This window comes from Streptomyces sp. NPDC058663 (assembly GCF_042716745.1).
In the GTDB taxonomy this organism is placed as follows: Bacteria; Actinomycetota; Actinomycetes; order Streptomycetales; family Streptomycetaceae; genus Streptomyces.
The window spans coordinates 1-54,719 of sequence record NZ_JBHXRV010000051.1 but is presented as its reverse complement, the minus strand read 5'-3'; the positions used below and the strand labels follow the sequence as shown (position 1 = coordinate 54,719).

Annotated in this window: 53 protein-coding genes and 7 pseudogenes (1 of these 60 running past the window's edge); 31 read left to right on the top strand and 29 right to left on the bottom strand. The window is 68.7% G+C overall.

The window, feature by feature from the left end:
* Positions 1-726 carry the 5' portion of an ATP-dependent DNA ligase gene (locus ACFWVV_RS30640; RefSeq protein WP_384355846.1) on the bottom strand. The gene continues 276 nt to the left of window position 1, outside the view, so only the first 726 of its 1,002 coding nucleotides appear in the window; its start codon is at positions 724-726; its stop codon lies off the left edge, out of view.
* 119 nt (positions 727-845) lie between these two features.
* On the opposite strand from ACFWVV_RS30640, the gene ACFWVV_RS30635 reads away from it, so the two are divergent.
* Positions 846-1,232, top strand: coding sequence for a hypothetical protein (locus ACFWVV_RS30635; RefSeq protein ID WP_384355832.1), 387 nt, complete (start codon positions 846-848; stop codon positions 1,230-1,232).
* Positions 1,233-1,540: 308 nt separating this feature from the next.
* Here the strand turns inward: ACFWVV_RS30635 and ACFWVV_RS30630 are convergent, their stop codons facing one another.
* Positions 1,541-1,759: a hypothetical protein gene (locus ACFWVV_RS30630; RefSeq protein ID WP_384355830.1), complete on the bottom strand. Its 219-nt coding sequence runs from the start codon at positions 1,757-1,759 to the stop codon at positions 1,541-1,543.
* A gap of 405 nt (positions 1,760-2,164) precedes the next feature.
* Between ACFWVV_RS30630 and ACFWVV_RS30625 the strand changes: the two genes are divergently transcribed.
* The 3 genes and pseudogenes from ACFWVV_RS30625 to ACFWVV_RS30615 all read left to right on the top strand — a co-directional run.
* On the top strand, positions 2,165-2,779 hold the full coding sequence (locus ACFWVV_RS30625) for a DUF6461 domain-containing protein (protein ID WP_384355828.1): 615 nt from the start codon (positions 2,165-2,167) through the stop codon (positions 2,777-2,779).
* A gap of 34 nt (positions 2,780-2,813) precedes the next feature.
* Positions 2,814-3,284, top strand: a complete 471-nt coding sequence (locus tag ACFWVV_RS30620; protein WP_384355826.1) for a DUF6188 family protein — start codon at positions 2,814-2,816, stop codon at positions 3,282-3,284.
* A gap of 104 nt (positions 3,285-3,388) precedes the next feature.
* Positions 3,389-3,511 (top strand): annotated as a pseudogene (locus ACFWVV_RS30615) (IS5/IS1182 family transposase); the annotation flags it as partial.
* A 3-nt stretch (positions 3,512-3,514) separates the two neighbouring features.
* On the opposite strand, the gene ACFWVV_RS30610 reads toward ACFWVV_RS30615, so the two are convergent.
* The gene (locus ACFWVV_RS30610; RefSeq protein WP_384355824.1) at positions 3,515-3,784 is read right to left on the bottom strand and encodes a hypothetical protein; all 270 of its coding nucleotides are present in this window, start codon (positions 3,782-3,784) and stop codon (positions 3,515-3,517) included.
* 344 nt (positions 3,785-4,128) lie between these two features.
* Here ACFWVV_RS30610 and ACFWVV_RS30605 point away from each other — a divergent pair, with 344 nt between their 5' ends.
* Positions 4,129-5,397: a HEAT repeat domain-containing protein gene (locus ACFWVV_RS30605; RefSeq protein ID WP_384355822.1), complete on the top strand. Its 1,269-nt coding sequence runs from the start codon at positions 4,129-4,131 to the stop codon at positions 5,395-5,397.
* Between the two features lie 550 nt (positions 5,398-5,947).
* Here the strand turns inward: ACFWVV_RS30605 and ACFWVV_RS30600 are convergent.
* Positions 5,948-6,208, bottom strand: coding sequence for a DUF5958 family protein (locus ACFWVV_RS30600; RefSeq protein ID WP_384355820.1), 261 nt, complete (start codon positions 6,206-6,208; stop codon positions 5,948-5,950).
* A 64-nt stretch (positions 6,209-6,272) separates the two neighbouring features.
* Between ACFWVV_RS30600 and ACFWVV_RS30595 the strand changes: the two genes are divergently transcribed.
* Entirely contained in the window at positions 6,273-6,791 is a 519-nt protein-coding gene (locus ACFWVV_RS30595) for a hypothetical protein (protein ID WP_384355818.1), read from the top strand.
* A gap of 72 nt (positions 6,792-6,863) precedes the next feature.
* On the opposite strand, the gene ACFWVV_RS30590 is transcribed toward ACFWVV_RS30595, so the two are convergent.
* The 5 genes from ACFWVV_RS30590 to ACFWVV_RS30570 form a co-directional block, all read right to left on the bottom strand.
* Positions 6,864-7,010 (bottom strand): hypothetical protein, encoded by a 147-nt coding sequence (locus ACFWVV_RS30590; protein ID WP_384355816.1) that lies wholly within the window; start codon positions 7,008-7,010, stop codon positions 6,864-6,866.
* 86 nt (positions 7,011-7,096) lie between these two features.
* The gene (locus ACFWVV_RS30585; protein WP_384355814.1) at positions 7,097-7,348 is read right to left on the bottom strand and encodes a hypothetical protein; all 252 of its coding nucleotides are present in this window, start codon (positions 7,346-7,348) and stop codon (positions 7,097-7,099) included.
* A gap of 441 nt (positions 7,349-7,789) precedes the next feature.
* Positions 7,790-9,229 (bottom strand): hypothetical protein, encoded by a 1,440-nt coding sequence (locus ACFWVV_RS30580; RefSeq protein ID WP_384355812.1) that lies wholly within the window; start codon positions 9,227-9,229, stop codon positions 7,790-7,792.
* A 427-nt stretch (positions 9,230-9,656) separates the two neighbouring features.
* Positions 9,657-9,866 (bottom strand): hypothetical protein, encoded by a 210-nt coding sequence (locus ACFWVV_RS30575; protein WP_384355810.1) that lies wholly within the window; start codon positions 9,864-9,866, stop codon positions 9,657-9,659.
* A 73-nt stretch (positions 9,867-9,939) separates the two neighbouring features.
* The gene (locus ACFWVV_RS30570) at positions 9,940-13,332 is read right to left on the bottom strand and encodes an RHS repeat-associated core domain-containing protein (RefSeq protein ID WP_384355808.1); all 3,393 of its coding nucleotides are present in this window, start codon (positions 13,330-13,332) and stop codon (positions 9,940-9,942) included.
* Positions 13,333-13,907: 575 nt separating this feature from the next.
* Here ACFWVV_RS30570 and ACFWVV_RS30565 point away from each other — a divergent pair.
* The 3 genes and pseudogenes from ACFWVV_RS30565 (at position 13,908) to ACFWVV_RS30555 (ending at position 15,899) form a co-directional block, all read left to right on the top strand.
* Positions 13,908-14,711 (top strand): alpha/beta fold hydrolase, encoded by an 804-nt coding sequence (locus ACFWVV_RS30565; protein ID WP_384355806.1) that lies wholly within the window; start codon positions 13,908-13,910, stop codon positions 14,709-14,711.
* A 19-nt stretch (positions 14,712-14,730) separates the two neighbouring features.
* Positions 14,731-15,558, top strand: a pseudogene (locus ACFWVV_RS30560) (PP2C family protein-serine/threonine phosphatase); the annotation flags it as partial.
* Between the two features lie 11 nt (positions 15,559-15,569).
* Positions 15,570-15,899, top strand: coding sequence for an STAS domain-containing protein (locus ACFWVV_RS30555; RefSeq protein WP_384355844.1), 330 nt, complete (start codon positions 15,570-15,572; stop codon positions 15,897-15,899).
* Positions 15,900-16,276: 377 nt separating this feature from the next.
* Here the strand turns inward: ACFWVV_RS30555 and ACFWVV_RS30550 are convergent, their stop codons facing one another.
* The gene (locus ACFWVV_RS30550; protein WP_384355804.1) at positions 16,277-16,618 is read right to left on the bottom strand and encodes a hypothetical protein; all 342 of its coding nucleotides are present in this window, start codon (positions 16,616-16,618) and stop codon (positions 16,277-16,279) included.
* A gap of 862 nt (positions 16,619-17,480) precedes the next feature.
* On the opposite strand from ACFWVV_RS30550, the pseudogene ACFWVV_RS30545 reads away from it, so the two are divergent.
* Positions 17,481-17,651: pseudogene (locus ACFWVV_RS30545) on the top strand (IS5/IS1182 family transposase); the annotation flags it as partial.
* Positions 17,652-17,697: 46 nt separating this feature from the next.
* Here the strand turns inward: ACFWVV_RS30545 and ACFWVV_RS30540 are convergent.
* Positions 17,698-18,114 carry a hypothetical protein gene (locus ACFWVV_RS30540; protein ID WP_384355802.1) on the bottom strand — a complete coding sequence of 139 codons (417 nt, stop codon included), beginning with the start codon at positions 18,112-18,114 and terminating at the stop codon, positions 17,698-17,700.
* On the opposite strand from ACFWVV_RS30540, the gene ACFWVV_RS30535 reads away from it, so the two are divergent.
* Positions 18,113-18,295 (top strand): hypothetical protein, encoded by a 183-nt coding sequence (locus tag ACFWVV_RS30535; RefSeq protein WP_384355800.1) that lies wholly within the window; start codon positions 18,113-18,115, stop codon positions 18,293-18,295. The two genes, ACFWVV_RS30540 and ACFWVV_RS30535, sit on opposite strands and share 2 nt — an antisense overlap.
* Before the next feature lie 387 nt (positions 18,296-18,682).
* Here the strand turns inward: ACFWVV_RS30535 and ACFWVV_RS30530 are convergent, their stop codons facing one another.
* Positions 18,683-19,639, bottom strand: coding sequence for a MarR family transcriptional regulator (locus tag ACFWVV_RS30530; protein WP_384355798.1), 957 nt, complete (start codon positions 19,637-19,639; stop codon positions 18,683-18,685).
* A 212-nt stretch (positions 19,640-19,851) separates the two neighbouring features.
* On the opposite strand from ACFWVV_RS30530, the gene ACFWVV_RS30525 reads away from it, so the two are divergent.
* Positions 19,852-20,958, top strand: coding sequence for a serine hydrolase domain-containing protein (locus ACFWVV_RS30525; protein ID WP_384355796.1), 1,107 nt, complete (start codon positions 19,852-19,854; stop codon positions 20,956-20,958).
* 89 nt (positions 20,959-21,047) lie between these two features.
* Here ACFWVV_RS30525 and ACFWVV_RS30520 read toward each other — a convergent pair whose 3' ends face one another.
* Together ACFWVV_RS30520 and ACFWVV_RS30515 are read right to left on the bottom strand one after the other, a co-directional pair.
* Positions 21,048-21,776: a hypothetical protein gene (locus tag ACFWVV_RS30520; RefSeq protein ID WP_384355794.1), complete on the bottom strand. Its 729-nt coding sequence runs from the start codon at positions 21,774-21,776 to the stop codon at positions 21,048-21,050.
* Positions 21,777-21,871: 95 nt separating this feature from the next.
* Positions 21,872-22,815: pseudogene (locus ACFWVV_RS30515) on the bottom strand (beta-ketoacyl-ACP synthase III).
* A gap of 184 nt (positions 22,816-22,999) precedes the next feature.
* Here ACFWVV_RS30515 and ACFWVV_RS30510 point away from each other — a divergent pair.
* Positions 23,000-23,129, top strand: a pseudogene (locus tag ACFWVV_RS30510) (bifunctional 3'-5' exonuclease/DNA polymerase); the annotation flags it as partial.
* A gap of 13 nt (positions 23,130-23,142) precedes the next feature.
* On the opposite strand, the gene ACFWVV_RS30505 reads toward ACFWVV_RS30510, so the two are convergent.
* Together ACFWVV_RS30505 and ACFWVV_RS30500 are read right to left on the bottom strand one after the other, a co-directional pair.
* On the bottom strand, positions 23,143-24,348 hold the full coding sequence (locus tag ACFWVV_RS30505) for a hypothetical protein (protein ID WP_384355792.1): 1,206 nt from the start codon (positions 24,346-24,348) through the stop codon (positions 23,143-23,145).
* 99 nt (positions 24,349-24,447) lie between these two features.
* Entirely contained in the window at positions 24,448-24,990 is a 543-nt protein-coding gene (locus tag ACFWVV_RS30500) for a SigE family RNA polymerase sigma factor (RefSeq protein WP_384355790.1), read from the bottom strand.
* Between the two features lie 59 nt (positions 24,991-25,049).
* Here ACFWVV_RS30500 and ACFWVV_RS30495 point away from each other — a divergent pair.
* Positions 25,050-25,301 (top strand): annotated as a pseudogene (locus ACFWVV_RS30495) (DUF6479 family protein); the annotation flags it as partial.
* Positions 25,302-25,434: 133 nt separating this feature from the next.
* Positions 25,435-25,791, top strand: coding sequence for a hypothetical protein (locus ACFWVV_RS30490; protein WP_384355848.1), 357 nt, complete (start codon positions 25,435-25,437; stop codon positions 25,789-25,791).
* Positions 25,792-25,935: 144 nt separating this feature from the next.
* Here ACFWVV_RS30490 and ACFWVV_RS30485 read toward each other — a convergent pair whose 3' ends face one another.
* On the bottom strand, positions 25,936-26,457 hold the full coding sequence (locus ACFWVV_RS30485) for a hypothetical protein (RefSeq protein WP_384355788.1): 522 nt from the start codon (positions 26,455-26,457) through the stop codon (positions 25,936-25,938).
* Between the two features lie 235 nt (positions 26,458-26,692).
* Between ACFWVV_RS30485 and ACFWVV_RS30480 the strand changes: the two genes are divergently transcribed.
* The 4 genes from ACFWVV_RS30480 (at position 26,693) to ACFWVV_RS30465 (ending at position 29,681) form a co-directional block, all read left to right on the top strand.
* Positions 26,693-27,226 carry a hypothetical protein gene (locus tag ACFWVV_RS30480; RefSeq protein WP_384355786.1) on the top strand — a complete coding sequence of 178 codons (534 nt, stop codon included), beginning with the start codon at positions 26,693-26,695 and terminating at the stop codon, positions 27,224-27,226.
* A gap of 185 nt (positions 27,227-27,411) precedes the next feature.
* Positions 27,412-27,897, top strand: coding sequence for a hypothetical protein (locus ACFWVV_RS30475; RefSeq protein ID WP_384355784.1), 486 nt, complete (start codon positions 27,412-27,414; stop codon positions 27,895-27,897).
* 382 nt (positions 27,898-28,279) lie between these two features.
* Positions 28,280-28,483: a hypothetical protein gene (locus tag ACFWVV_RS30470; RefSeq protein WP_384355782.1), complete on the top strand. Its 204-nt coding sequence runs from the start codon at positions 28,280-28,282 to the stop codon at positions 28,481-28,483.
* A gap of 130 nt (positions 28,484-28,613) precedes the next feature.
* Positions 28,614-29,681 carry an FKBP-type peptidyl-prolyl cis-trans isomerase gene (locus ACFWVV_RS30465; protein ID WP_384355780.1) on the top strand — a complete coding sequence of 356 codons (1,068 nt, stop codon included), beginning with the start codon at positions 28,614-28,616 and terminating at the stop codon, positions 29,679-29,681.
* 717 nt (positions 29,682-30,398) lie between these two features.
* Here ACFWVV_RS30465 and ACFWVV_RS30460 read toward each other — a convergent pair.
* Entirely contained in the window at positions 30,399-31,229 is an 831-nt protein-coding gene (locus ACFWVV_RS30460) for a hypothetical protein (protein ID WP_384355778.1), read from the bottom strand.
* 432 nt (positions 31,230-31,661) lie between these two features.
* On the opposite strand from ACFWVV_RS30460, the gene ACFWVV_RS30455 reads away from it, so the two are divergent.
* Positions 31,662-33,092 (top strand): non-reducing end alpha-L-arabinofuranosidase family hydrolase, encoded by a 1,431-nt coding sequence (locus ACFWVV_RS30455; RefSeq protein ID WP_384355776.1) that lies wholly within the window; start codon positions 31,662-31,664, stop codon positions 33,090-33,092.
* A 200-nt stretch (positions 33,093-33,292) separates the two neighbouring features.
* Positions 33,293-33,862 carry a hypothetical protein gene (locus ACFWVV_RS30450; protein WP_384355774.1) on the top strand — a complete coding sequence of 190 codons (570 nt, stop codon included), beginning with the start codon at positions 33,293-33,295 and terminating at the stop codon, positions 33,860-33,862.
* A 38-nt stretch (positions 33,863-33,900) separates the two neighbouring features.
* Here the strand turns inward: ACFWVV_RS30450 and ACFWVV_RS30445 are convergent, their stop codons facing one another.
* Positions 33,901-34,512 carry a substrate-binding domain-containing protein gene (locus ACFWVV_RS30445; RefSeq protein ID WP_384355772.1) on the bottom strand — a complete coding sequence of 204 codons (612 nt, stop codon included), beginning with the start codon at positions 34,510-34,512 and terminating at the stop codon, positions 33,901-33,903.
* A 95-nt stretch (positions 34,513-34,607) separates the two neighbouring features.
* Between ACFWVV_RS30445 and ACFWVV_RS30440 the strand changes: the two genes are divergently transcribed.
* The 3 genes and pseudogenes from ACFWVV_RS30440 to ACFWVV_RS30430 form a co-directional block, all read left to right on the top strand.
* Complete coding sequence (locus ACFWVV_RS30440; RefSeq protein ID WP_384355770.1) at positions 34,608-35,153, top strand: GNAT family N-acetyltransferase; 546 nt, start codon at positions 34,608-34,610, stop codon at positions 35,151-35,153.
* A gap of 69 nt (positions 35,154-35,222) precedes the next feature.
* Positions 35,223-35,912: a hypothetical protein gene (locus tag ACFWVV_RS30435; RefSeq protein ID WP_384355768.1), complete on the top strand. Its 690-nt coding sequence runs from the start codon at positions 35,223-35,225 to the stop codon at positions 35,910-35,912.
* A 208-nt stretch (positions 35,913-36,120) separates the two neighbouring features.
* Positions 36,121-36,553: pseudogene (locus ACFWVV_RS30430) on the top strand (transposase); the annotation flags it as partial.
* Here ACFWVV_RS30430 and ACFWVV_RS30425 read toward each other — a convergent pair.
* The gene (locus ACFWVV_RS30425; protein WP_384355766.1) at positions 36,546-37,403 is read right to left on the bottom strand and encodes a class I SAM-dependent methyltransferase; all 858 of its coding nucleotides are present in this window, start codon (positions 37,401-37,403) and stop codon (positions 36,546-36,548) included. The pseudogene ACFWVV_RS30430 and the gene ACFWVV_RS30425 sit on opposite strands and share 8 nt — an antisense overlap.
* A 117-nt stretch (positions 37,404-37,520) precedes the next feature.
* On the opposite strand from ACFWVV_RS30425, the gene ACFWVV_RS30420 reads away from it, so the two are divergent.
* Positions 37,521-38,129: a TetR family transcriptional regulator gene (locus ACFWVV_RS30420; protein ID WP_384355764.1), complete on the top strand. Its 609-nt coding sequence runs from the start codon at positions 37,521-37,523 to the stop codon at positions 38,127-38,129.
* A gap of 284 nt (positions 38,130-38,413) precedes the next feature.
* Here the strand turns inward: ACFWVV_RS30420 and ACFWVV_RS30415 are convergent, their stop codons facing one another.
* Together ACFWVV_RS30415 and ACFWVV_RS30410 are read right to left on the bottom strand one after the other, a co-directional pair.
* Positions 38,414-39,043 (bottom strand): DUF305 domain-containing protein, encoded by a 630-nt coding sequence (locus ACFWVV_RS30415; protein WP_384355762.1) that lies wholly within the window; start codon positions 39,041-39,043, stop codon positions 38,414-38,416.
* A 105-nt stretch (positions 39,044-39,148) separates the two neighbouring features.
* The gene (locus tag ACFWVV_RS30410; protein WP_384355760.1) at positions 39,149-39,592 is read right to left on the bottom strand and encodes a DUF6153 family protein; all 444 of its coding nucleotides are present in this window, start codon (positions 39,590-39,592) and stop codon (positions 39,149-39,151) included.
* A gap of 151 nt (positions 39,593-39,743) precedes the next feature.
* Between ACFWVV_RS30410 and ACFWVV_RS30405 the strand changes: the two genes are divergently transcribed.
* Positions 39,744-41,192, top strand: a complete 1,449-nt coding sequence (locus ACFWVV_RS30405; RefSeq protein ID WP_384355758.1) for an MFS transporter — start codon at positions 39,744-39,746, stop codon at positions 41,190-41,192.
* Between the two features lie 388 nt (positions 41,193-41,580).
* The gene (locus ACFWVV_RS30400; protein WP_384355756.1) at positions 41,581-42,102 is read left to right on the top strand and encodes a DUF4396 domain-containing protein; all 522 of its coding nucleotides are present in this window, start codon (positions 41,581-41,583) and stop codon (positions 42,100-42,102) included.
* 168 nt (positions 42,103-42,270) lie between these two features.
* On the opposite strand, the gene ACFWVV_RS30395 is transcribed toward ACFWVV_RS30400, so the two are convergent.
* Together ACFWVV_RS30395 and ACFWVV_RS30390 are read right to left on the bottom strand one after the other, a co-directional pair.
* Positions 42,271-43,008 carry a formylglycine-generating enzyme family protein gene (locus tag ACFWVV_RS30395; RefSeq protein WP_384355755.1) on the bottom strand — a complete coding sequence of 246 codons (738 nt, stop codon included), beginning with the start codon at positions 43,006-43,008 and terminating at the stop codon, positions 42,271-42,273.
* A gap of 394 nt (positions 43,009-43,402) precedes the next feature.
* The gene (locus ACFWVV_RS30390; protein WP_384355753.1) at positions 43,403-43,981 is read right to left on the bottom strand and encodes a hypothetical protein; all 579 of its coding nucleotides are present in this window, start codon (positions 43,979-43,981) and stop codon (positions 43,403-43,405) included.
* A gap of 450 nt (positions 43,982-44,431) precedes the next feature.
* Between ACFWVV_RS30390 and ACFWVV_RS30385 the strand changes: the two genes are divergently transcribed.
* Complete coding sequence (locus tag ACFWVV_RS30385) at positions 44,432-44,917, top strand: hypothetical protein (protein ID WP_384355751.1); 486 nt, start codon at positions 44,432-44,434, stop codon at positions 44,915-44,917.
* A gap of 328 nt (positions 44,918-45,245) precedes the next feature.
* Here the strand turns inward: ACFWVV_RS30385 and ACFWVV_RS30380 are convergent, their stop codons facing one another.
* The 5 genes from ACFWVV_RS30380 to ACFWVV_RS30360 all read right to left on the bottom strand — a co-directional run bounded on the left by ACFWVV_RS30380 (position 45,246) and on the right by ACFWVV_RS30360 (position 51,942).
* The gene (locus ACFWVV_RS30380; protein ID WP_384355749.1) at positions 45,246-47,549 is read right to left on the bottom strand and encodes an ATP-binding cassette domain-containing protein; all 2,304 of its coding nucleotides are present in this window, start codon (positions 47,547-47,549) and stop codon (positions 45,246-45,248) included.
* A 2-nt stretch (positions 47,550-47,551) separates the two neighbouring features.
* Complete coding sequence (locus tag ACFWVV_RS30375; protein WP_384355747.1) at positions 47,552-48,370, bottom strand: aldo/keto reductase; 819 nt, start codon at positions 48,368-48,370, stop codon at positions 47,552-47,554.
* A 49-nt stretch (positions 48,371-48,419) separates the two neighbouring features.
* On the bottom strand, positions 48,420-49,385 hold the full coding sequence (locus ACFWVV_RS30370; RefSeq protein ID WP_384355745.1) for a Gfo/Idh/MocA family protein: 966 nt from the start codon (positions 49,383-49,385) through the stop codon (positions 48,420-48,422).
* A 75-nt stretch (positions 49,386-49,460) separates the two neighbouring features.
* A complete protein-coding gene (locus ACFWVV_RS30365) occupies positions 49,461-50,279 on the bottom strand; it encodes a VOC family protein (RefSeq protein ID WP_384355743.1) in 819 nt (272 codons plus the stop codon).
* A 148-nt stretch (positions 50,280-50,427) separates the two neighbouring features.
* The gene (locus tag ACFWVV_RS30360) at positions 50,428-51,942 is read right to left on the bottom strand and encodes an MFS transporter (RefSeq protein ID WP_384355741.1); all 1,515 of its coding nucleotides are present in this window, start codon (positions 51,940-51,942) and stop codon (positions 50,428-50,430) included.
* A 62-nt stretch (positions 51,943-52,004) separates the two neighbouring features.
* Between ACFWVV_RS30360 and ACFWVV_RS30355 the strand changes: the two genes are divergently transcribed.
* The 3 genes from ACFWVV_RS30355 to ACFWVV_RS30345 all read left to right on the top strand — a co-directional run bounded on the left by ACFWVV_RS30355 (position 52,005) and on the right by ACFWVV_RS30345 (position 54,638).
* Positions 52,005-52,994 (top strand): helix-turn-helix transcriptional regulator, encoded by a 990-nt coding sequence (locus ACFWVV_RS30355; protein ID WP_384355739.1) that lies wholly within the window; start codon positions 52,005-52,007, stop codon positions 52,992-52,994.
* A 192-nt stretch (positions 52,995-53,186) separates the two neighbouring features.
* On the top strand, positions 53,187-53,594 hold the full coding sequence (locus ACFWVV_RS30350) for a VOC family protein (protein WP_384355737.1): 408 nt from the start codon (positions 53,187-53,189) through the stop codon (positions 53,592-53,594).
* A gap of 141 nt (positions 53,595-53,735) precedes the next feature.
* Positions 53,736-54,638, top strand: a complete 903-nt coding sequence (locus ACFWVV_RS30345) for a sensor histidine kinase (protein ID WP_384355735.1) — start codon at positions 53,736-53,738, stop codon at positions 54,636-54,638.
* The last annotated feature ends 81 nt before the right edge of the window (positions 54,639-54,719 follow it).

Genomic DNA, 54,719 nt, shown 5'->3' with positions numbered 1-54,719 from the left:
CGGGCAGAGCGTGTACGGGTCGCCGTCCTCGGTGCGCGCGGAGGGGCTGGGCTCCTGGCCCTGAAGGTGCGCGGCGATGTCGCGGCGTACGGGTGCGGTGAGGCGGCGGGAGCGCATCTCCCGGCCTTCGGGCAGCCGCACCACGAGCGCGGCGGGGTAGGCGGGGGTCCCGGTGTAGCCCACCACCACGGCGTCCACCGTGTCCGCGTGCCTGATCTTCAGCCACGCCTCGGTACGGCCCCGCAGAAACGCGCCGTCCAGTCTTTTCAGCACCAGGCCCTCGATGCCCTGGGGGCGGAGCTTCTCCCGCCACAGGCGGGCGACGTCCAGGTCCTCGGTCATCGGCACGGCCTGGAGCGGGGGCCCGAGCGGGGCCAGGCTCTCCACGAGGATGCGCCGTCGCTCCCGGTACGGCCGGGCCGTCAGGAGGCCCCCGTGGGCGGGGTGGCGCAGGATGTCGAACGCGGCGTAGGAAGCGGGCAAGCGGCGGATCAGAGCGGCTGCGCGCGCCGCGCCCGCCGAGGCGCGCTGCCGCACCGCGCCGAAGTCCAGGCGGCCGTCCCGGTAGATCACTCCCTCACCGTCCAGCAGGACCCCGGAGGGAAGGTCCATCGCAGCCGCTGCCAGATCCAACCAAGCCCCGGTCACCACACGGCCCGACTTGGAGCGCACCACCACGTGGTGCGCGGCGCGCTCGATGGTGAGCCGGTCGCCGTCGTTCTCCAGACTTTCCTATGTCTCATGAGCCACGGCTACTACGACTTCGGGCCTCCGGGGCGTACGGCGCGTGCGGCTACGGCACCCACTTGGCAGCCGGTCGGCGGCCCAGTTCTAGGGTGGCGGGCATGACGGGTGATGCCGCCTCCGGCCCGGGCTCCCCGGCCTACCGGCGCGCCGAGGCTTTCCTCGACGAACTCAATGAACATGCCGACCGGGTGTACCCGTTGCTGCCCTTCATGGACGTGTGGCTCCTGGACGACGATGGCTTCCTCACCGGAGAGACTGGTGGGCCGTTCCGCACGCCGGAGGAGACCCGCGAGCAGATGGTCCGCTGGGCCGCACATCTCGGTGCTCACATCGAGGAGAAGGCTTGCCCCGACGGCACGGTGGAGCTCTACGCACCGTGGGCCGCCTGGAAGAGCCCGTCCCCGGTTCGCGGCTGCCTGCGGGCGCACTTGCCCAGTCCCGAGCAGCAGGACGCAACGACTCCCCTCGTGAGAGGGGCCCGGTGACGGGCAGCGTCGGCAAGCCCGTCAGAAAGCATCCTGCGACTTGACGGTGAGATGCCCCCGCGACTGGCCCGTTCGCGCGGTAAAGACGGCGCGGCACCTGGACAGCCCAGGTGGTGTCGCAGAAGAACCGCCGCAGCCCTCTCAACGCAGCCCCCAATTCAGCTATGGAGAGGTCACTACGACTGCGGGGTGAGACACCTACCAAGTGTCTGGAGAACCGTCGAACTTCGGTTCCGCAGCCCAGCCCTCCCCCTCGGGCAGGGTGTCCACGGCCTGCGCGCGTACCAGGCCAATCGGGGGGCCGCTCGTCATACGGCCCCGCCGTACTCGTACGGGGCGCCGTCCTCCCAGACAATGGCCGCCGAGTCCCCGTCCACCAGGCCCTCCGCAGCCGTCTCATCAAGGCCGACCTGCCGCAGCTGCTCCACCAGGTCCCGGTCCGAGTACGCCACCCCCGCGTCCCGGCCCCACAGGTACAAGCGGCGGCCACCCTCTGTGCGCGGGCGCTGCACCACGATCTCGTCCATACCCCCACCGTCCCCCCGCCCCGGCCAGCCCGCAGGTCGGGGCCAGCCCCAGCGGCGAGCGCCGTGCGGGCGTCACGCCGTGACCTGTCGCACCCCCGAACGTGCGACACGGGACCTGTTCGCCGCCGCTGCTGCATGAGGCACGGCACCGTGATCACCATGCACCCGCGTTCCCTCCCGGCCCTCCTGGCCGCCGCCCTCTGCCTCGGCACGGCCGGATACGTGGCGGTCCCCGCCGACGCCCCCGCCGCCAGGGCTGCACCCCCCGCAGAACGCCCGCAGACCGCGCACACAGCCCCAGCTCTGGCCGGGCACGGTGATGCGGCGGGACCGCCGCGACCTGCTGCGACTCCGCCCGGAACCCAGGCGTCCTCAATGTCATAGCCATCGTGGAGGATCTCTCGCATGGCTACGACTGCTGCTGACTACATCTGGTTCGAGGAAGACTTCCCGGACCTCGCCGAGTCCTACTGCGTCACCCTCGTGCACAACGTGCCGCCGAGCGAACTGCTGAGCAGACTGGGCGGCCAAGCCGAACCCGAGGTCACCGGGATCACCGCACTCGTCGACACCGCCTACGACCTCTGGGGCCCCAGCACCACGCGGACGTACTTCGGAATGACAACGCTCGGACCCTGGACCCTCATGATCGAGCCCAACGGCTGGCACGGAGTGAACGAGGAGAAAGCCCTCCCCGCGTCAGCGGGCACCCGCTGGGTCTCCCACTACGACAACGCAAACGCCAACAACGACGGCTCTTTCCTCTGGGCCGAGGACACCGAAGTCCAACTCCACTTCGAACTCCGCGACGCCGGTTACCGCTCCGGCGCCCGCGCCGACGACCTTCTCGACGTCATCCGCCGCCTCAACTTCACGTTCCCCGAAGAACCCAGCGAAGTAGAGGATGACCCGGCCGTGCCGGCTGCCTTCGCACTCGCCGAGCACCTCACCGGCATACGAGTCACCCCGGCCCTCCTCCAGGGCACCACCTTCATCTGCGGCACCGCGGACTTCCGCTGAATCTCCGCCCAGCCCCCTGCCTGGACGAAAACGCATGGCTATCGAACCGCAGATCGGCCAAGGTTCAGTGGTGAGTACTGAGCAAGGTCCCGTCGAGCACGCGGACCGTTGGATTTTGAACCTGCGGGGCTTGCCCGTCACCAGGATCGTCGTGGACTTCCAGCTCACACTGGTCCTCGGCTCTGCCTGGGAGGTCATCCTGGAGGCGCCGGTCAACCTCTCTCACGGCTCGGTCCGAACCAATCCGCCGTCGGTTCTGAATCCGGAAACGCAGGATGTCGCGGCGGCACTCACCCTGTTCGGAGCGGAGATCCGGTCCGCCGTCGCCTTCAAGTCCGGTGCCCTCCGTCTCGTATTCGACACGGGTATGCACCTGAACTCTCCGGCGGATCCGTCGTTCGAAGCGTGGCAAGTCGCGGGCCCCCAGGGATGGCGCTTCGTGTCTCTTCCAGGTGGCGAACTCACAGTCTGCTCCACCGGCGCCGACGAACCCTCGACGGGCTGAACGATAGTGCGATGACCCCCGGTGCCCACACTTGGCTGGGACGAGCCCCGCACGACCGTCCCATACCCGCAGGCCAGAGCCTCGCCCTGCCCACTCTCTACTGAGACAGGACAGTGCTTGCAGGATGCCGCCGTCTGCACCGTCGCTACGAGCGCAAGGCCGACCACTTCCTCGCCTTCACCGGCATCGCCGCTACCCTCATCTGCTACCGGCGACTCGCCAGATAGAGGTCAGCGCCACTCGGGCGGAATGTTGGCGAGCTGCGTCAGCAGGTCCCAGTCGGCTGAACGGAACTTTGGGTCGTGCCATTGGGCACCGCTGGCGACCCAGTCGCCACGCAGCTCGCGGACCTGAGACACGTTGTCATCACCGATGCCGGATTCGTTGTAGCAGCAAGGACAGATGACGTACTGCGGCACGCCGTACTCGTCGAACACCGCTTCGCCATCGTCGTACCCGCAGATCCTGCAGGCGGTCTCGGTCTTGTCGTCCATGCTCATCTCGACGACAGCCTACCGATCGACGCCAAATGACACGACGTCTAATTGGCGCGGAGTTCCGGAACATCCTGCACGTTCGAGGGCAGGGTCTTCAGCGGCTGCTGCGAGTGTGCAGGACTCCGGCCAGACACACCGACCCGCTGGGAGCGGCCGGCCACGGTTACCCCACCCTGCTCAAGCCCACGCTCTCAGAAGGGGTCCACCCTCGGCATCGCCCCCGGTAACGCGTGCTGGCCGGGTACGCAGGTCCTCACCATGAGCCCGCGTTCGGCCCTCGCCTGGAGCGGGACCAGCTGCTGCTGTGCCGCGGAGGCTGTGTCAGTGCCTCCTGCGATCCTTCTTCGATGATCAACGAGTACGAGAAGCTGCTGGCAGGGCTGGACGATGTGGACTGGGCCAGCTTGTCCCACGCCTACGAGTCGGCGCATGACGTTCCAGGGCATGTACGCACCCTGTGCGGGAGTGACGACGAGGCGCGCAAGCAAGCGTTCAGCAGCCTGTTCAGCAGCATTTTTCACCAGGGCAGCCGCTATTCGGCCTCTCCGCTCGCCGTGCCGTTCCTCGCGAGGATCGCCCTCACAGGCCCTACCGCTGCCCGTGAGGACACGATGTGGCTGCTTACCCGCCTGGCCGTGGACTGGCACGACGAGTACGACGTGACCACCGGCATCAACGTCGCCGGATGGCGTGCGGCCGCGGCGGAGGTCGGACCGGAGGAGCTCCTGCCGTGGTACGAGGAGCAGCTGGCCGCCGCGACGGATGCCGACCAACGTGCGCAGCTGCAGGAGATACAGGACTGGGTGGCCGCCGGTAACTCGCCGGATTCCCGGTGGTCGGCACTCCAGTCCTACGACGCCGTCCTCGCCGGACTCCCCGGCCTTCTCGCCCTGCTCGACGACGATGACGCACGACTGCGGACCCGGATCGCTTACATCCTGGCCTGGTTTCCCGAATTCTCCACCACCTCCCTGCCCCGCCTCCTCGCCCTTGCCGCACACGATAAGGACCCGGTCACCGCAGCCACCGCACTGCTTGCCGCAGGCATCGTCGGACCTTCCTCCACGGCCGAGGACATCACCCTGTACCTGGGTGCCACAGATCCGCTGATGCGGTGGGCCGCGGCCACCGCCCTCATCCGCCTCGCCGGCCTCGACGGAACCCCTGTCGGCCCCGGCCTGCTCGGCCGGGCTGTCACGGAACTCACCGCAGCTGCCCGCAGCCCGTTCGATCACGTAACCGACTACTGCGAGGGCGACCCGTTCGGCCACATCGAGCGCACCCTGCACGCCCTGCCGCCCGAGTCGGACCCGGCCGCCGCGCGCGAGGCGCTCGACGCGTGCCGCGCCGAAGTACGGGTCCGTGGCCGACGCGTGCCGGTCCCGGTGCAGGGCCACACCTCCACGGCTCCATTCCTTCGCCACCCCGCAGTTCCGGCAGCCCCGCATCGTCTGGGATTGCGACGGGTCCCGCACCCGCAGGGCGATCGAGAAGCTCTTTCCCACTCCACAGCCGTACCCCGCACCCCGCTACACCGACCTGACAGCGGCGCAGCAGCAGCTGTTGGGCGATCTCGCCGGCCACCGGCACGCCTGGCTCGTCCGCAGACCGGCTGAGGGACCTCGGTCTTCCCCACACGCAGGAAGCGCTGCATTCCTTCGTCGGAGCGCACCGCACCGCCTGAAGCACCGCAGCACCCGCAGCGAACGAAGGAGTGCTCACGCCCGACAGTGCCCGGTGGGTAGCGCCGCCCGGCCCCTCGCGTCCACCCCGTAGGCTCCCGCGCATGGAAAACGCAGACAGTCGGCAGCACACCGCCAGGCCGTGGCAGGAGTGGGCCGACGTCTACGACTTCCTGGAACAGATCCGACAACGCCCCGGCATGTGGCTGCCAGACGGCTCGCTCCGCACCCTGGAGGCCGTGCTCACCGGCTACCGGGTGGCCCTCGGCGTACACGGCATCAATGAGCCCTTCGACTTCTGGCCCGAAGACACCTTCACCTCGTGGCTCCGCGCACGCCGAAGCACACCCAGCTCACTGAACTGGGCAGCCGAGATCGGAACGCGAGACACCCGTCAACTCCACCCCGCTCCAGGAATTCTTCCGGCTCCTGGACGAATTTCGAATCCAAGAACCCAGGTCCGACCAGGAGTTCGCCAAGACTGTCACGGCCCCGGATTTCTTAGGGGCCGGTGGTGCCAGTAGTGCCCGCGCCCGCCGACGCAGAAGAACTGGCGGCGACGTTCGTCGGCGACCCCCAGCACGGCGATCAGCAGCCGGAACGCCTTGAGGCATTCGTGTTCAAGAGCCAGGCTGGCGATCTTCCCCAGCTGCACCTTGATCGGTCCCCGAGCGATGAGGACCGCCGGGGTATGGGTTTCCCGGAGTCCGGAACGATGGGTGCTCGTCGCAGCATCAGGCCGCACTTCCCCACCAGCCGCAGACAATCTCAGCGCCGACCCGGTGCTGGTCCGCCCATAGGCTGGTGACGTGCAGGAACTCACTCACTCGGACAGCACTTTCATCAACTTCCGCGACCATGACTTCAGCGAGTCCGGAGGGCACGGCTACCGCTGGGTCGACATCAAGAGGTTCCGCCTGCCGACTGAGGCGCCCAGCGATCTCGACGTCATCGCGGCCTTGATCGCGCATGTCCAGTTCCGCGACGACTACGCGGGCGGGGGCGTCGATCCGGACGGCACCCGGCACGGCCCGTACTGGACGCAGAACGTCACCGTCGACGCCTACCGGGCATGCACCCGTGACGACGCGGCCAGCACCCTCCAGAGCTGGGCCGGCCAACATGGCCCGCTTCCCAGCTCCCTCAAGGACGCTCTGGGGCGTGAGGTGCATGCCACGCTCCGGGCGGCTACCAGCTGCTACGAACTCTCGGACCTCGGCCCCGAGGCGTACCACGACTGGGGAGGCGTGCACATCGACTTCCATGAGTTCGTCGCCATCGATCGCCAGGACGCGTCCCTGACCCTGCTCGTCGCCGCCGACGACTGACATCACGGACACCCTCGAAGCGTCACCGGCGGCATCGGATCAAAGCCTGTGATGATCTTGTAAGACACCAGATCAGACCGTCAACACCGATTCGAGTTCGGCTTCGGTCAGCAGCTCCTGCTCCTGGACGCGGGCGTGTACGACGGCCGGACGGGAGAGCACCTGTGGGCGCGGTACCCAGGGCACCTGTTCCAGGAGTCGTCGTGTCTGCCCGCTCACGGTGTTTTCCTCATGGCCGTCCATGGCGGGCCCTGGGCCTTTGGTCAGCCGGCGTAGGCGATCGCCAGGACGGAGTATCGCTGCCACTAAGTCCAGTTGTGGAAGCGCGCACGCTTGGGGCCGCACGCGCCGTCGGCGAGGGCATCGTGGTAGGCCCGCTGCACGGCGGCGTCGGTTTCTGCCTGCGGCGCGTTTACGGGCGTGTAGGCCCCGGAGTAGACGACGCACGGCGAGTGGTGCACCGGCCACAGCGCCCATGTGCCGAACGCGACGGCGGCGGCCGTCACTGTGAGCACGGCGGCGATCCGGCGCGGGGTAGAGAGAAGGCGGGATATCACCAGCAGATGGTACGGGGCGGGGCACAGGCAGCGGAGACCCGGTCGCGGCTCTACGCGGTAAGCGGCCGTCGCAGCGGCTGCGTGCCGCAGATGAAGTGTGTGTCACGGCTCTGCCCCTGCCATGGGTGGAGACACAGGGGGCGTGACTGCAGCGGATTCCGTGCCGGGCTCGGCACGGCTTGGTGCCGCAGGTTCGCGCCTGCGGCACCCTCGCCTGTCAGATGTGCCGGCTGATCAGTCCCAGTGGATGTCCGTCAGACCCACTCGCTGTCCGGGCAGCGACGCCACTTGATGTCCGGGGACAGTTCCCAGTTCGGGTCAATAGGTGTCATGGTTTCTCCCCTCCCCTTGAGGTGCTGCGAGCGCAGCAACGATCATGAGCGTACGTTCTCTTCCGCGCGTCGGCCCGGCGCTCCTCAAATGCATGCGGTATCACGCCGGTTAGAACGGCGGGTCTTCGGCACAGCCGTCTCGGTGGGCGCCCTGGCTGCGTTTCTCCGCGCCCTCGCCGTCGCTCGCCGCTGTGTCCCCCCAGCTTGTACGAAGCCCTTCCCGCCGTTGTTCGTGCTCCGCCCGTTGGGCCGTGACGCCTGGGAGGACGTCCAGTGCTTCTGTGGGGCGGTTTTGGCATGCGAGCAGTTTGGCTCGGTCGGTGAGAGCGTTGCCGTGAGGATGCGTGGCCAGGAGGGCGATGGCGTCGTCCAGGCGGCCGTCCTTGGCCATGAGGCTGGCCACGGTGCAGATGCGTTCCTCGGTGTCCATCTCGGGTGTTGCGTTGATCTCGGCGATGGCCTCGCGGCAGCGGCCCAGTTCTCCCATCAGCCACCACCGGTTGGACGGCACCCAGTCCCCCGCTTCCGCCACGTACTGCGCACTGCACTCGTTCAGGAGCTGCAGTGCCCGCGCGTGGTGCCCGTTCCCGGCGAGCAGGATCACAATGCCCTGCAGGGGGCTCTCCCACGGGTCTTCGAAGGTGGGCAGCCCGATGTCGATGGCTTCCTCGAACCGGCCCTGCGCGGCCAGGAACTCCATCAGCATCCACTCTTGCGGGTACTGTGCGGTGGCGAGGTGTTCGCGCAGGAGCGTTTCCGCTTCGCCGGCGCGTCCCGCCGCGATCAGGGCGCTCGTCAGAGGCCGGAATGCCTCGCGTGCGTGGTCGCCGGTGGCTGCTTGCCGCAGTTCCTCGGTCCGCCCGTGCCGGGCCAGGAGCCATGTGTAGGTCACGACCGTGTTCAGCGGGCCGTACCGGTGGGCGGCCACGTCCTCACCGAGCACGCGTATCGCCTCCTCCACCCGGCCCGAGCGCTCCAGTACCTCCGCCTGCAGGTCCAGTGCATCCCACGCGGGGTGCGAGCGGCCCTGCGCCTGCTGGTGGTGCCGTGCCTCGTCGGCGATGGGCACCACGAGGTCCAGCACGCGTACGTCCCGGCCCTGGTCCTCCGTCATCGCCACCAGGGCCCGCAAGGCCCACGGTTCGCGCAAGTGCGGCTCCAGGAAGCTGATCGCGTCATCCACGCGCCCGCACTTCACGAGCGTCTCGGCATAGATCTCGCACGCTTTCACCGCCGGTTTCTCACCCGTGGGATACGCGAGCGTCAGCGCCTCCTCGACCCGGCCCCCGGCGAGCAGAACATCCGCACCGGCCGCGACGGCAGGCAGCCACCCGGTCTTCGCGAACGGCTTCATCACCGCCCACGCTCGCTCGAACAGGCCCTTCTCCTGCAGCGCCGTGACCGCGCCGCGCGCGCAGTACCAGTCCCCCCGCTCGGCCGCAGCCTGTTCCACCAGCTCCAGATGCCCGTGCTCCAGAAGCGAGTCCACCACCTCCGGATGCACTCCCCCGTACCAGGTTGTCTGCCATACAAGATCATCAACGTTCACCAGGAAAGCGTAGAAGCCCCCACTGACACCGGTAGGGAACGTTGGTAACACTGAGGGGCCCGTCGTGGCGTCGACTGGCCCCTCAGGTTTCAAGGCTGGTTCTTTCCCATGCTGCGAGATAGAAGAAGCAGAGACTCGGGCACGAAGACAACGCCCAGGCGACCCCGACCTCCAGCGTTGCCGGTGGCAATGAGGAATATGGAGAACAGTTCTCCAAGTGCCACAGGGCACAGACACCGACCAGAGTAGGGATTCAGTCTCCCCGACGCCCTCGACGCACCAGCATGGTGATGACGAACACAGCGACGAGCGCGGCGACGAGAATGATCAGCCATGGAGGGAAGGGGCCATCAGGGTTCGGTCCCCGCTCGGCCAGCTCAATGACACTCTGGAACACCGGACATCACACCTTTCCCATATTTCTCACTCAAGAACCTATTACTCCGGCAGCGAAGAGAATGCCGAGTACAGAAATTGCTACACCGCCGACCATGAAGGCGCCCTTGTTCCATTCTCTCACGCTCCGCCTGGCCTGCCCATCTCCCTTTCCTGCGAATCCCAGCCTGCTGAAGGGGCCGGCGAAAATCACAAAGGAAACCCCGAAGCCAATCATGAGAATCCCTACAGCAGTGTTCATCCAGCGATCCTTAATTGCAGTACTGAACACCGAGGAGCGCCCCTCTCGGATACCCTCCTCGGTGCAGTGCGAACTAGCCGAAAGTGTATTCGCCGCTTACGGAGCACTTCCCGGTGCTGCCGCCGGTCTCGAGACCGACGTCACCGTCCCGGATGTCTCCCTTGGGGTCATTGTGGGAATAGGTCCCGCTGACCGGGCCTGCGCCGCAGGAAAGCTCTCCCTCCCATCCTTTCTCGACGCCTCCGGTATCGGCACCGGCGGTGGCGCTGACACCAGGGCTTCCCAGGCCGAGGGAGATGGTGGGGCTGGTCTTCTCCCCATTGCTCTTGGCCCCAAGTCCCACGCAGATTCCGAAGCAGGCTTCTACCTTGCCCGTGGCGGCGAGGCCCGTCGGATCGATGCGGTTGACGGGGTCGCCTTCGGCGTAGAGGTAGGGGTTCTTCTCCTGGCCGGACGGGTCGGGGCTGGTGAAGCGGCCGATGCGGGGGTCGTAGTAGCGGGCCTTCAGGTGGTAGAGGCCGGTGGGGTCCTGGTAGCCGCCGGCGAACCGGTAGGGCTGGGGGACCTTTTCCGTGAAGGTGCCGTCGACGCCGCGGGGACTGTAGCGGTACTCGTTCACCTTGGCGCCGGTCTCGTCCGCGAGCGCGAGGACGGAGCCGAGTGCGTCGGTGAGGTAGTAGTACGCCTTGCCTCCGGTGGTCATGGAGTTCAAGGTGCCCCCGGGTTCCCGGTTGAATCCCATGTCTCCGGTGGGGTCGGTCCTACCGGAGAGTCCGAGCGGCCCGTTGTGGAAGGTGGTGTCGCCGTAGTAGAGCCGCTCGGACTGGTCGGTGGAACCGTAGGTGCCGGAGTACGTCTTCCCTGCCACCGTCACCGAGGTCTGCTGGGAGTGATCCGACCAGATGCCGCCGGTGCGGGCGCGTTCGGCGCCGCTTGCGCCGTCGGTTTCGTTGCCCGCCTTGTCGTAGCCCCAGCCCGCGGTGGAACCGGCGCGGGAGATGAGCTGGGAGGCGTCGTTGTAGGTCAGGGCCATGCCTGAGGGGCAGCCCTTGGTGGAGCCCTGGGAGGTGAGGTTGCCCGCTGCGTCGTAGCAGTACTGGTAGGACGCGGCGAGGGTGGTGCCCTTCTTCTCCTCGGAGTAGGAGAAGCGGCCCGCGCTGTCGTAGGTGTAGGTCTTCGTCAGACCCATGACCCCGTCGGTGGCGGTGCGGATCTTCGTGCCGTCCTTCGTCGCCGTGCCGGAGGCGTAGGAGTAGGTGTACGAGGTGTTCGTCAGGGTGCCCTTGGGGGAGGTCGCCTTGATCAGGGTGGGCCTGCCGGACTTGTCCGGGGTGACCTCCTGGACCGTACCGCCCGGGTACGTGGTCTTCGTGCGGACGTCGTTGGCGTTGTGGTCGTACGTCGTCGTCCTGCCCGACGGGTCCTTGAGGGCCGTGAGGCGGTTGGCGGCGTCGTAGGTGTAGTCGGTCAGGCCCACCGGGTCCTTGTACGTGTCGACGTTGCCCGCCGGCGTATAGGTCAGCTCGGTCTGCGAGCCGTTCTGCAGGGTCCGGATCGTCTCGCGGGAGAGCGGGTCGAACTGGTACTTCATGACACCGGTGTCGTCCGTGCGCTGGGAAAGGTTCCCGTCACCGTCGTAGACGTAGCGCACAGTGGTGGAGGAGGAGGAGACCTCGGTGATGCGGTCACGGCTGTCGTAGGTGTACACCGCGCCGATACCGCGCCCGTCCTTGGCCGTTTCCACACGCCCTTGGCCGTCGTAGGTGTACGTCATTTTGCCGAGCGGCGCAGGCGGGGAGACCTCGGTCAGGTTGCCTTGGGCGTCGTACTTGAAGGACGTCACCTTGCCTCGTGCGTCGGTCACCGAGCACCGCTGGCCTTCGAAGCCGCCGCATGTGGGGGTGGCGGGGTTGTAGTCGAACTTCTGCGTTCCGCCGCCCGTACCGGATACGGCAACGGCGGTGGTGTTGCCCGCCGCGTCGTAGGAGTACGTCGTCTTCTCGCCGTCGGCCGACGTCTGGGTGTTCGGCAGGTCACGGCCGGAGACGGTGTTGTACTTGTCGACCGCCGCCGTCGCGCCGGTCGGCAGTTTTGCCGAGGTGGCGTTGTTGCGGGCGTCCCACCCGTACTCGGTTTCGTTGCCCGGGGTTGCCCCCACACCCATGGCGTCGGTGGCCGTCTTGACGTTGTGGTTCGCGTCGTAGGACGAGGACCGGGTGTGGCCCAGGGCGTCGATGGTCTTGGTGACGCCGCCGTCCTTGTTCAACTCGTAGGTGGTGGTGTGCGCTTCGGGATCGGTGACCTTCGTCTTCCCCGACTCGTACGTATAGGTGTAGGTGGGGCCGGTGTGGCCGGTGCCGTTGAAGGCGGTCGCCCGCTGCATCGAGGTGACGCGGTTCTGCGCGTCGTACCCGAGGTTCGTGACCCGGCCGTCCGGGGTGGTGATCCGGGTCAGGCGGCGGGAGGAATCGTAGTCGAAGACCGTGGACTTGCCCGCCGTGTCGGTCGTCTTCACGAGGTCGCCGGCTGCGTTGAGGTCGAAGACAGCGGTGCGGCCGGTGTGGTCCTTGGCCTGCCACTGCGAGGCGTCCGTCTTCACCAGGTCCACGAAGCGGCCGGAGCGGGTCTCGGTCAGCTTGAAGCCCTTGTGCTCCGGGCTTTCGTCATGCTGGGTGACCGTGATGGTGCCGTTGTTGCGGTCGGTGACCTTGGTGAGGGTGCCGTACTGGTTGTACGTGTCCTTCGACCCCGACTTGCGGCTCGTCAGCGTGTACGTGCCGTCCGCGTTCTTCTTCAGGTCCTTGGAGTATCCGACCGGCGTCGTGTACGTGCCGTCGCTCTTCTTCGTGAACGTCACCGAGGCACCGGTGGCGTCGTAGAGGACGACCTGGGTGTCGGTGATCTGCGCGTAGCGCTCGTACCCCTGCCACCAGCGCTGGGAGACCTTGCCCCACGGGGCGTCCATCGAGTTGTACGTCCGGGAGAGCTGCAGGTTCTGGCCCACGCCCGCGACGTCGAAATCGGTGGCAGCGAGCATCATGTTGCCGGTCGAGTAGTTGACACGAGCAACCAGCGAATCGGTGATACGGAAGTCGGAGATCTTGTGCCACGGCACCGACCCCTGCCCCTTCGGCACGTCCGCCGCCAGCGGAGCCGCCGCCGCGGACGGTGCGGCGAAGCGGGCCTTCCGCCCGGACTCCGCGCGCGCTTCCTGCGCCTTGCGCCAGGCCGCACGTTCCTCGGACGGTTCCGCCTCCGTCTGCGGCGCGACCGGCTTCGTCTCGCCCACCTTCACCGGTGGCACCGGCAGTTTGGGTGCGCCCTTGCCCCACACCGAGTCGGCAGGTACCGGCGGCGGCGTGACGGGATCGGCGGCCGCGACAGGCAGCACTCCAGCTCCCAGCGCCAGGACGGCAAGCGCCACCGTCAGCGAGCGTCTCGCCCGTATCTGGGCATGACTGTGCATCAACTTCCCCCCAGGGAATGTGGATTCGAGCGCGGCCGGAGCGGCCGTCGACCGGCACACTTTCGCACAGGAAATCCACAAGATCACGGCACTACCCCCAAAGAATTTGAACATGCACTTGGCATGTGCACTTTCTTGGAAAACGTATAAGCGCAGCTCAGGCAGCCTTCCCGCCTCTTATGTCGCTCGCGTCGCCTCAGCGAAGACTGGGGCAGACAGCTGCGTCCGCCACAGTTCGCACACAACTCGACAGGGCAAGTGAAGGCCTGCTGTGACCTGGACGGAGGCGCCTTGCCGTGCTGGTTCACCGCGATACGCGATGCAGGCTGCACCGCCCGGCACCCGGGGGTTCCTCTCCGCTGGCACATGAAACGACACGGCGTCTTCTCCGTCGTGTGGTGGTGGCGGTCCGTCAGGGCCGGGACGAAACGATTCACGCTCTCCTGGAACAGGTGGCAGACACGGCCGACGCTCCCGCGCTGTTGCTGCTGCGTGAGCTGCTGGATGAGGATCTGGTCTGGCGGAGCGCCGGGCTCCTGTCAGGGGTTGGGGGCGGGGGTCGGAAACTGGTGAATATGGATATCCGTCGCAGGAACAACGTCACTGTCACCGGCCGTACGGACGGGCCGGTGCTGCTGCTGGCGCACGGCTTCGGATGTGACCAGAACATGTGGCGCCTGGCGGTCCCCGCGCTCGCCCGGGAGTACCGGGTGGTGCTCTTCGACTACGTGGGATCCGGCCGCGCCGACCCGTCGGCCTGGGACGAGCAGCGTTACGGCTCCCTGGAGGGGTACGCCCAGGACGTGCTGGACGTGTGCGAGGAGCTGGACCTGCGGGACGTGGTCTTCGTGGGGCACTCGGTCAGTGCCATGGTCGGGGTGCTCGCCGCACAGCGGGCGCCGGAGCGCATCTCCCGGCTGGTGATGGTGGCCCCCTCGCCCTGCTACATCGACGAGGACGGGTACCGGGGCGGCTTCAGCCGGGACGACATCGACGAACTGCTGGAGTCTTTGGAGTCGAACTACCTGGGCTGGTCCGCGGCGATGGCCCCGGTGATCATGGGGAACGAGGACCGGCCCGAGCTCGGCGAGGAACTCACGAACTCGTTCTGCGCGACGGACCCGGACCACGCCCGGGTCTTCGCCCGCACGACGTTCCTGACCGACAGCCGCAAGGACCTCGGGAGCATCGCGGTGCCGACGCTGGTACTGGAGTGCAAGCAGGACGCGATCGCCCCGCGCGAGGTCGGCGCCTACGTCCACACCTCGATTCCCGGCAGCCGGCTCGTCACCCTTGAGGCGACGGGGCACTGCCCGCAGCTGAGCGCACCGCAGGCCACCGCCCGGGCCATCACCGTATGGCTCGGCGGCATCCGATGAGGTGCCCACCAGCCAGTCGATGCCTGAGCCGGGTGAGGACCAGGACGTGGACACCACGGACGCGGTGTTCACCTCGCTGCTGGAGGACAGCGCCGAGGAGTTGTACGAGCAGGCTCCGTGCGGGTACCTGTCGACGCTGATGGACGGCACCATCGCGAAGATCAACAGCACCCTGCTGGGCTGGCTGGGTCTGGACCGGGCGCAGGTGGTGGGGCGGATGCACTTCACCGACCTGCTGACTGTGGGCGGCAGGCTGTACCACGAGACGCACTTCGCACCGCTGCTGCAGATGCAGGGCGAGGTCAGCGGCATCGCCCTGGACATCAAAGCCGCCGGCAAGCAGCGCATTCCGGTGCTGGTCACCTCGAAGGTGAAGACCAGCGAGGACGGCGAACCGCTGCTGATCCGCACCACCGTCTTCGACGCCCGCGACCGGCGTGCGTACGAGAAGGAGTTGCTGCGCCGCCGCCAGGACGCGGAGGAGGCACGCAGGGAGGCGGAGGAGGCACGACGGGAAGCGGAGGGCGACCGCGCCCGGCTCCAGGAGGCACTTGCCGTCCTGCAGCAGAGTCTGCTGCCCTCCGAGCTGCCCGCGGTGCCAGGTCTGGAGGCCGGTTCGTACTACCACACGGCCTCCCCGGATCTGCTGGGCGGAGACTTCTACGACCTGTTCCCCCTGGACGGCGGCCGGTGGGGATTCTTCCTCGGCGACGTGTGCGGCAAGGGCCCCAAGGCCGCCGCGGTCACCTCACTGACCCGCTACACCCTGAGGGCCGCAGCCCTGCACGACCCGGACCCCGTCACCGTGCTGACCACGTTGAACACCGTGCTGTACGAGCGCTACAGTCCGCGCCCGAGCTGCGCACCTCCCTTGCCCAAGTCACCATCGGCGCAGGGCAACTGCTGGTCCTGGACCTGGCCGGTCTGGAATTCTGCGACTCCAGCGGAATCAGCGCCTTCCTGTCGGCCCGAAACCTGGCAAACGAACAGGGCGGCGACATAGCCCTGGTTGCGGTCCCCGCCAACACCGCCCGCATCCTGGGCATCACCGGCCTGGACCAGATCTTCACCATCCACCCCGACACCACCACAGCCACCACCGGCCGCCATGTCACGACCCGCAGCCCAACTGCACGGTCAACCAGCACAGGACGCCAACCAAGCCGGGACACAGCTTCAGCAAGCTGAGTCGGGGCCGCGGTCGGTACCCGCCGCCCGGGGGAGGTCGCGCCCATTTTGCCGCCACTCCCGCACCAGGTCGTCGAAGATCGGCGTCCCGCAGTCCGCCGAACGCCTCGGCGGCGGAATCGACTGCCGCACAGGGGTCCACGGCTGCGGAGGAGGGAAGAGTGCTCGGCGCTGCATAACGGTGCCAACGACCCACTCCCCGCCACGTGTGGGCCCGCAACCATTTCGTCACCCAGTCCACCCAGCAACCGGCCCTCGCAGCTCCAGCCCCGGAGCCGCGTCCGCCCTCGGTCGCCGGATCGCGGCCAGGTCCCCCCTCCTACTGGAAGCGGACCCCGCCCGCGCCCGCTGCCCCTCGTAGGACCCCACCCCACAGGTCACCACGTACGGTGCAGCCACCGGAGCAGTGCGGCGTGGGTCGTGTCGTCGAGTGCGCTCAGCACCTCGATGGCCTCGACGTCACCGTGTGCCGGTGCGATGCCGGAGGCCGTCAGGGCGGCGTGCAGGTCGAGGCGCCTGCGGTCCGAGGGCCCGAGCCGGGCGGGGAGGGGCCGCCCGGTGTGCGGTCCGGGCAGGAGAGAGTTCTCGGACTCGGTCAGGTTGCATGCGGCCCCCGGCAGCAGGTCGTCGTCGGCAGTGGCGGCGCCCGGGTATCGGTAGGGGTCCGCGTCGAGCCACCCGTCCACCGACGGAACCGGAGAAATCTTCCAGATGCTCATGCGCAACTCCCCACACGTCGTACGAGTGTTGGGAGCGGAGACGACGTGCCGCAGCCATTCAGTTTCACCGGCGTCCGCAGTCCACCCGGATGCCCCCTTCGCCATCTCGTCACATCAGCAGGCGGGCTGGGGCACCCGGACGCATCAGTGGTTCATCACGCCGCGGGCAGCACAGCGGTTACCGCGCGACCACCCCGCCCTGCATGACCGCGACAGCTCAACGGCAGACCGGACCCCGGACGGCACCCGCCACCCACCCCGGCCCCGGCCCCGGCCCCCACAGCGTCACGCCGCAGCCACGGCACCAGACCGGGCAACCCTCCGGAGATGTCCTGCCTTTCGGAGGACTTCGCCACGCGGGGGTGGACAGGTCCGGTCCTGGGCCGCTGCGCACTCGTTCGCTGAGCATGGCCAGCCACGAGCAGGACAACCACGAGCACCCGCATACCGCAGCACTCCTGGACGCCTATTGGCTGATGGACGACTCTCCCGCCCAAACGGACTGCCGGCAGTGCAGGAGTCCACTCCTCTGCGTGCGGTCGCCCCATCCGAGACCCGATAGGGAGCCTTCAAACGCCGCTGTCAGCTCTCTGTTGTGGAGGTGAGCACACGGTCACAGACACCTGGGTCGACGGAGGCAAAGCCTCCGGTGCCCTCGCGAAGCAGGGGGCGCCGGAGGGCCACAGCGCCGGGAGGCACCCGCGTTCCCTTGGCCTTACTGCTCGCTGTGCTGGACCGTCAGGCGGCGCTCAGGCACCACTTCTCCAGTCCCTTAAGGCCTGCCTTGAGTCGTGATTCAAGATGCGGGACGCGTCTTTCGGTGACTGTCTGCGGGCTGGTAGAAACCCGGTATGGCACGTACGCGTCCGATATTCACTGCCGTCCGCTCGCCTTCGTCCTGACCGAGGGGCAGGCGGCCGACAGCCCCCACTTCATCCCGGTCCTGGACGGGATCAAGGTCCGCGGCCCCGTCGGTCGTCCCCGCACTCGACCCGCCTCAGTCGCTGGCGACAAGGCGTACAGCTCTCGCGGCAAACCGATCAATGCCCTTGGCGTTCCATAGATGGAACGTCATGAGTTCAGGCGGAGGCGATGCGGGCGAGGGCGCTCTGGAGGTTGCGCACGGCGTCCTCGGCTTCCGCGTACTGCTGACGGGACGGCGAGACGGCGCCGAAGGTATGGGAGTCTTCAGCAGGCAGGGCGCGCCAGTGCAGGACGGGCGTGAACGCGGTGGCGGCTGCGCCGAGGAACCACGCCGTATGGCCGTGGACGTGAGCAAGAGCGATGGCCACAGCGGCAATGGCCTCCCGCAGGTCTTCCAGGCGATCGATCAAAGGCAGCGCCTCCTGGACCTCGGGAGTGCCGACGGCGGCACGCAGGTCCAGGGCGGCCTTCGCGACGACCGTGCGATGCTCGGGCGTCAGTATCCACACCTGGTCACGGAGGAGCCCTTCGGCTTCCCCCACCAGGTCCTCGATCAGCGACCTCATGTCCATGCCCGAAATCCTATGTTCCCGAGTCGAGGGTGAATGGTTCCAGCGGGCTGTTTCGTTACTGCAAGGACCGAACGGTCGTAGCCTGGCACCTGCTGTCATCGGTCCGCTGGAGAAGCTGGAGTTGGTGTGGTGGCACCAGGACCGCGCCTTCGAGGAAGGCCTCGCCGCGGCCCGGCACTGAGCCGCCGAACACGGGCACTTCCTCCCACCGGCCATCGGCGTCTGGAACGGGTACCCCGTCGGGACATGGGCCAAGAACCTCCGCACCGCGGCCCGAGCCTGTGACGCCCACGACCAGGAGCTGCGCAGGGCATCGAGACCTCCGACGATGAGGAAGTACTGGCCAGTGGGCTGTCCTGGACGCGACGGGAGGAACTCGACGAGGTACTGCTCGTCCAGGGCGAAGACCTCGGACGGTGGGTCCAGGGGTGCCGGTTCGAGGGGGACACGCTGCAACCGGCACAGCAGTGGCTGCTGGAGAACGCCCTCGGGCTCGAACCGGCCGAAGAGTGGGAACGGCCGGTCAAGCGGACGCAGGACGACAAGTGGATGCTCAACCTCGCGGCGGCTACCCGCATGGGCACCCTCCCGGACGCCGGCCAAGAGCCATGCGCTGTGCAGGAGTGAGCCTGCCGTTCTGAGCTGTGACCAGGTGTGCGCCGGACGCGGTGTGCTGCAGCATCAACGGGCCACAGACTTCGGGCTGCTGTTCGGCGGCTTCTACGGCGGTGGTTGCGCGCGCCTCCGGCCAACCCAGGGCGGCAGCGAGCTCACCGGCCGTGAGGGGCCGGGCCGCATGCAGGAGCGCGGCAAGTACGGTCACCGCATCATTGAGGGTAACAGGCGACCTGCCGGTCATGTCCCGGTGGATTCCGCAGAAGAATGCACGCATTGCCTCAAGCCGTGCGCCTGCGGGGGTGCTGAGGCCGAACAGTTCGGCACCCTCCTGGGCGGTCTCGGCCCACACTTCGTTCTTCTGCGCGCTGGCCAGCCAGGCGCGGAGCCAGACGTCGTCGTCGATGACGTAGCGTTCGCGGCGCAGACCGGGCTCGCGCTCGCGTGTGAGGACCTTGAGCCTGTCAAGGTATCCCACAGCTTTGGACACCGAGGCCGGGCTGCACCGCAGCCGTTGGGCGAGTTCGGCGGCCGTCCGCGCACCGGAGGGAGCCGTCACCAGGCAGGCCAGCACCCTGGCGGCCGTTCGGGGCAGCCCGGTCGCGATCATCATGGTCGCGAATCTGTCCTCGTAGGCGCGGATGACGGCGGGGTCCCGCCCGTCTGTGGCCTCGGAGTCGGCGGCCGGTGGCGCCGCAGGCCGAGGGGGCCGGTTGCGGCGCTGCCAGGCGGCGGCCCGGTCGGCGTGTTCCGCGCGGTAGCCGCCGGGGCCGCTGTGGCGGGCAACCTCCCGGCTGACGGTAGAGGTCGGCCGCCCCAGTCGTCGGGCGATCACGGCGTACGGCAAGCCTTCGGCAAGGCCCGCCTCGATGTCCCGGCGGTCCTCCGCGGTAAGCCTTCCGCCGCCCATGCCCGCCCTCCCATCCGTGAGCACTGCGGGCCGACGGGATGCGACCGTCTCCGGGCGCCCGCGCCCCGTGCGTTGCGTTAGCCGTCAGCGGCAACGCTACAAGATCCGGGAAACTCCCCGGTTCCCGTACTTTCCAACGCCTGTACCACTTCCGCGGACATGAGTGGGACGTAGCTTTCAGGCATTGCGAAAGTGGAAACCAGGGGGTTCAGATGGAAAACGCCACGCCCACGGCACACCTCACCCGCAGGGGCCATGACGCCGCCCAGCGTGTGCTCGACCGAGCGGTGCGGGAGGGAGGGGTGCCGGGAATTCTCGCTCAGGTCCGCGACCGCAGCGGGCGCTGGTTCGGGACCGCGGGGGTCGCTGACACGCGGACCCGGCGTGCGCGCGGGCACGAGGACCGGTTCCGGATCGGCAGCATCACGAAGACCTTCACCGCCACCGTGGTTCTGCAGCTCGTGGCCGAGGGCCGGTTGGCTCTGGAGGACACGGTGGAGCAGTGGCTGCCGGGCGTGGTCACCGGGACGGGGCACGACGGCTCCTCGATCACAGTACGCCGCCTCCTCAACCACACCAGCGGAGTCTTCAGCCACACTCGCGATCAGTCGGCGCTTTGCGCACAGGAGAGCTATTCCCCCGAAGACCTCGTGGCCATCGCCATGTCGCATCCGGCCGACTTCCCGGCGGGTACGGGCTGGGCGTACTCCAACACGAACTACGTCCTTGCCGGGATGATCGTGGAGGAGGCGACCGGCCGCACGCTCGCCGACGAGATCGCCGCCCGTCTCGTCCGCCCACTCAGCCTGACGGGAACCTCCCTGCCGCGCAGCCCCGATGCCACGCTCCCCGCACCGCATGCGACCCACTACACCCGGCTGTTCTCCCCCGACCCGGACGCCGCGGTCCACGACGCCACGGAGTTGGAGGTGTCTCCGTTCGGCGCAGCGGGGGCCATGATCTCCACCGTCGACGACCTCACCCATTTCTTCGCCGCCCTACTCGAAGGACGCCTCCTGTGCCCGGAGCAGCAGCGCGAGTTGCTCGCCACGGTCCCGACGGAGAACTGGCTGCCCGCTTCCTCGTACGGTCTCGGAATGTCCCGCCTGACCCTGCCCTCCGGAGTGCAGGTCTGGGGCATGGGCGGCGCGATCTTCGGCTCCTGGTCATATGTCTACGGCACCTCTGACGGTACCCATCTGCTCGCGGCGAACATCAACTCCGACTGGACAAAAGGGGGCTGGGAGGACCCCATCGGCATCTTCACCGACCTCCTGGAGGCCGAGTTCAGCCGCACTGCCGACTCCGGCACCGCGTGAGGCAACGAGACAACGAGGCAGGTTCGTTCTTACACGGGCGTTTTGTACGGCGGCGCTGCCCACCTTCTCTCGTACTCCCGAGGCGAGAGCTACAGGGGCAAGGGCGCCGGTTTGGGATCGAGCCACAGCGCCTCGCAGACGGCGGACAGTTCGCCCTCAGCCGTAGTGAGCGCCACACCCATCGTGTGCTTCCGACCGGACGCCGACAGCAGCCACGCGTACGCGATGTGGGGCTCGCCTGCGGCGATTGGGCGCACGATCGTGCCAGTGAGGGCTGCGGTGACCGCGCCGGGACGCTGGCTGCCGAGGAGGCGGCCGGCCCAGTTTCCCGGGCAGTCCAGGGCGCTCCAGACCAGTCGGGGCAGGAGGAGGCCGTCCTGGTCGGCGAAAGCGGGGTGCGGCAACCAGGCGGAGGCCACGAGGTCGCGGCCCGGTACCGGCATGCAGTGCATACGCAGACCGCGGTCGGCAGTACGCAGACCGCAGCCGAAGCAGTCGACCAGACCCGAAGGTGGCGCTGCTCGGAACTCCTCGGTCGCGGCGATTGCTTCGGCCCAGGAGGGCGCGGCCGGTACGTCGAGCAGCAGTTCGGCGGGGCGCGCGGTGGCAAGGGGCCGGTCGGCCTCGCCCAGCTCCACGGCCCCTCCTGCCGTTTCGGCGATCCGCACGGGTACGTCCGTCGGCACCGGCCCGCGAAAGTCCACCCGTACCGTCTTCGCCCCGGACCGCTCCGCCAGCAGGCCGGCGACGTAACCGCCGAAGGCGACCCCGGGATAGCCGACACACCATCCCGGCACCACGATTTCACTGGCCCTCATGATGATCCCCATCCTCTCGTCGGCCCAGGGTAGTTGGCCCGCCGTTCCTGCGTTTCGAAGCGGGCGTCCCTGAGGCACCGCCGGGGGTCCTCTGATCAGGGGCACGTGACGACCTGTCCAGCCCGGGACAGACCACCGCCGAGGGCGAGCAGCAGGACTGGAGCACCGGGTGCGAGTTCGCCGCGTTGGGTGAGTTTGGACAGGGCGAGCGGCACGGATGCGGCGGACGTGTTGCCGGACTCGGTGACGTCGCGTGCGATCACTACGTTTTCGGGGAGGTCGAGCTGGCGGATGACGGCGTCAATGATGCGCAGGTTGGCCTGGTGGGTGACGACACCCGCCGGGTCACCCAGCGCCAGACCGGCGCGCGCACAGGCTTCACGGGCGAGGGCGGGAAGTTCGCCGGTGGCCCACCGGAAGACCGTCTGGCCTTCCTGGGCAAAGCGGGGGGCCAGTCGTCGGCCAGGCGGACGGCGTCACCGCGGGACGGGTCGGAGCCCCATACGACCGGGCCGATTCCTTCGATGTCAGCGGCGCTGAGCACGGCAGCGCCCGCCCCGTCGCCGAGCAGCACGCAGATACGCCGGTCGGTCCAGTCGGTGACGTCGGACATCTTCTCGGCACCGACGACCAGTGCATGCCGTGCGGCGCCCGCACGGATCGAGTGCTCGGCGCAGGCGAGCGCGGTGCAGAAGCCCGCACAGCCGTTGTTCAGGTCGAAGGCCACCGGGGACGGCAAACCCGGGCGTTCCGCCACCTGGGCGGCGATGGAGGGACAGCGGTCGATCGCGGTACACGTCGCTACGACGATGAGTCCGATGTCGCAGGGCTCGAGCCCGGACGCGGTCAGCGCCTTGCCGACGGCCTCGGTGGCCATGTCGGTGACGGACTCGTCCGAGGCGGCGATGCGGCGGGTGGCGATGCCGCTACGGCGCCGGATCCATTCGTCACTGGTGTCGACCAGGGCGGACAGGTTGTCGTTGGTCAAGACCCACGAAGGCTCGTGGTGCCCCAGGGCGGTGATGCAGCTTCCCGGCACGGTGGAACGCACAGCGTGAACTCACTCGAATTGGGCGTAGCAGTGAAGGCGACCAGGGCCGACTCGGCGTCCAGCCGCCTCAACGCGACACCTAGGCAGGTGTCCTCCCGCTCGGCCTGCTCAGGGCGCGGTCACCTCAAATGCCCGCCAGCGCCTCTCGATCGGCGATCACCTCCACCTCGGTGATCAGGCTGAAGCGGTCACGGCGGCGATCCGCACCGGTGAGCTGGCCGGGCGGATCACCTTTCGGGGACACCCCGGTGCGGTTCCCGTTCACGGTGGCGGCGGTGGAGTGCTGTGCCGACGCCAAATGAGGTCGCGTACGGGTCACTTCCACCAGGTGGGGCTGAGCGCGATCGCCTTCAGCTGCTCGACGGTGAGAGCCGGGCGCTTGCGGGTGGGCGCGGAGTGCTGGGTATCGGAGTTGAGGGCGGAGATCACGACGCGGCGGCCGTCGGGTCCAACGGTGTCGACGGTGAGCATGACGGTGCCCGGTACGTCCTCGTCACCCCCGCTCTCGGTCACGGCGACTTTGGTGCCGTCGGGCAGTTCCGTCGACGGGCCCGCGATGGAGCCCTCCGGCTGGGCGTTCACCTGGACGAGGCTGCCGCCCTTGCCGTCGTTCACCACCGCGCCGGCGAAGCCCGGCCGGCTTTCCTTGTCACTGCGCTCCAGTCCCTTGGGGAGCAGTGCGGCAAGGGTGGCGGACATCTCGTCGGGGGTTGGTTCGGACGGCTTGTGGTAGTCCGTGGGCTTCTCGACGGGAAGGGCGTCCGTGGCGGTGCGCCACTGCGCGTCCGTCACGAGCGCCTTCAACCGGGCGAGATCGAGCGGCGGGTTGGGGCGGCTGACCGGCCCGCCCTTCATGGAGGGCCCCGGCCCGTTGTACTCGCTGGCGCGGACCACGAGGCCCTCCGTCGTCACCAGGCGCGCCCACCACATCTTGGTCTCCGTCTTGGGCGCGTATCCCTGGAGGACCATGAGGTCGGAGCCGTCGGCGAGCTTTTCCGTCCCGCACATGTCGAAGCGCACGGTCACCTTGGACGGGCAGGTGACATACTTGCGGGCCTCGCTGCTGCGGGGGTCGACGCGCCCGAGGTTGAGCATCACCGCCGCCTTTCCCGCCTTGTCGTCGAAGTCGGTGTAGACGAAGGGGTTCTCCGAGTCCTCCACCCCTCCCACACCGCCTGCCGACACCTCGGTCATCTCGCCGGGCGGCAGCAACCCCTTGAAGGTGGCGATCATCCAGGCGGGGGTGATGTCCCCCTTGTCCTTGCCCGGCGAAGTGGTCGCCGGCGCCGCCACCTCCCCTGTACCACCGCCGGAACCACCGAGCAGGCCCCCCGCCCACGCCCCGCCCACGCCGACCAGCGCAAGGGCGGCCACGCTGCCGGTGACCGCGCCGGCCCGGCGGCGGCGCAGAGTGCGCAGGCCCTTGGCCCGCCCGGTGTCGGCGAGCCGCTGCTGGTCGGTGGAGAAACCGTCCCCGGTGCGCCGCAGCGCCTGACCGAGCTCGTCCTCGAAAGAAGGCATGGCAAACCCCCGTCATGGGTGTCGTGTTCGTCGTATGAAGGTCGTCAGCGGGGACGAATCCGTCGGCGGAAGGCGAACCCGCCGCCCGAGGCGCGACCGTCAGCGGGAGGCGAACTCGACCAGGTCGCCGCCCAGTTGCTCGCGCAGCTTCGCCAGCGCCCGTACGGACCGCGTACGTACGGCGGCGGAGCTCACATGCATCGCGTCGGCGGTCTCCTCGACGCTGCGGTCCTCCCAGTACCGCAGCACGATCACCGCCCGGTCCTTCGGCGCGAGCCGCCCCAGCGCGTGGAGCAGCGTCATCCGCAGAGCCGGATCGCTGCCCGCCGGATCGCCGCCCGCCCGGTCACCACCGGCGCCCCCCGCACCGTCCGGGAATTCACCGATCGGCCGCTCGGAGGCCGACCGTCGACGCTGCTGGCTGAGGAAGGTGCGTACGAGCACCGTCTGGGCGTAGGCCGCAGGGTTGTCTATCCGCGAGATCCGGCCCCACAGCACGTACATCCGCCCGAGCGTCTCCTGGGTCAGATCCTCTGCCAGGTGAGTGTCACCGCTGGTCAACAGGCATGCCGACCGGTAGAGATGCCCTCCCCTGGCGGTGGCGAACTCCAGATACGCCTCGTCGCGCAGCCCCCGTCGCATGCGTCCCCCATCGGTTCCGTCCGCTGCCTACACCTCAATGACGCGTCGGCCCCCGCGCGATGTTTCACCCGCATTCCAGTGGATCTGTGGAATACGCAGGACGCATGTACGCACACAGCATCGGAATCGCCGAAACGGAACTGGCCTCGTCGCTGGCCTCGTCCCGCGACCTGCTGGTGGGCATCGCCCCGTTCGTCATCGAGCCGGCCGTCGTGGCCGTACTCACAGGCGCCGTGTGGCTGGGTATCCGGATGAAGAACCGCGAGCCCGCCCCGCCCCGCCCGGAGGAACAGCCCAGGGCGCCGCAGCGGACCATCCGCCGGGCGACGTTCGGGAAGCCCGGGAGACCGCCGAGGCCTCCCAGGACGGCGTCCGCCGCACCCCCGGCCAGCTGGGCGGCTACGATACCTGATCCCGTCCCGTACACCGCTGACGCCCGAACAGGTGGAGCAGGGCTTCGACTACCTCCTGGCGTTCCAGTTGGGCGGCGGGAACTACGTCTCCGGCCGCACGCCTGCCACTCCAGAGCTGGCCTTCCTGCTGCTGCGGCTCGCCGAGAACATCGTCTTCCCCGTCACGGGGGTCCTGGGCGACGGGGAGCCTCACGCGGACTCCTTCGCCCTGGACGAGGTCGGGTGCATCTTGCTGTCCGCCCTGCGGGACTGGATGCGCGACTCCCCCACTACGGCCGTGCTGGGCATCGCCCGCAGCATCATTCGCTTCGTCGAGAACTTCATCTCGACCCCGACGAGCACGGAGGCACCCGCGCCACCCTGGAGACCATGCGCGACGAACACCTGAAGTGGGCCCGCGCCGTGCAGTCCATGACCGCGCGCCCGTAGCCACGCCGATGCGCACCGGTGCGGTGGGCGCACGGAAGTGGTGAGATTCGGAGTTCCCCTTAGGGCCGAAGATCGAGCCTACCGCGCTCACAGGTCAGGTCGGTTACCTGCGGCGCACCTGCGGTCCGAGAGTGATTGTCGGCGGCTCTTGGAAAAAATCATTCGCCGCTGAGACGAACACAGAGACGGTGCCGACGGTGACAACCGCACTTGTAGCGCCGTGGCCGGACATCGCGCTGACCGTAGTGTTGGTGCCGTTCACGTTAACCGTCCTGGTGGACGTGGCGAAGGTGAAGCCGTCGAACACGGGCGGCTGCACGGGGCTGGAGTTGAACAGGAAGGCCGCCAGTTCCCCATGGAGCTCGACCACGCTCCGGACTCGATGGCTGACAGGAATCGGCCTCACCGTGGAGACGACGGCAACCACCCGACTGGCGGCGGAGTAAAAAGCGCTGACGTGGTAGAGGAAGTCATCCGAACGGTATCGCTCCAGGGAACATGTCCAGTCGGACGAGGCGTCGGCAAGCTCGGCCAGCGGGCCGCTGAACTCCTTCTCGACCTGTGCCTTCGTAGGAATGCGGCGGTCATCCGGCCCATGCTCGCCGGGCCCCTGTTCACGGATCATCGTGCCTCCCCAGTCGGGGCGGGCCCACTCGTGAGTGGGCCCGCCAACTCCCATACCGAGCCTAGAAGATGGTGCAGACAACCTGGACAGGATGGCGGTGTAGCGCACGGCTTCCGACAGCACAGCGTACGAGTACAGCCGATTGACGGCTCCGGCCGCTGTCCACAGGCCCCCGACCCGAAGCTCTCGGGACGTCGCCGTGATCGGCACGGCGACCGTACGTCAGGAGCTGCCCATGTCCCCGATCGTTCCTTCCCTGCCCCCGCACTTGGTCCAACTCGGCTTCGACTACGTCCTGGCGATGGAGGCCGGAGACGACGCCACGACGGCGCGGCGCGCACCCGAGGTGGAGCAGTTGCCGGGGCTGCTGCCGACCATCGCGGAACTGATCGTCTTCCCCGTGACCGCACTGTCCGACAACACCGCCCCCTCCTCCGACTCCTTCGTCGCGGACGAGGCCGGCGTCATCTACCTCATGGCGATCCGCGAGTGGGCCACGCACGCCCCGCAGCCGCCGCGCCGGGAATCGCGCGCACCATCGCGCACTTCGCCGGCCAGGTCTTCGCCGCCGCCCCGAAGGACGTCGTCCAGGCTCTGCAGGCGCTGCGCGATGAGAGCAGGTGGAGCAGGCCCGTGCGGTGGTGGAGAACGTGGTGGCTCTGCACCGGTGACCGCACCACTGCACGAGGTGCGTGCGCACCGGTGCGGTGCGGTGCGGTGCGGTCGTACGTCCGAGTCCATCCGATGCGCACCACCGTCCGTCCAGTGAGCCTCCGCCACCTTGAAGTAGCAGGTCAAAGGGCTGGTGTGACCGGTTCTCGAGGTGCTCGCGCTGGTCGTGGGCGGGAGTCTGGGGAGGAAAGCATCTGACGCAGGCCCGTCGGCGCTCTGACCTGTGCACCGGGTTGGAAGGCACGGTTCCTTCTGCTAGCCGGCACATGACACCCTGACTCAATGCTCCTGAACGATCCCGCAAGCAGCGTCGACCTTCGCCCGGTGCGCTACCAGTTTGCCGCGGTCCGGGGCGACTCGTATGACGACAACTGGCTGGTCGTTGAGGGCACAGTGATGACTCCCGAGGGCAGCTGGTCCTTCGCCGATCCGTGTTTGCTCACCGATGAGGCTCGCCAGGTGGCCGCGTGGCTGCGCGCGGTGGCCGCGGGGACGGTGGCCGTGACCGAACCTGATGCCGAAGGTGAGCTTTCGCCGGACACCTGGTTCACTGAGCCGCTCGTGGCCTTCAGCCTCGCCGACCGGAGCGAGGGCGGGGCTGCGGTGATTCGGATTCATCTGTCCTTGGAGGCAGCACCCCCGCGGCAACAGGGTGACGACCGGGCCGACATCTACCAGTACGTCGTGGAGGTCAGAATGGACGCTGCGGCGCTGCTTCACGCGGCTGAGCAGTGGGACCTCGCTCTGGCTTCCTTCCCGCCCCGCTGATCACTGCTCACGTGCCACAACCCGACGTACATTCTCGCAAAATCCACCTGAGCCCCGGGCTGGCCGCCTGGCACTTCCAGTACGACCGACTCCTACTCGCAGTGGCGGGGCAGTCTTCTACGATCCCGTGCATGCTGGATCCCGAGCGGCTGGAACGGATCACCGCGCGGCGCGCGGAACTGGACGAACTCGAAGGACAGCTGGCCAAACAGCTGGCGGAGGTACGGGCCGAGCGGGACGAACTCGCCGTCGCTGAACGCGTCCTTGAACGGATACCTGGGCAGCTCGCCGAGGAACGCGCCTCCGCCAGGCCGCTGCCCGGGCAGGTGGCCGGCCGGATGGTGATGCTAATCCGCACCGAGAACCGGGCACGGACGAAAGCATGCTCCCGCCGGACTACCAGCGCATCATCGCCGCCGTGCGACAGGCCGCCGGGCCGATCATGGCCCGCGAGATCGGCGAGGTACTGGGGGTGGACATCAGCGTGAAGGCCAAGCCGGAACCGCTCCGCAGCAAGCTGGTCAGGCTTGTCGATCGCGGCTGGCTGCGGAAACTGCCCGACGGCCGGTTCACCACCCGCCTGTGACCGGGAGCACCGCCACTCGGAGCGACTCCGCACGGGCGTAACCGGGTCGCCCCGGGCGCCCGTTGGAATCGTGTGACGAATATCCAGAAAGCACGCCGAGGACACCTGCCCGCTTGCCTACCAGTGCCGCTTGCCGCTGTCCACGCACACAGTCAACCACCTCGCCGATCTGCTGCGGCGTCACCTGAAGGCGATTCGGCCCGGGTGGCGGATCCTGCCGCCTGGGAAGATCGCGGTGATCGTCCTGGCCGTACTGCGCCACGACCAGCGTCTGGCCGACAAGGCCGGCGGAAACGACGTGTCCGAGTCCACCGTCCGCCGCCGGCGCGACGAGCTGATCGGGCTGCTCTCTGCCCAGGCGCCGCGCCTGGACCGCGCCCTGCGGAAGGTCACGAAGCAGGGTGGGGAGGTGGTCCTGAGCGACGGCACCCTCATCCGTACCCAGCGCCGCACCGGCCAGGCCAACCGGCCTAACTGCTCCGGAAAGCACCACAGCCATGGCCTGCACTTCCTCGCCCTGACCGACGAGAAGGGCCGCCTGACCGGGATATCAGCCGCCCGACCCGGCCGCAGGTCCGGCGCGAAAGTCGCCGCACCAGAAGGCGCTGCAGAGGTGCCGGGCCGAAGAGATCGTCCCAGCTGTCGGCGCCTCGCCCCGGACGTCCACGGGGTGTGTTCCGAGTCTGACGAGCTGGCACTGCGCCGGCCTGGCCACTCGGCCTGCCTGCCCGTCGGTCCGCCACCACCACAGGGCGCACCGCTGCGAGTTGACCCCTGCTCCTTCGGACTGGAGGACCCGGCCGTGACAACATCTGGACGGCGCTCTGCGACAGCAGAACCGCCCATCAGCGACGAGGAGAACGAGGAACGCATGGGAGTCACAAAAGAGGTCGTCAAAAACGGAGACGGCACGCATTTCCCCAGGGCAGGCGACACCGTCACGATGCACTACACCGGCACGCTGACAGACGGCAAGAAGTTCGACTCCTCCGTGGACAGGGGCACTCCGTTCGTCACCAAAATCGGTGTCGGACAGGTCATCAGGGGCTGGGACGAAGGCGTTCCCACAATGTCTCTGGGCGAGAAGGCGCGTCTCACCATCACCAGTGACTACGGGTACGGCGACCGCGGCTACCCGGGCCTCATCCCGCCCACCGCCACACTCGTCTTCGAGGTGGAGCTCCTCAAGATCAACTGATCTCCCGCTCAGCAGCCGGCGACCGCGGTAGGTGCGGGCCCCACCTGCCCCCGAAGCTGTGACCGAGTCCGTCACCTGCGAGCCCTGCCCTGCCCGAGCCGTCGGCCGGGCTGGGAGAGGGCGGCCTGGCCTGCACGCGGCAACACCGTCGGCTCTGGCGGCCGTGCCAAAGCCCGCGGCGGCCGTGCCCTGCTCGGGGAGCGGGGTGCAGTCCACAGCCGGCTTCGGGTCGTACGGTCCCGGCTGGACAGCGGGCTCGTTCGTGGAGTAGTCACCGAGCTGGGTGATGCCGTTCCGCCGGGGGAACGGCATCAGCTCAAGCAGAGGCACTGCGGGTCAGGGCGCTCTGGAGCTCGCGGACTGCGTCCTCGGCTTCCGCCTACTGCTGAGGGGATCTGAAACCGTACCGAAGGTGCGGCCGTACGGGTGTGGCCAGGGCTGGGTCGCCGTCAGTCCCAGTGCGACGCGATCGCAATGCGCGCGGGGCGGAACGCGGACGTTCGCGTTGGTGGACTGGGCGACACCCAGCGGGAGTGGACGCGGGCGCAGGCCCGGTTCCGGAGGACCGCGAGCTCGATCACGGATAAACCATAAGGACGTCGGCAGCTCAACCCCACCGGGCTCGATGCCCTGCTGCCGCTTGCCCATCGGCGCCGACGCCCTTGCCGCGAACACGGACCGCAAGGGTCGTCCATTCCTCGTCCGCCCCCGTCGTGCTCACACCCCACCGCCGCAGCCGCCGCCACACGAGCTGGTCGCGCCGACACCACCGTCGTTGGCCCAGCCCGATGTACGAGATGGGCCGGGCCGCTGAGGGGGAGGCGTTGGGGGACGCGTGTCCGTGGGGGCCGGCTTTTCCGGCCGGGGGACGCGGGCCTCTTCCTCGGCGACTCGGCGCTCGCACAGCGCGTCGAACTCGGGCCACCGCGGAGCGTCGTACCGTCCGCTGCGCCCGTCTGTCATGCCGAGCCAGATACCCGCGGGCGTGTGCGCAGTCAGGGCGATCAGGAACCACAGCCCGCTCCCGTCGGGCTGTCGCACATAGAATCCGATGCCGTACACGACGACGGCGCACAGGCCGAAGAGTGCCGCCCAGGACGCCGCGCGGTCGGGCACGTAGCGCGTACGACGCCCAGGAAGCTCAGATTGCGCCGCCTCCCGCAGCCGGGTACGGAACGTGGGGAAGCGGGGTGAGGCCATCACCTCTTCTGCGGGGTCGGCTCTTGCGGCGTCGCGGACGGCTTCCTGGAGCGCGGCTAGCAGAGGGGGCAGTTCCGGCCGTGGTTGTCGTCCGTGGGGGGAGGGCCCCTGCAGGCGGGACAGCACCAGGATCCCGGTCCGTGTCGCCGCCTGCTCCCCTGCAAGGTAGTACGCGGCGAGAACCGGCATGGCGGCGCCGGTCCCGAGGAAGCGCCCGATGGCTTGCCGGTCGCGCCGGAGTGAGAAGGCGAGCCGGAGCAGCGAGCACGTCATGAACACCGTGAAAGCGCTCACCCAGACGAGGGCGAAGGCCTCGAAGGCCGGTAAGCCCCTCAGAAGATCCACCATCGCCCCTCCCCCGTCCGGCCCGTTCCACTGGTGCTGGTGCTGGTGCGGTGAACTGCGCCCCGTACACCCGAGTTGCACGCCGGTGGCCCGCTACACGCTCACCCTCCCACTTTCACCGGGATTCGGCGCCTGCCTTTCCTTTGGCAACCCGGCGCCCCGAGGTCAGCCCACCCGCCACACCTCACGCCGTCTCACACCAAAGACCCGTCCACCCTATGGACTTGAAGCCGCCGGTTTTCAGCCTGTGAACGTCTCTGCCGCCGGATCTTGCAAGAAGCATTGACGTCATCCATGGGATGTCTAGCATTTCTCTGATCGATACTTCGACCTCTGTTCGACATAGCGAACAGCCGGGGTCGTATCACATCGGCATCCGGTCAGCCTCTGACGGCGACGACCGGAGGCCGCTCCCCCAAGGATGACGAGGTCCTTATGCACAGACGAAGTTTCAGTCTCAGGCGTCCGTCCGCGGTGCTCGCCGCCGTGGTCGCGGCCCTGGCCACGGCGGCGGCGCTGCTCGTCGCCGGCCCCGCTCAGGCCGCCACCACCAGTGACGTGCGCGGTACTGATTCCGGCCGTTGTCTCGATGTGGCGGGCTTCAGCCAGACCGACGGTGCGAACGTGCACCTCTGGGACTGCCACGGTGGAACCAACCAGAAGTGGACGTCGACCGACAGCAAACAGCTGACCGTGTACGGCAACAAGTGCCTGGATGTCCGGGGCGGCGCCACCACGGCCGGGACCCCGGTGCAGGTATGGACGTGCAACGGCAGTGACAACCAGCAGTGGCGGGTGAACTCCGACGGCACGATCGTCGGCGTGCGGTCCGGACTGTGCCTGGAGGCCACGGGCTGGGGCAAGGCCAACGGCACGGGGGTGCAGATCTGGTCGTGCCACGGCGGCGCCAACCAGAAGTGGACCGGCCCGTCCGGGGGCAGTGACGCGTGTGCTCTTCCGTCGACGTACCGGTGGACCTCGTCGGGTCCCCTGGCGGAACCGGCGAACGGGCAGCTCGCGCTGAAGGATTTCACCACCGTGAAGTACAACGGCAAGAACCTGGTCTACGCGACCACCTCCGACGGAAGGTCGTGGGGCTCCACGGGGTTCAGTACCTTCACGAACTGGTCGGACATGGGGGCGGCCACCCAGACCAAGATGAACCAGGGCGCGGTGGCGCCCGAACTGTTCTACCTCTCGACCAAGAACATCTGGGTGATGGTGGACCAGTGGGGTCAGTGGCCGCTCTACTACCGCACGTCCAGCGACCCCACCAACCCCAACGGCTGGTCCGCCCGGCAGCCGCTGTTCACCGGCAGCCTCCCGGAGGGCCCCCAGCCGGGTCAGAAGGACGCCCCGATCGACCCGACCATGATCGCCGACGACAAGAACATGTACCTGTTCTTCGCCGCTGACAACGGCAAGATCTACCGGGCGAGCATGCCGCTCGAGAACTTCCCCAGCAGCTTCGGTTCCTCGTACACGACGGTCATGAGTGACGAGACGAACAAGCTGTTCGAGGCGCCGGAGGTCTACAAGGTCAAGGGGCAGAACCAGTACCTCATGATCGTTGAGGCGCAGGGTACGCACCGCTACTTCCGCTCGTTCATCGCCTCCAGCCTGGACGGTCCCTGGACCGTCCAGGCCGGCAGCGAGAGCAACCCCTTCGCGGGCCAGGCCAACAGCGGTTCCACCTGGGCCCAGGGCGTCAGCCACGGTGACCTGGTCCGCGACAACCCCGACCAGACCATGACCATCGATCCCTGCAACCTGCAGTTCCTCTACCAGGGCCTTCCCAAAAACACGCAAGAACCCGACTACCTGAAACTTCCGTACCGTCCGGGCCTGCTCACCCTGCAGCGCTGACCGCCTGATCCACGGTGATCGCCGTGATCCGCGGTGATCGCGACGGGGTGCGGTCCGCCGACGCGTGGACGAGCTGTTCACCGCGTGGGCGGTCCGCACCCCACAGCCGAGTCATCCCGACCACCGCAACCGAGCGGTACCACGATTTCGGGCGCGTCCAGCGCTGAGCCCATTCGGGCCGACGAACGGGAATGGTGAACATGGGCAGTCGAACAACGGTGATCGGCATGGTCACCGCCCTGATGGCCGGATTGCTGGTCGTGATCGGAGCGCCGGCGGTGCAAGCAACCACCGTGGACACGAACGCCTGCTTCCCCGACATCCCTCTGGAACCGCCGCTCACCGACGAGGAGGGCCAGGGAACCGACGCCCCGCCGGAGTCCCCCCTCCCGGTGCCGCCCCTCCCAAGCAAGCCGGCGTCGGACGACGAGCTGAACCCCGGCTCCTACCAGGAGACCGAGGCGGACCGGAAGGAGGAGGCCAAGCATGAGGCCGGTCGCAAGTGCGTCGCCAAGGCGCACATCGACCGCGTCACCAAGGCGGTCAAGGGCCTCAAGGACCCCGCAGAGGTACGCGGTGCCCTGACCAGGAGCGGTTACTCAGCCTTCTCCGTCGCGACCCGCACTGCGCCGGACGGCGGGGCGTCCTTCTCCGTGGACCTGCGGATGTGGGGCAGTACCGAATGCCTCGCGGGCACCGCCACGGGCGCGGTCCCGTCCGTCCGGCAGCACGACGTACCGGACCCGGCGGCCCCCTGCCCCCTCCCCTGACCCCCGAGGCCTCGGGGCCCGGCAGGTCCGGCCGGGGGTCAGCCCCGTGGCGCCCCCGTGGAGGCCCGGATGACCAGTCCCGGGTCGAAGAGCAACTCCCCCGCAGGCACCTCACGGTTGCTCTCCAGCGCCAGCACGCTGCAGCTGACCTTCACGAGCCGGTCGGCGGGCTGGCGGACCGTGGTGAGCGCCGGGTCGGTGAACTCGGTGATCGACGTCCCGTCGTACCCGACGACCGAGACGTCGACCGGTACGGAATGACCCTGCCGCCGCACCCCGCGGATCGCCCCCAGCGCCATGTAGTCGCTCGCCGCGACGATCGCCGTCGCCCCCTGCGCGACCAGCGAGGCGGCCGCCGCCTGCCCGCCCTCCACGGTGTACGACTGCCTGACCACCCACGCCTCGCCGTCATCCGCACCCCACCTGGCCAGCGCCGCCACGAAACCCCGCACCCCGCGGCCGGCCGGCCGGTTGCCCGAGGGGCCCGACGCCATGCCGATACGGCGGTGACCCAGCCGGTGCAGATGATCGACGGCCAGCTCGGCGGCGAGCGCGTCCTCGGGGAGAAGACCGGCACCGCAATCCCGTCGGCGAACTCGCCGTTGACCCCCACGTACGGCACCCGGCGCTGGCCCAGCAGTGCGAGACACCCCTTACAGCAGGGGCTGTCTCTTTGCAGTGTGAATATCAGTGGTTCCGAGGCTCGGTCTTTGTGATGTCAACATCACCTGGGAGGCTCCTGCGCATGCAGCAGAAGGTCATGCCCGTTCTCACACAGATCACAGGGATACACGAGGTCTCTTCCGCCCTGAGACGTCAGCTCGTCGACTGCTGGATCGCGGTCACGAACGTCGGTGGAGCTGCGGGATTCCCCTTCCCGCCCGTCCGCGACGACGACGTCGAGCCGACCGTGGACGAGCTTCTCGGTCATCTCGACCCATCACGCAGCCGTCTCCTCATCGCGAGGTTCGGGGAGGATCTCGCCGGATGGGTTGTCCTCAGGCGTGATCCCTTCCGGCTCGTCGCACACTGGGGGTCCGTCCACCACCTCCAGACCCGTCCGGACTTCCGCGGCCGTGGTGTCGGCTCCGCTCTCATGCGGGAACTGCGGACAGTTGCCCGTGAGGAGCTCGGGCTTGAACAACTGCGTCTCGCTGCCCGGGGGCAAGAAGGGCTGGAGGAGTTTTATGGCCGCCTTGGTTGGCGGGAGGCGGGGCGCTGGCCCAGCGCCCTGCGCTTCGCGCCCGACGACACCCGGGACGAGGTCCTGATGCTTCTTGATCCCCTCTGACAGACAACCTCTGAGCTTGAGTTTTTACCTCCGGATCGGGTGTGGATCGCGGCATGGCATGGTGTCGCTGTGAGCCTCTCGACAGACAACCAGCCAAGGCCTCTGGCGACGTGCTGGCTGTACTGGATCGCAGTACAGACTGGAGACCAGGCCGGCGTCATGCAGTTCCTGGATCTCACCCCGTTCAGCTCCGTAACGTTCGCGGAAGCCGAAGCCCTCATCGAGGAGGACGGCCACGGCGAGGCGGAGGGGAACCCAGATGGATTGGCCCGGGTATACGTGATCCCGGAGGTCGACGGGTGGACGCTGGTGATCGGTCCGTGGTGCGACCCGTGCGACCACGAACGGAGCGACGAAGTGCTGCGCCTGTGCAGCGATCTCGGCAGCCGCTATGGCCAGGCGCAGGCGCATTACTTCGGTGCGCAGGACGACGGGTCGGCCTGGCTCGTCACCGAGCACGGGGCCGTGGTGCGGCGGTACTGCGAAACCGGGGAGGCGGAAGATGCGCTGCTCACTCCGGGGCAACCGCTTGCATGGGAAAGAGACCGGCGGGACCAACTGGGACTCTCTCGGACCTGGGACGAAACCGCCAGGGGCAGCGAGGCCGAGGACGAGTGGAAGTGGGGTGCGTTCGGCATGGCACCCGAGATCGCGGCGGCACTGGGAGGCAGTCCGCTTGTACGGACAGCACACACGCCAGTACGCGGCATCGGCATGATAGCCCTCACCCCGCATGCGCTCACCCAGGGAGGCACCTGAAGTTCCTGACAGTGCCCCTGTCCGGGAGTTGTGGAACACCGATGGAGCGAGCCTCTTTCGCGCCGATGTTCCACAACCCGCGCCAAATCTCCAACCGCCTTCGGACTCAGCCCACGCACCGATCAGAAAATTATTTGCGAGGCTAAAACTCAAGCTGAGAAGTGTCCTTGGTAGGCGAGGGCGAGCTTGCCTGTTCACATCGTCGTCGATGTGCGACCGGATCGAGCCGCTACTGCCCGCCGATCCGGTCCGTGGCCGACGGTGGGCGGATCACCGCCGTACCCTCGAGGCCATTGCGTGGAAGTACCGCACCAACTCGCCCTGGCGGAGCCTGCCCGAGGAGCTCGGCCCATTTCAGACCACCCACAAACACCTCATCAGATGTGCCGTCGACGGCACATGGGAGACGACCCCTGCCACCGTCCTGTCAGCGGCGCGGACGCCGATGCCGACATCGACTGGACGGTATCGGTGGACTTCACCGTCATGCGGGCCCACCAGCACGCCGCAGGCCCACGTGAAAGGGGGCGCCCCGCCCCGGTGAGCCTGCCGATCACGTTCTCGGACGCTCCTGCGGCGGGCTGAGCACCAAAGTCCACCTCGCCTCCAGAAGCCGCGACGTCGGGGCGGCTGTCACCGCGGTTCGGCTGTGCCACGTACCGCGGTGACAAGCCAGGCGCTGCTGCGCAGCCACACCGCGCCATCCGCTTCATGGCGGCGCAGAGCGGCCGTCAGCACCTGCCGCGCCCGGTCCTGTTCCTGCGGGCCGACCTGGTTGAGGAGGTGGCGCCCGGGGCCAGAGTCCAGCAGGAATGCCGCGGCGTCTGCCGCATCGGCACCCCACTCCCCTGCCACCTCGATGCGCTGCACGTCGACTTCGGCGAACCCGCCCGCCGTGACCAGGGTGCGGATGCGGTCGGGATCGGTGAGGGAGAACATGCCGGGGCTGCCGGGCTTTCCGAAGCCGCCGAGCGGCAGGATGCCCTTCAGTGAGGCCAGCGCCTGGAGCCATTCGTTGGCCTCGGCTTCGGCCGCGCAGATGAAGGCCAGCCGGCCGCCGGGCCGCAGCGCGCGGCGGAGGTTGGTGAACGCGGCGACGGGGTCGGTGAAGAAGGTCATGCCGTAGCGGCTGATCACCGTGTCGAACCCCGCGGCAACGAAGGGGTGGACCTGGGCGTCGCCCTGGAGGAACGAGATGTTCTCCACCCCTTCGTGCAGGGCGCTCTCGCGGGCCTTGCCCAGCATCGGGCCGGACAGATCCAGGCCCACCGCGTTCCCGCGGCGGGCGCGCCGGGCCGCGAGGCGGGTGGTGCGGCCGGCCCCGCAGCCGATGTCCAGGACGGAGTCGGGGTCTGAGATGGCCGCCGCGTCCAGGAGGGGCTGGTTGAAGCCGTCGTTGACGGCGTCCCAGCGGTCCTGGCTGCGGGCCCACTGCTCTCCCTCGTAGCCGTTCCATGCTTCGGCCTGCGCGGTGTTGGCGAGTTGATCCATGGGGGAACTCCCTCCGGTCGGGGCACAGCATGGCGCCCCCGACCCTTAGTATGGGCAAGTGCCCAAACAGTATGGGCAAGCGCCCATAGTTGCAATGGGGTTAGGGAAGGGGCTGTTGTGTCACCTCGTGGAGTGGCGATTCCGGATTTGCGGGAGCGGCTGTTCGCGGCGGCGGAGCGGGTGGTGGCCCGCGACGGCGCCGCGGCCCTGACCAGCCGCGCGATCACCGCGGAGGCGGACTGCGCCAAGGGCGTCCTGCACACGCACTTCGCCGGCCTGGACGAGTTCGTCGCCGAACTCCTCCTGGACCGGTTCGCGCGCAGCGCTCACCAGGCCCAGGCACTGCAGGAGAAGGTGGGGCAGGCCACGGTTACGGACAACCTTCAAGAAGTCGTCCTCGTCCTGATGGAAGCCCTGCCTCCGGCAGTGGTCGGGCTGGCGATGACCCGCCCGGCAGCCGCGCTCCACACCCGGGAAGGCTTTCAGGCCGGCGCACCCGCGTTCGATGCGATCCAGCACGCCTTCACCGCCTACCTGCAGGCAGAGCAGCGCGGCGGCCGGCTGCACGCCGGCGCCGACGCTGCCACCATCGCGCTCGCGCTCGTCGGCACCACCCACCACCTGCTGATGACACGCATACCCGGGCAGGGTCAGGACGCGAAGGCGACCACTGGACGACTGCTGGCCGTTCTGCTCCCCGGCGCCGAGCAGCCGCCCGGGGCGTAGTCCCCGAGGTGTCCGGCGAGGCAGAGGGTGCCGTCGCCCGGGTTCACACCGAGACCGCGGAGGTGCCCGGTTGCGGGGGGCCTTGGTCGCGCCGTTCTTGGCCGGTACGGGCGTGGTGTCGGTGGTCGAGCAGGCGGTCGGCAGGGCGCCGGTGGCCGCGGCGGCCGCGAGCGCGGGCACGCGGAAGCGGATGGTCATGGGTGAAGTCCAGAACGCCTGCGGGGGCTGGTCGGCCCGGTGCGGGCAGCCGTTGCTGGCTGCCCGCACCGGTGTGCTGGTGCGGCTCAGCTTTTACCGAGGAGGGTGTTCATCCGGGCGATCTCGGCGCTCTGGGAGGTGATGATCGCCTGGGCCATGTCCTTGGCAGGCTGGTAGGCGCCCTTGGACTGCTCGGTCCTGGCCATGACGACGGCGCCCTCGTGGTGCTTGACCATCAGCTGGAGGAAGGCGGTGTCGAACGCCTTTCCTGAGGAGGATTCCAGCTGCTTCATCTCCTCGGCCGTCATCATCCCGGACATGTCGTGCCCGCCGTGGCCCTCTCCGTGGGCCGGGACCTGCTTGCCCCAGGAGGTCAGCCAGCCGGAGAGCGTCTTGATCTCCGGGTCCTGGGCCCTCTTGATCTCCTCAGCGAGCTTCTTGACCTCGGGGGACTGCGCGCGGCTCGCGGCGAGGTCGGCCATCTCGATGGCCTGGCGGTGGTGGGGGATCATCCCCTGGGCGAAGGCGGTGTCGGCCGCGTTGCGGTCGCCCTGTGCAACCGGTGCGCTGGCGGAGGGCGAGCCGGCCGTGTCGTGGCCGTTGTGAGCCGGGCCGCTGTCGTTGCCGTTGCCACCGCAGGCGGCAAGGACGAGGGCGGCGGTGGCGGCAGCCGCCACGGCGGTGGCGCGACGGAACAGGGAACGCTTGGCAGTCATGGTGCAACTCCTGCTGTGGGGCACGCGCGCGTCTGCGGGCGTGCGGAAGTAGAGCGGGGCGCAAGGGCTCGCCGGCCCTCTGGGGCCGGGCATACCGGGGCCGCCCTATATGCGCAGGAGTTGCAGTTCGCTCAATGACGGCGGAGCCCGTCCGCAGGCAGTGGCGCCGGGGATGACTGTGGCCGCGGAAACCTGGCGGGTACCGGCGTGGCCGGGCAGGACCGCGGGAGCGGGCACAACCGGGGCGCCGGCCGTGCCGGCCGCGGCACAGGCCGCATCGGCGTGCTCGGCATGCCCGCCACGTCCGCCGTCGGCAGGATCCCCGGCGTGGGCGCACCCGTTCTGGCACGGGGCATCGGAGGGGGTCGCGTTCTGGTGGTCGGCGACCGACGCGTGGTGGGAGGTGGCCGCTGCGTGTACACCGGCCGGGGCGGCGGTGCCCGGCCCCAGGCCGTGCATGGCCACCACGCCCGTGAGGACGGCGAGGACCAGGAGCAGGTACGAGCGCAGCCCGAAGGGCTTCATCGCTCGCTGCCTCTGGCCGTCCATCCTCCGCATCGTAGGCGAACGCGTTCGCGGCCGGCGAGGTGAGGGTGCCGGATGACTCCCCATTGAGTAATACCCCCAGGGGGTATAACGTTCGTGCAGTCGAAGTCATACCCCCCTGGGGTGTGTGGGGATTCTGTTTTGGGGAGCGGTCATGCCAACTGTCAATCCGCGTCGCTGGTGGGCCCTCGGGGTGCTCGCCGGCGCACAGTTCATGGTGATCATGGATACGTCGATCATCGGCGTGGCGCTGCCCGAGATGCAGCGCGACCTGGGGTTCTCCCAGGGAGATCTGCAGTGGGTGTTCAACGCCTACGTCATCGCCTTCGGCGGGCTGCTGCTGCTGGGCGGCCGTCTGTCCGACCTGCTGGGAGCCCGGAGGGTGTTCGTGGCCGGCTGGGGCGTCCTGATCGCCGGCTCCGTCGTGGCCGCGGCCGCCCAGAACGCGTGGGTGGAAGTCGCAGGCCGTGCCGTGCAGGGGGTGGGCGGCGCGCTGATCGTGCCCGCCTCGATGACGCTGCTGATGATGCTCTTCGGCCACAGCCCCAAGGAACTGGGCAAGGCCCTGGCCGTGTACGGCGCGGCCGCCCCGGCCGGCGGCACGGCAGGGGTGTTCCTGGGCGGGGTGTTCACCGAGTGGGCCAGCTGGCCGTGGGTATTCCTCATCTACCTCCCGATCGGCATCGCCACCCTGCTCGCCACCGGCCTGCTCCCGGCCGTCGCCGCCCGCCGCGGCGGCGGGGTGGACATTCTCGGAGCGGCGGCCGTCACCGCCGGGCTCGCGCTCACCGTGTTCACCGTGGTCCGCGCCCCCGAGACCGGCTGGGCAGCGGCACAGACGGTTCTTCAGCTGATCGCCGGGGCGGCCCTGCTGGCCGTGTTCGTCCTCATCCAGCGCTCCTCGAAGTCGCCGCTGATGCCGCTCGGCATCTGGCGCCTCCCCGGTCTCGGCGCATCCAACCTGGCGATGGCGCTGCTGGGGGCGGCCTGGATCCCGATGTGGTACTTCGTCAACCTCTACCTCCAGCAGGTCCTGGGTTACGGCGCCTTCGCCTCGGGAGCGGCTCTGCTGCCGATGACCGGCCTGCTGATGGTCTTCATGACCACCGCCAGCGCCCGCCTGCTCGGCCGCTTCGGACCCAAACCGCTCATCGCGGGAGGCCTGCTGGTCCTGGCCGCGGGCCTGGTGTGGCTGTCGGCGGCCCGCCCGTCCGGATCCTTCGTCATCGACGTCCTGCCCGCCTCACTGGTGGCAGCTCTCGGCATGGCGCTCGCCTACATCCCAACCCTGATGGCGGCCATGTCCGCCGCTCCGCAGGAGCAGGCCGGCCTCGCCTCGGGCATCGTCAACACCACCTACCAGGTCGGCTCCGCCCTGGGCCTCGCCGCCCTGACCGCCCTCGCCACCTCGCACGGCGCGGAAGCACTCGGTGACCTGCCCGCTCTCACCGACGGATTCAGCGCGGCGTTCCTCACAGCCGCCGGCATCGCCGCCACAGGCGCCCTGGCCACCCTCGCCCTCATGCGGGGCAAGACACAGAACCCACCGGCCGACACAGCCGCCGACAACCCTGCCCCACAAGCCCAGCACGCCGGCAACTGACCGACAGAACATCAGGAGGGCCCGCCGGCACCGCCGGCGGGCCCTCGGCACACCGGCACACCTCCAGGCGGGATGCGGCTGCCCGCTCTGCGGCACCCGCAGCGAGTACAGGCTCCTCGGGCCGAACACCGGCAGCACCCTCGCCGCCCGGTCACTGAGGAGGAGACCCGCACAAGAACAGACCCCCGCGCGTCCTCCAGGCGTAGACCCGCGCGCCGCCCGTACCGCGATGGAGGCACCCCAGGGGGAGCCGACCGGAGGTGTGGCGCGTCAGCTGCTGGGTGCGGCCATCAGAAGAACCCTTGAGTACATACCCCAGGGGGGTATATGGTTGCGGTGTGGGTCCGCGGGAGCGGCGTCACACTGGACGGGATTGGGGATGACGGTCATGGACCACAGCGCACACCACACCAGCAGCGCGCACGACCACACCGCGCACCAGGCGCACGCGGGTCACGGCGGACTCCAGAGGGGCGGGGTGACGTGGGGGGCCGCCGCGAAGGCGACGCTGCACTGCCTGACCGGATGCGCGATCGGTGAGATCCTCGGCATGGTCATCGGCACCGCCCTGCTCTGGGGCAACATCCAGACGATGATCCTGGCAATCACCCTCGCATTCGTCTTCGGCTACTCCTTCACCCTGTTCGCCGTCCGCAGGGCAGGACTGGACTGGAAGAGCGCGATCAAAGTGGCGCTGGCCGCCGACACCGTCTCCATCGCGGTGATGGAGCTCGTCGACAACGGCATCATCGCCCTGACCCCCGGCGCGATGGACGCCCACCTCTCGGACGCACTGTTCTGGACGGCTCTCCTGGGCGGCTTCGCCGTGGCCTTCGTCATCACGACACCGGTCAACAAATGGATGATCGGCCGCGGCAAGGGCCACGCCGTCGTCCACGCCTACCACTGACGTCCACACCGCAGCCCCCGCGGCTCGGCGGGCGTCGGCGGCGCCCGGTCCCCCGATGCACCCCCGTTGTCGGCGTACATCGAAACGTGCGCAGGTCGGTACAGCCGAAAGTGCACAGGTTTGGGGGCATGCCACATGTCATGGGGTATCGGGGTCTGCATCCCGTCTCTACTCGGCTGGTGCTGCCAGCCGGAGCCCCACGCCGATCGCCGCCAAGTCTCTTTCGTAGGCGCCGTGTCGACGGGCACAACGGGCCAGGTCTCGGTCGTGGCGGAACGCGCCGCCCCGGGTGACGTGCGGATCGAATGCCCAGTCCTCGGCGCTCGGCACTTCGTGGGGAGCGCCCGGGTAGGGGGCATAGAGAGTGGAGGTCCACTCGTCGGCGTTTCCCGCCATGTCCAGCACACCGAAGGGGCTGGCGCCCGCCGGGAACGAGCCGACCGGCATCGTGGTGCCGATACCGAGGTCCACCAGATTGGCCAGGCCGGTCCGGTACTGCGCGCCCCAGGGGAACTCGCGGCCGTCATCGCCCCGAGCGGCGCGCTCCCACTCGTCCTCCGTGGGCAGCCTCACTCCCTGGTCCTCGAGCTGTTCCCCGAGCCACCGGCAGTAGGCCGTCGCTGCGTCCCAGGTGACACCGACGACCGGGTGGTTCGCCGGCGCCTGCGGAATCGGTCGGTCAGTGGCCGCCGCGAAGAGCGTCCACTGACCGACCGTGACCTGGGTGCGGCCGATCCGAAAAGCCGGGATGTGGATCTCCGCGCGCGGGGCCTCCTTCCTGTACCACTCCACCGGCACCCCGGTGTCGGCAAAACGGAGCGCCACCTCTGCAACCTCGTCGATCGGCGTACCCCGACGCAGCAGCCCGGCCGGAATCTCGACCCAGTCCACCTGCTCCACCCGCATGGTCTCTCCTCAGCTCGACCGAACAGCTTCCATGATCACCTCTATGGACTGGGCGGGCCTCGGCCGATGGACCTACCTGGGAGGTGACTTTGGAACCAGGACTCGCAGCCGTCATCCGCTGGCGCTTCGTCACGGTGACCGTGCAGGTTCGCGTGTACGGGGCTGAGCACTTCCACCTGTACGCCGACACCCGTCGCCGTGCCCGATTCCTGGCACATCCCCCCGTGCAGGACCGGTCTCCGCCACGCCTCAGACCCGGGCCCGGACACCCCCCGGGTACCTAGGGCGGGGGTGCACCGGGAGCCGGTTCGGGTGGGGACGCATTGTCTGGGCGCAGCAACGGCTGCTGGCTCCCCAATGCCAGCGGTGGTGCTCAGCGCGCGGACAGCTCGGGTCAGCAGCCCTTCGTCTGGTCTGCGGTGATCTCAGTGATGAGCCATGTGTCGCCCTCCAACGTGGCCTGGGACCTGACCGGGTATTTCAGACGCTGATCAGCCAGCTGAACGGGCTTTCCGGAGTCCTTGTCGACGGGCTTCCAGTTGGTTGTGTTGAAGCAGTCGGAGAGCGTGGCGGTCTTGTTCTTGGTGTCGACGGATGTAACCGTCGGGCTCATCTCCGGCCGGCCGGTGTACTTGATGTATTCCGACGTATTGAGCAGGGCGGATCTCTTCAGGTCGGCTGCTGCGTCCCCCTTGGCGAACTTCGCCAGGTCCTCGGTGTGCACCTTTCCGTCTGCGGCCATCTTGATCTGTATCTCGCGCGTGTTGGTGTAGGCGGCCAAGACATTGTCCTTCGCGGCCTGGCCGGGATCGCTGGGAGGCGGCTTGGACGCTGACACGGAAGGCGTGGACGATGCTGTGCTCGTCGCGTTGCCGGAGCTGCAGCCGGCCAGCGATCCAGCGGCCACGGCGCATGTGAGAGCGGTGCCGGCCATACGCAGGGCGTGGGTTCGGGTCATGGTGGACGGTGCCATCGGCAGATCCCCCTTCCGTGTCGGATTCGGGCGCGAACGTGTGACCCATGAGGGCAGTGGGCGCAGAGGAGTTCCTCCCACGCGATCTGCCTGCCATGGACGGACTCGTCGGGCCAGGACCCGGCGAGCCTACATCTGGGCCCGTACGGCGCGTTGCGCCCCGCGAGCCGGTCGACCCGGTCCGGATCGGCCGCCGTGTTGTAGGCGGCTCGCGGCAACGGGGGTATCGAGGACCTGCGCGCCGTCACCTACGACCACCTCACCTGCGCCGTCGCGGAACTTTGTGGCGCCCCGGCCCAGACCCGCGCCGTCGCGCTGCGCTCGCTCTTTCGTGCGCTCAAACGCGAAAGGCTCCTCTTCCAGGACCCGGCCCGCCACCTGCACGTGCCCGCCGTGCGTACCCTGCCCAAACCACTGCACGAGGACCAACTCCGCGGCGCTCTGCGTCAGATGCCCACCGTGCGAACTCAGCTCACCTTCGTACTGGTTGCCGTCCATGCGCTGGGCGTGCACGACCAGCGCGGCCTGCTTCTGGAGGACCTCGACCGGGCCGCAGGCACCCTTGCGGTCCGTCGACAGGGCGCTCTTGCACACACCGTCTACCTCGACGAGCTCACTGGCCGCCTGCTCACGCTGTGGCTGGCCGAGCGGCACCGCCGCTGGCCTGCCACCGCCAATCCGCATCTGCTCATCACCGCGCACACCGCCTTCGTCCCGGCCCAGCCGCCGGTGTCCAGCGCCACCATCGACAGTCCCCCGCGCCGCGTGGGACACCAGGCCGGCAGACTGCGCCGTGACCGCATCCTCGACGAGGCACGCCACAACACGGACCCCTTAAACCTGGTGCGGCTTTTCGGTATCCAACCGCGCACCGCCCTGACCTATCTGCACGCCGCACACCCGGGGCGCTTCCGAGGCAACACGGTCTCGCCCTGACCCGCGTTTCCCCGGTTTGCTACTCCGGCAGCGAGCCGGATGCGGCTCGCGAGCTGCGTGTTCCTGCGGCCCGTGGAGGAATTTCCACGACCCGTAAGGGCTCGTTGGACTCTCCTGGCTCGCCAGCACCCGAGCCGAAGAGGCGGCCAAGACTGGCTGATCTCTGCCACTCGCTGACTCGCTGACTCGACGGGCCCGCCGATCGGTAGGAGGTGCGGTGCGAGCGGGCGCCCGGGTCCGGGCCCGCCAGGGGGATGCGTTGCTGAATGGTCAGCGACGTCCGATGTGGCTGGGGCCGCTTGGGACCGCGTCCTGAACTGAGCACTGTTCAGACCTGGTGCTGGTCGAGGTCGTGACGCAGGGCCTTGGCGGTGTGGGAGACACGGTCCTTGGCGAGTTGGGCGGGGGTGCCGGTGAACAGGACCTGGCCGCCGTGGCGACCGCCGTCGGGGCCCATATCGATGATCCAGTCGGCCTGCTTGACGACATCGAGGTTGTGTTCGATGACGATCACGGTGTTGCCGTCGTCGACGAGGCGATCCAGCAGGCGTTGCAGGGCGGCGATGTCGGCCATGTGCAGGCCGGTGGTGGGTTCGTCCATCACGTAGACGCTGCTGGTCGTGCCCAGGTGGCCGGCGAGTTTGAGGCGCTGGCGCTCGCCGCCGGAGAGGGTGGACAGAGACTGGCCGAGCGTGAGGTAGCCCAAGCCGACCTCCACCAGCGTTTCCAGTGCCGCGCGGATCTTCTTCTCGCCTGGGGCGGTGAAGAACTCCACCGCCTCCTCGCAGGTCAGGTCCAGGACGTCGACGATGGTCTTGCCGCGCAGGCGATGGGAGAGGGCCTCGTCACTGTAGCGGCGGCCTGCGCAGGTTTCGCAGACGGTGGTAACGGGGTCGGCGAAGGCCATGTCGGCGGTGAGGGTGCCCCTGCCGCCGCAGGCGGGGCAGGCGCCGGTGGAGTTGAAACTGAACAACCCGGCCGGCACGCCGCTGGCGTCGGCGAACCGCTTGCGGATCGCGTCCATGATGCCCACCCAGCTCGCCGGTGTGGAGCGGGAGTTGGAGCCGATGGAGCCCTGGTCGATGTAGACGGCTTGCGGGTGCTGGCGGGTGAAGACCTTCGAGATCAGGCTGGACTTTCCCGAGCCGGCGACTCCGGTGACGGCGACGAGCACGCCGGTGGGGATCTCCACGCTGACATCTCTCAGGTTGTGCAGCGTTGCGTTGTTGATCTTCATCTGCCCGGTGGGGGTGCGGACGCTGGTCTTGAGGGGTACGGCCGCGTCCAGGTGCCGGCCGGTGAGGGTCTTCACTGTGCGGAGCTGGGCGACGGTTCCCTCAAAGACGACCTGTCCGCCATGGGTGCCGGCGCCGGGGCCCATGTCGATGACGTGGTCGGCTACGGTGATGACGTCGCGGTCGTGCTCGACGATGAGCAGGGTGTTGCCCTGGTCGCGCAGCTGGGCGAGGAGTTCGTTCACCCGGTGGACGTCACGCGGGTGCAGGCCGGTGGAGGGCTCGTCGAAGATGTACGTCATTCCGGTCAGGCTGGAGCCGAGGTTGCGTACGATCTTCAGCCGCTGCCCCTCTCCGCCGGAGAGGCTGCCGGTCTCGCGGCCCAGGTGGAGGTAGCCCAGGCCGATGGCATCGATCCGCTGCAGGGCGTCGATCGCGGCCTTCGCGAGCGGGGTGCCGAGCGGGTGCTTGACCTTGCCCAGTTCTCTGATGAGATCGCTGACCTCCATGGTCATGTGGTCGGCGATCGACAGTCCGTTGATCCTTGTCTTCAGTGCGGCCTCGTTCAGGCGGGCACCATGGCAGGCGGGGCACTCGCCCTCCGTGGTGAACTGCTGAACCGCGTCCCGGGTGCGCTTGGACAGGGTGGACAGGTCACGGTGGAGATAGAGGCGGTTGAACCGGTCAACAACACCCTCGTAGGTGACGTTCTGCGTGCCCATCCGCGTCGCCAGCTCGAACTTCACCTCCCCCTTGGGGCTGCCGTGCAGGAGGGTGTCCCACTCCTTCTTGGTGTACTTCTTCAGCGGTTTGTCGTTGTCGAACAGCCCGGAGCGGGTGAACAGCGTCCACTGCACGCCGCCGACGTTGAACAGCGGGAACAGCAGTGCGCCGGTGTTCAGGGACTTGTCGGTGTCGAAGAAGCGGTCCAGGTCGAGCTGGACGGTGTGGCCCAGGCCCTGGCAGGTCGGGCAGGCGCCGGTGGGGTCGTTGAAGGAGTACGCCGTCGACATTCCTGCCGACGGCTCGCCCGCGCGGGAGAACAGCAGGCGGATCAGCGAGGCGATGTCCGTCATGGTCCCCACCGTCGAGCGCGAACCGCCGCCCAGCGGCTTCTGGTCCACGACGATTGCCGGTGACAGGTCCTCGATGGCGTCGGCCTCGGGCTTCTCGTAGCGGGGCAGGCGGTTGCGCACGAAGTACGGGAAGGTCTCGTTCAGCTGGCGCTGCGACTCGACGGCGATGGTGTCGAAGACCACCGACGACTTCCCCGACCCCGACACCCCGGTGAACACGGTGATCACTCCCTTGGGGATGTGCACCGAGACGTCCTTCAGGTTGTGGACGCGGGCACCGGTGATGACGATCTCTCCGTGCGCGGGCTTTTTGCTGGTCATGATCAGGCTCTCTGTCGCGTGCGGGTGCGGGCCGTGCCGGAGGGCTGTCTGCCGAGGGCGTCGATGCGGGCGATGTCCGCGGGTGCCAGGTGCAGCCGGGCGGCGTGGAGGTTGCTGGTGATGCGTTCGGGATGGGCGGATCTGGGGATCACCGCGACCTCGTGGGCCAGGTGCCAGGCGATGACCACCTGGGCGGCGGTGGCGTCGTGCGTCTCGGCGATCTCGGTGAGGACGGGGTGGTCCAGGCCGGGCTTGCCCAGGGGACTGTGGCCTTCGAGGACGGTGTTGCGTGCGCGGTGGCCGGTCACCAGCCGCGGGTCGTAGAGGGCGGGGTTGAAGCGGACCTGATTGACCTGGGGCATCTGCCCGGTGGCCTCGGTGAGGGCGTCGAGCTGGGCCAGGGAGTGGTTGCTGACGCCCACGGCTGTGGCCATGCCGTCGTCGGCGGCGGCCAGGAACGCGTCCCACACTGCGAGGTGTTCGCCGGGGTCCTTCAGCGGGAAGTGCATCAGCCACAGGTCCACCTGCTCGACCCCGAGCCGCTCCAGGCTCCGGCGCAGGGTGGCGTGTTCCTTGCCCGGGTGGTGCTGGGCGAACTTCGTGGTGAGGAAGACTTCCTGGCGGGGGATGCCGCTGTCGGCCAGGGCCCGTCCGACGTGTTCCTCGTTGCCGTAGAGCTGGGCGGTGTCCAGGTGCCGGTATCCCGCTTCCAGGGCGTGCAGTACAGCGCGGTAGGCGTCGTCACCTCTCAACTGCCACGTGCCGAAACCCAGCAGGGGCATCCTGGTACCGCCCGGCAGCGTGACGGTGCGCTCTTCCATCGGTGTCTCCTTCGGCACGGGGGTACGGCTGGTGAGGTCGGGTCTTCAATCAGGACCGAGGTGCCGCCTGTGGGGTGGCCAACCGGTGGTGGACATCGAGGGTCAGGCGCAGGGCATCCATCGCCCCGGCGGGTTCGATCCGGTTCTTCTCGCGGCCGGCGAGGCAGGCCAGCACGTGGTCGATCATCTGCGCGTAGGGGCCGGCGTCGGGCAGGTCGATGTGTCGCTGCTCCTGTTCGGTGTACTCGGTGAGCTGGGAAGTGCCCTGGTTGGTCTCGTCGGCCCGCATGCCGAGTTCCAGTACGGCATCGGCGAACGTCGCCCGGAAGCCTCCACCCATCTGGTACGGCGCGGGCATCAGCGAGGAGGACGAGCAGCGCGCCATCGCCCCGGGGTAGTCGAGCACCACTTCGGCTGCGGAGCCCTTCCCGCCGGGCTTTTCGACGGAGGTGACCTGGACGGCCTGCGGGGCGCCGAGCAGGCTGGTGACCAGGTCGAAGTCGGCGTGCATCATGTCCATGGCCAGTGAGTCGAGTCCCAGGTCGTAGCCCGGCCACAGCAGGGCCGTGCGTCCTTCGACCTCCAGCGACAGCAGGGCGCCGTACCGCTGGTCGGCGGCGGCCTCGCGCAGGAAGGCGTTGGCGGGGCTGAAGCGGGAGAACATGTCGACGAACACCTGGCGGCCGGTGGCCCGCTGGGTGTCGATGACGCGCTGGGCGTCGTCCAGGGAGGTGGCCAGCGGCAGTTCGACCAGGACGTCCTTGCCCGCTTCCATGGCGCGTACGGCCGTGTCGGCGTGCAGGGGGGTGGGCAGGCAGATGTCCACCAGGTCCACCGAAGGATCGGTGATCAGGGCGTCCAGGTCGGTGGTGGTGGCGAAGCCGAAGTCGTCGGCGATTTTTTGCAGTTTCGCCGGTGTGCGGCCGAAGACGATCACCTCGTCCACGTCGTCGCGGGTGGCGTAGACGGCGGCGTGGGCCTGGCCGAAGCCGGTTCCGAGCAGTGCGATCTTCATGAGGTTCTCCTTCGATCTCGTACGGACGGAGGGCCGGGGCGGGGCAGCCGCGGGGTTGCCCCGCCCCGGAGGGGGTCAGGAGGTGTGGGTGGGCTGGGAGAACAGGCCGAAGCGGTTGCCGTGCGGGTCGAGCAGGCGGGCGAAGACAAGTCCGTCCGGGTTGACCTCCGGGCCGTGCTCGACGCGGGCTCCCGCGTCGGTGGCCGCTGCGGCGGTGGCGGGCACATCGGTGACCAGGATCGACGGCGTCATGTAGTCGCCGTCCTGGCTGGAACTGTGGTCCCAGAGGCCGCCCGCGGGCCATTCGCCGCCGGTGAAGATGCTGAAGTACGGCTTGCCACCCGCTGTTTCGTCCTTCTCGAAGCGCCAGCCGAACGCCTTGCTGTAGAAGTCGACGGTGGTCTGCGGGTCGGTGGTGCCGATCTCGAACCAGGCCATGGAGCCGGGCTGCGGCCGGAAAGCGGATGCCTCCATGTGCTCCTCGGTGGCCTGCGCCCGCTCGGCCAGGTCTTCGGAACTGCCCCGGGAGAAAAGGGAGAAGGTGTTTCCGCGCGGGTCCTTCAGGCGGGCGAAGACCGTCACGTCGCCGACCGCAGTCGCCGGGAAGACGACCTCGGCTCCGAGGGCGGCGAGCCTGTCGACGTCGGCTTCGACGTCGACGGACAGCATCGAGAGGTTGATGACCTCACCGCCGGTGTCCCCCTGCTGGATGGCACCCATCGGCCACGGTGCGCCGGGAGCGATGACGCGGGTGTAGGTGCGGCCGTCGACGGAGGAGTCCGGGTCGACCTCGAAGGACCAGCCCAGCACACGGCCGTAGAAGTCCTGCACCGTTCCGGGGTCTGCGGTGCCGATCTCGAACCAGACGACGGAACCGGGGGACATGAAGCTCATGGGAGAGACCTTTCGCTGAGAGGGGCCATACCGGCAGGGGCAGCGGGTCGGGGGGCGAGGGCGCCCGCGGGGATCTGAGGGCATGGTGTCCAGGTCAGGGCCCAGGTGGGCCCTTGCGTGGTCCATGCGAGTGAGGGGGTGGGACCTGTCAGGGGACGAGCTGCGGCTCGGGTTCCGCCTTCTTCGCCGCACGCTCCACCGGGGCGGTGCCGGCCCGGCGGGGCAGGGTGAAGAGGAGCGCGAACGCGGCGGCGAAGGCGGCAGCCACGTACCACAGGGACCCGGTGAAGGCCTCGGGCATGGCGTGGGCCTGGGTGGCCGGGTCGCCGGGGCGGAGGTGACCGAAGAAGATCACCGAGGACAGGGCGACGCCGACGGCCTGCCCGAGCTGCATCGTGGTGGTCGTCAGGCCTGAGGCGGACCCGGCGTGCTCGTGCGGTACCTCGGACAGGACCAGGTCGGTCAGCGGCGCGATGATCAGACCCATGCCCAGGCCCATCGGGATCAGCGGCACCATGGTCTGCCACAGCGTGATGTCGGACCCGTAGCGGATGGCGAAAGCGGCGAAGAGCAGCATCCCGGCCACCGCGAGCAGCGCGCCGCCCTGGAGGGCACGCCGTCCGAAGCGCGGTACGAGTACCTGCATGGACAGGCCCGCGCCGGCCATCATCGCCGCCGACAGCGGCATGCCCGACAGTCCCGCCTTCAACGGTGAGAAGCCCAGGCCGAGTTGCAGGTACAGCGTCCAGGCCAGGAAGAACACGCCCGAGGCGAGCCCGAACAGCAGCTGCACGCTCTGGCCACCTGCGAAGCTGCGGCGGGAGAACAGCGACAGCACCACCAGCGGCGAGCCGCCGTGCCGCGTCAGCCGCCGCTCCCAGGCCACGAACAGCGCCAGTACGGGCAGCGAGGCAGCCATGGATACGTACGTCCAGGCCGGCCAGCCGAGTTCGCGGCCCTGGGTGAGCGGCAGCACCAGCAGCAGCAGTCCCACCGTGGTCAGCACGACACCGATGCCGTCCAGCCGCTGCGCCCGCTCGCCCTCCGACTCACGGATCAGCAGCCACCCGGCGACCAGTCCCGCCACGCCGAGGGGGAGGTTGACCAGAAAGATCGGCCGCCATGCGAGCTCGAAGAGGTTCCACTGCACGAGCAGGGCTCCGACGAGCGGGCCGGCCAGGGTGCCCAGCGCCATCACCGCGCCGTAGATCCCGAAGACCTTGCCGCGCTCACAGGTGGGGAAGGTGACGTGGATGATCGACAGGACCTGCGGCACCATCAGCGCGGCCATGGCGCCCTGGGCGATGCGCCCGGCCAACAGGATCTCGGGGTTGCCCGCGATGCCGCAGACCAGGGAGGTGAGCGTAAAGCCGGCCACCCCGAGCAGGAAGACCTTCTTGCGGCCGAACAGGTCGCCCAGGCGCCCGCCGGTGATCAGTCCGAGGGCGTAGGAGAGGGCGTATCCGCCGGTGATCCACTGGATCTGGGACAGCGAGGCGCCGGTGTCGGCCTGGATGTCGGGGATCGCGATGTGCACGACGGTCACGTCGACCGCATCCATGAACGACGCGATCAGGACGACGACCAGCGCCGCCCAGCGCCGCGGATCCACCGCCTCGGAGGCCGCTTTCGTAGGCGATTTGGGAAGTTTGTTCTCGGACATGTCTCCACGCTAGGCCCCCTTTAGGACACCTCGCGTCCTTGAAGTCCGGCACACTGGTCGCCATGACGACCGACATGCCCGCCCGGATGCTGCGCCTGCTGTCCCTGCTGCAGACCCGCCGCGAATGGGCCGGTCACGAGCTCGCCGACCGGCTCGGCGTCACCGGCCGCACCGTCCGCCGCGACATCGACCGGCTGCGCGAACTGGGCTACCCCGTCGAGGCGACCACCGGCCACGCCGGCGGCTACCGCCTTGCCTCCGGCGCCGCGATGCCCCCGCTGCTGCTGGACGACGACGAAGCGGTGGCCATCACGGTGGCCCTGCGCACCGCCGCCGGCGGGCTCGGCGGTATCGAGGAGACCGCCCTGCGGGCGCTGGCCAAACTCGAACAGGTTCTGCCCGCCCGTCTCCGCGGCCAGGTCACCGCCCTGCAAGCGGCCACCAGCACGATCACCTGGGAGAACCGCGGCCCCCGTGCGGACGCCGCCACGCTGACAACCCTGGCCGCCGCCTGCCGCGACCACGAGATCGTCACCTTCGACTACACCACCCGCGCAGGCACCCCGGCCCCGCGCCGCGTCGAGCCGCACAGCCTCGTTGCATCCGGGGGCCTGTGGTACCTCGTCGCACACGACACCGACCGCGACGACTGGCGCATCTACCGCCTCGACCGCCTCACCCGGCCCGCACCCACCGGCCGCCGTGTTCCGCCCCGCACACTGCCCGAGCCCGGACCCGACCCCGCTTCCTACGTGGCAGCGAAGATCGCCACCGCCCCGGTCCGCCACCGTGCCGTCGCGACCGTGCACGCCTCCGCCGATACCATCCGCGCCCGCACCTGGGCCCTCGCCGACCGCATCCAGCCCCTCGACGACAGCTCCTGCACCGTGGACTGCTCCGCCGACACCCTGCCCCGCATCGCCCAGACACTCACCTCCCTCACCACCCTCGACACCGACTACACCCTCGACGCCGACCCCGCAGTCGTCGACTACCTGCGCGCCACGTACCAGCGCACCCTGCGCGTCGTCGGCGGGCCCCCTCGCGACTGAGGGCGCGTTGCTGCGATGGCCCCGGCTTGGGGACGGTGATGAGCTGGAGAGAGGCGGCCGGTCCACGCCGGGTGACCACTTAGGACACCAGCTGTCCTAAAGGGTCTCTATTGTCGGGGATACGAGTGGATACCCCCATTTTATCCCAGCGGCCGCCGCGTCCGCACGACTCGAAAGCCCCCGGAGGAAATCATGCCGTTCGCCCCCTGCCTCGGCGTCAAGGACACCGCCACCAGCATCGCGTTCTACAAGAAGCTCGGCTTCGACGTGGACTCCAGCACCGCCCGCCCCGGCGACGACATCCACATGCTCCTCTTCGAGGGCTCGTTCTGCGCCATGCTCTACCGCAACGCCGACCTCCAGAACTGGCTGCCCATCCTGGCCGACCGCCAGGTCGGCTTCACGGGCATGTTCTACCTCGCCGTCGACGACTTCGACGCGACCCACGACCGCATCGCCGAGCACGCCGAGATCGTCAAAGACACCGTCACCGACCACAACGGCCAGCGCGAGTTCTACTTCCAGGACCCGGACGGCTACCTCATCGGCATCAACGACAACTCCGCCCTGCAGGCCAGCGACCTCGCCAAATACGCCTAACCCGCCATGTGCCCGCTGTGGGCGTACACACCGAGCCGGCGAACGGTGAGGCCACACACGTAGCCATCCCGGACGTGCCAGGGCGCGCCGCCGGGGCGCCGTACACGACCGCGACGACGGGCGAACAAAGGAAGGAACGATGTGCGAGGCATCCTGCCCCCGCTGCGCGAGGACCTGCTGGCACTCAGGGCCGATCCGCTGTCACCCCTGAATCAGCCCCGGCGGTTGAAGTACCTCCCCCACGTCCTATTCGCCGCAGCCGCTGTCGTCGTGATCATCACCGACACCGATCAGCTGGGACACCGCAACGCCCTCGGCCCGGCATACGGCTTCCTGCTGGCCCTGGCGCAAGGCGGAGCCCTGCTCCTGGCGCTGAACCGTCCCGGGCCCGCCTGGTGGCTGTCCCTGGCCGCAACCGTGACCGCCACCGCGGCCAGCGCGCCCCACCTGCTGTGGAACACCCCCTGGCCCTTCACCGTCCCAGGGCTATGCGTGCACGCCGCGGTCCTCCTGCAGCTCGCCCTACGCGTGCGCGCCCGAGCAGCCTGGGGTGCGCTCGCCCCGTCCGTCCTTCTGCCAGGTGCGACCGTACTCCTCACCGCCCAGTCGGCCGCCCATCACTCCAACACGGTGACGGCGCTCGTGCTGTTCTCCCTGATCGTGCTCCTGGGAATCACCGTGCGCGGCAGGCGCCGAACCCAGGCGGACCTGGAGGCGCAGTCCGACCTGGCCACCGAGGAGCGCACCCAGCGCGTCCTGCTGGAAGAACGGGGACGGATCGGCCGGGAGCTGCATGACGTGGTGGCCCACCACATGTCCGTCATCTCCATCCAGGCACAGGTGGCCCCGCATCTCCTCGACGACCCGGCACAGCTGAAGCAGAACCTGACCGGCATTCGCCACAACGCCCTGGACGCGCTCACCGAGCTGCGCCGCGTCCTGGGGGTGCTGCGGTCCGAGGACGCCCCGGACCCCCGTACCGCACACTCGCCGCAACCGCTGCCCGACTGGCTGGAACTCATGGCTGTCAGCCTAGTCTTCTGAGTCAGGAATTCTGTTCAGATATGAGGCGAGGCGTTCGAGGATCTCGTCCGCGGTCTTGGTCCAGATGTAGGGCCTGGGGTG

Bases quoted from the DNA above. Each gene is read 5' to 3' on its own strand.
- ACFWVV_RS30635 (WP_384355832.1), top strand. From the start codon at position 846: ATGACGGGTGATGCCGCCTCCGGCCCGGGCTCCCCGGCCTACCGGCGC.
- ACFWVV_RS30630 (WP_384355830.1), bottom strand. From the start codon at position 1,759: ATGGACGAGATCGTGGTGCAGCGCCCGCGCACAGAGGGTGGCCGCCGC.
- ACFWVV_RS30625 (WP_384355828.1), top strand. From the start codon at position 2,165: ATGGCTACGACTGCTGCTGACTACATCTGGTTCGAGGAAGACTTCCCG.
- ACFWVV_RS30620 (WP_384355826.1), top strand. From the start codon at position 2,814: ATGGCTATCGAACCGCAGATCGGCCAAGGTTCAGTGGTGAGTACTGAG.
- ACFWVV_RS30610 (WP_384355824.1), bottom strand. From the start codon at position 3,784: ATGAGCATGGACGACAAGACCGAGACCGCCTGCAGGATCTGCGGGTAC.
- ACFWVV_RS30605 (WP_384355822.1), top strand. From the start codon at position 4,129: ATGATCAACGAGTACGAGAAGCTGCTGGCAGGGCTGGACGATGTGGAC.
- ACFWVV_RS30575 (WP_384355810.1), bottom strand. From the start codon at position 9,866: ATGAACACTGCTGTAGGGATTCTCATGATTGGCTTCGGGGTTTCCTTT.
- ACFWVV_RS30570 (WP_384355808.1), bottom strand. From the start codon at position 13,332: ATGCACAGTCATGCCCAGATACGGGCGAGACGCTCGCTGACGGTGGCG.
- ACFWVV_RS30565 (WP_384355806.1), top strand. From the start codon at position 13,908: ATGGATATCCGTCGCAGGAACAACGTCACTGTCACCGGCCGTACGGAC.
- ACFWVV_RS30550 (WP_384355804.1), bottom strand. From the start codon at position 16,618: ATGAGCATCTGGAAGATTTCTCCGGTTCCGTCGGTGGACGGGTGGCTC.
- ACFWVV_RS30535 (WP_384355800.1), top strand. From the start codon at position 18,113: ATGCCCGAAATCCTATGTTCCCGAGTCGAGGGTGAATGGTTCCAGCGG.
- ACFWVV_RS30540 (WP_384355802.1), bottom strand. From the start codon at position 18,114: ATGGACATGAGGTCGCTGATCGAGGACCTGGTGGGGGAAGCCGAAGGG.
- ACFWVV_RS30530 (WP_384355798.1), bottom strand. From the start codon at position 19,639: ATGGGCGGCGGAAGGCTTACCGCGGAGGACCGCCGGGACATCGAGGCG.
- ACFWVV_RS30525 (WP_384355796.1), top strand. From the start codon at position 19,852: ATGGAAAACGCCACGCCCACGGCACACCTCACCCGCAGGGGCCATGAC.
- ACFWVV_RS30520 (WP_384355794.1), bottom strand. From the start codon at position 21,776: ATGAGGGCCAGTGAAATCGTGGTGCCGGGATGGTGTGTCGGCTATCCC.
- ACFWVV_RS30505 (WP_384355792.1), bottom strand. From the start codon at position 24,348: ATGCCTTCTTTCGAGGACGAGCTCGGTCAGGCGCTGCGGCGCACCGGG.
- ACFWVV_RS30500 (WP_384355790.1), bottom strand. From the start codon at position 24,990: ATGCGACGGGGGCTGCGCGACGAGGCGTATCTGGAGTTCGCCACCGCC.
- ACFWVV_RS30485 (WP_384355788.1), bottom strand. From the start codon at position 26,457: ATGATCCGTGAACAGGGGCCCGGCGAGCATGGGCCGGATGACCGCCGC.
- ACFWVV_RS30480 (WP_384355786.1), top strand. From the start codon at position 26,693: ATGTCCCCGATCGTTCCTTCCCTGCCCCCGCACTTGGTCCAACTCGGC.
- ACFWVV_RS30475 (WP_384355784.1), top strand. From the start codon at position 27,412: ATGCTCCTGAACGATCCCGCAAGCAGCGTCGACCTTCGCCCGGTGCGC.
- ACFWVV_RS30470 (WP_384355782.1), top strand. From the start codon at position 28,280: ATGCTCCCGCCGGACTACCAGCGCATCATCGCCGCCGTGCGACAGGCC.
- ACFWVV_RS30460 (WP_384355778.1), bottom strand. From the start codon at position 31,229: ATGGTGGATCTTCTGAGGGGCTTACCGGCCTTCGAGGCCTTCGCCCTC.
- ACFWVV_RS30455 (WP_384355776.1), top strand. From the start codon at position 31,662: ATGCACAGACGAAGTTTCAGTCTCAGGCGTCCGTCCGCGGTGCTCGCC.
- ACFWVV_RS30450 (WP_384355774.1), top strand. From the start codon at position 33,293: ATGGGCAGTCGAACAACGGTGATCGGCATGGTCACCGCCCTGATGGCC.
- ACFWVV_RS30440 (WP_384355770.1), top strand. From the start codon at position 34,608: ATGCAGCAGAAGGTCATGCCCGTTCTCACACAGATCACAGGGATACAC.
- ACFWVV_RS30425 (WP_384355766.1), bottom strand. From the start codon at position 37,403: ATGGATCAACTCGCCAACACCGCGCAGGCCGAAGCATGGAACGGCTAC.
- ACFWVV_RS30415 (WP_384355762.1), bottom strand. From the start codon at position 39,043: ATGACTGCCAAGCGTTCCCTGTTCCGTCGCGCCACCGCCGTGGCGGCT.
- ACFWVV_RS30410 (WP_384355760.1), bottom strand. From the start codon at position 39,592: ATGGACGGCCAGAGGCAGCGAGCGATGAAGCCCTTCGGGCTGCGCTCG.
- ACFWVV_RS30405 (WP_384355758.1), top strand. From the start codon at position 39,744: ATGCCAACTGTCAATCCGCGTCGCTGGTGGGCCCTCGGGGTGCTCGCC.
- ACFWVV_RS30400 (WP_384355756.1), top strand. From the start codon at position 41,581: ATGGACCACAGCGCACACCACACCAGCAGCGCGCACGACCACACCGCG.
- ACFWVV_RS30395 (WP_384355755.1), bottom strand. From the start codon at position 43,008: ATGCGGGTGGAGCAGGTGGACTGGGTCGAGATTCCGGCCGGGCTGCTG.
- ACFWVV_RS30390 (WP_384355753.1), bottom strand. From the start codon at position 43,981: ATGGCACCGTCCACCATGACCCGAACCCACGCCCTGCGTATGGCCGGC.
- ACFWVV_RS30385 (WP_384355751.1), top strand. From the start codon at position 44,432: ATGCCCACCGTGCGAACTCAGCTCACCTTCGTACTGGTTGCCGTCCAT.
- ACFWVV_RS30380 (WP_384355749.1), bottom strand. From the start codon at position 47,549: ATGACCAGCAAAAAGCCCGCGCACGGAGAGATCGTCATCACCGGTGCC.
- ACFWVV_RS30375 (WP_384355747.1), bottom strand. From the start codon at position 48,370: ATGGAAGAGCGCACCGTCACGCTGCCGGGCGGTACCAGGATGCCCCTG.
- ACFWVV_RS30370 (WP_384355745.1), bottom strand. From the start codon at position 49,385: ATGAAGATCGCACTGCTCGGAACCGGCTTCGGCCAGGCCCACGCCGCC.
- ACFWVV_RS30365 (WP_384355743.1), bottom strand. From the start codon at position 50,279: ATGAGCTTCATGTCCCCCGGTTCCGTCGTCTGGTTCGAGATCGGCACC.
- ACFWVV_RS30360 (WP_384355741.1), bottom strand. From the start codon at position 51,942: ATGTCCGAGAACAAACTTCCCAAATCGCCTACGAAAGCGGCCTCCGAG.
- ACFWVV_RS30355 (WP_384355739.1), top strand. From the start codon at position 52,005: ATGACGACCGACATGCCCGCCCGGATGCTGCGCCTGCTGTCCCTGCTG.
- ACFWVV_RS30350 (WP_384355737.1), top strand. From the start codon at position 53,187: ATGCCGTTCGCCCCCTGCCTCGGCGTCAAGGACACCGCCACCAGCATC.